The 53,221-nt window shown below is 34.1% G+C and carries 61 protein-coding genes, 1 pseudogene and 1 riboswitch (1 of these 63 running past the window's edge); of the genes and pseudogenes, 52 read left to right on the top strand and 10 right to left on the bottom strand.

Annotated features, from left to right (window positions below; translation table 11 throughout):
* From hflX to QA612_RS16415, 6 genes are all read left to right on the top strand, one after another.
* On the top strand, positions 1-576 hold the 3' end of the coding sequence (gene hflX, locus QA612_RS16390) for a GTPase HflX (RefSeq protein WP_278284892.1). Its footprint begins 732 nt before the window's first position; 576 of the gene's 1,308 nt are visible here — the last part of the coding sequence; the start codon falls outside the window, past its left edge; it ends in the stop codon at positions 574-576.
* Positions 560-1,813 carry a methionine gamma-lyase family protein gene (locus tag QA612_RS16395; RefSeq protein WP_278284893.1) on the top strand — a complete coding sequence of 418 codons (1,254 nt, stop codon included), beginning with the start codon at positions 560-562 and terminating at the stop codon, positions 1,811-1,813. The genes hflX and QA612_RS16395 overlap by 17 nt, the downstream gene beginning before the upstream one ends.
* 352 nt (positions 1,814-2,165) lie before the next feature.
* A complete protein-coding gene (gene glnA, locus QA612_RS16400; protein ID WP_278284894.1) occupies positions 2,166-3,500 on the top strand; it encodes a type I glutamate--ammonia ligase in 1,335 nt (444 codons plus the stop codon).
* A gap of 461 nt (positions 3,501-3,961) precedes the next feature.
* On the top strand, positions 3,962-4,783 hold the full coding sequence (locus QA612_RS16405; RefSeq protein ID WP_278284895.1) for a sugar phosphate isomerase/epimerase family protein: 822 nt from the start codon (positions 3,962-3,964) through the stop codon (positions 4,781-4,783).
* Between the two features lie 18 nt (positions 4,784-4,801).
* On the top strand, positions 4,802-5,809 hold the full coding sequence (locus QA612_RS16410) for an NAD-dependent epimerase/dehydratase family protein (RefSeq protein WP_278284896.1): 1,008 nt from the start codon (positions 4,802-4,804) through the stop codon (positions 5,807-5,809).
* Between the two features lie 377 nt (positions 5,810-6,186).
* Positions 6,187-6,921 carry a MerR family transcriptional regulator gene (locus QA612_RS16415; RefSeq protein WP_278284950.1) on the top strand — a complete coding sequence of 245 codons (735 nt, stop codon included), beginning with the start codon at positions 6,187-6,189 and terminating at the stop codon, positions 6,919-6,921.
* A 117-nt stretch (positions 6,922-7,038) separates the two neighbouring features.
* On the opposite strand, the gene lexA is transcribed toward QA612_RS16415, so the two are convergent.
* Positions 7,039-7,656 (bottom strand): transcriptional repressor LexA, encoded by a 618-nt coding sequence (gene lexA / locus QA612_RS16420; RefSeq protein ID WP_278284897.1) that lies wholly within the window; start codon positions 7,654-7,656, stop codon positions 7,039-7,041.
* Positions 7,657-7,846: 190 nt separating this feature from the next.
* Between lexA and yneA the strand changes: the two genes are divergently transcribed.
* The 14 genes from yneA (at position 7,847) to QA612_RS16490 (ending at position 20,643) form a co-directional block, all read left to right on the top strand.
* Positions 7,847-8,170, top strand: coding sequence for a cell division suppressor protein YneA (gene yneA, locus QA612_RS16425; RefSeq protein ID WP_278284898.1), 324 nt, complete (start codon positions 7,847-7,849; stop codon positions 8,168-8,170).
* Positions 8,171-8,264: 94 nt separating this feature from the next.
* Positions 8,265-8,498 (top strand): DUF896 domain-containing protein, encoded by a 234-nt coding sequence (locus QA612_RS16430; RefSeq protein WP_278284899.1) that lies wholly within the window; start codon positions 8,265-8,267, stop codon positions 8,496-8,498.
* A gap of 647 nt (positions 8,499-9,145) precedes the next feature.
* The gene (gene tkt, locus QA612_RS16435; RefSeq protein ID WP_278284900.1) at positions 9,146-11,143 is read left to right on the top strand and encodes a transketolase; all 1,998 of its coding nucleotides are present in this window, start codon (positions 9,146-9,148) and stop codon (positions 11,141-11,143) included.
* A 776-nt stretch (positions 11,144-11,919) separates the two neighbouring features.
* Complete coding sequence (sirA, locus tag QA612_RS16440; RefSeq protein WP_278284901.1) at positions 11,920-12,369, top strand: sporulation inhibitor of replication protein SirA; 450 nt, start codon at positions 11,920-11,922, stop codon at positions 12,367-12,369.
* 118 nt (positions 12,370-12,487) lie between these two features.
* On the top strand, positions 12,488-12,700 hold the full coding sequence (locus tag QA612_RS16445) for a YneF family protein (RefSeq protein ID WP_278284902.1): 213 nt from the start codon (positions 12,488-12,490) through the stop codon (positions 12,698-12,700).
* 67 nt (positions 12,701-12,767) lie between these two features.
* A complete protein-coding gene (gene mnmH, locus QA612_RS16450; protein WP_278284903.1) occupies positions 12,768-13,829 on the top strand; it encodes a tRNA 2-selenouridine(34) synthase MnmH in 1,062 nt (353 codons plus the stop codon).
* A gap of 48 nt (positions 13,830-13,877) precedes the next feature.
* On the top strand, positions 13,878-15,635 hold the full coding sequence (locus QA612_RS16455) for an ABC transporter transmembrane domain-containing protein (RefSeq protein ID WP_278284904.1): 1,758 nt from the start codon (positions 13,878-13,880) through the stop codon (positions 15,633-15,635).
* The gene (locus tag QA612_RS16460; RefSeq protein WP_278284905.1) at positions 15,632-17,431 is read left to right on the top strand and encodes an ABC transporter ATP-binding protein; all 1,800 of its coding nucleotides are present in this window, start codon (positions 15,632-15,634) and stop codon (positions 17,429-17,431) included. Before QA612_RS16455 ends, QA612_RS16460 begins: the two co-directional genes overlap by 4 nt.
* Positions 17,432-17,448: 17 nt before the next feature.
* Complete coding sequence (locus tag QA612_RS16465; RefSeq protein WP_278284906.1) at positions 17,449-17,889, top strand: SRPBCC family protein; 441 nt, start codon at positions 17,449-17,451, stop codon at positions 17,887-17,889.
* 168 nt (positions 17,890-18,057) lie between these two features.
* Positions 18,058-18,327, top strand: a complete 270-nt coding sequence (locus QA612_RS16470) for a metal-sensing transcriptional repressor (RefSeq protein WP_278284951.1) — start codon at positions 18,058-18,060, stop codon at positions 18,325-18,327.
* Positions 18,328-18,381: 54 nt separating this feature from the next.
* Positions 18,382-18,588, top strand: coding sequence for a copper chaperone CopZ (gene copZ / locus QA612_RS16475; protein WP_278284907.1), 207 nt, complete (start codon positions 18,382-18,384; stop codon positions 18,586-18,588).
* A gap of 278 nt (positions 18,589-18,866) precedes the next feature.
* On the top strand, positions 18,867-19,427 hold the full coding sequence (locus QA612_RS16480; protein ID WP_278284908.1) for a TlpA family protein disulfide reductase: 561 nt from the start codon (positions 18,867-18,869) through the stop codon (positions 19,425-19,427).
* Entirely contained in the window at positions 19,427-20,041 is a 615-nt protein-coding gene (locus tag QA612_RS16485) for a prolipoprotein diacylglyceryl transferase (RefSeq protein ID WP_278284909.1), read from the top strand. The genes QA612_RS16480 and QA612_RS16485 overlap by 1 nt, the downstream gene beginning before the upstream one ends.
* Before the next feature lie 77 nt (positions 20,042-20,118).
* Entirely contained in the window at positions 20,119-20,643 is a 525-nt protein-coding gene (locus QA612_RS16490; RefSeq protein WP_278284910.1) for a CcdC family protein, read from the top strand.
* A 455-nt stretch (positions 20,644-21,098) separates the two neighbouring features.
* Here the strand turns inward: QA612_RS16490 and QA612_RS16495 are convergent, their stop codons facing one another.
* A complete protein-coding gene (locus QA612_RS16495) occupies positions 21,099-21,524 on the bottom strand; it encodes a DUF2621 domain-containing protein (RefSeq protein WP_278284911.1) in 426 nt (141 codons plus the stop codon).
* A gap of 210 nt (positions 21,525-21,734) precedes the next feature.
* Here QA612_RS16495 and QA612_RS16500 point away from each other — a divergent pair.
* From QA612_RS16500 to QA612_RS16510, 3 genes and pseudogenes are all read left to right on the top strand, one after another.
* Positions 21,735-22,154, top strand: a pseudogene (locus QA612_RS16500) (acyl-CoA thioesterase).
* Between the two features lie 32 nt (positions 22,155-22,186).
* Positions 22,187-22,411: a YdbC family protein gene (locus tag QA612_RS16505; RefSeq protein WP_278284912.1), complete on the top strand. Its 225-nt coding sequence runs from the start codon at positions 22,187-22,189 to the stop codon at positions 22,409-22,411.
* A gap of 181 nt (positions 22,412-22,592) precedes the next feature.
* Complete coding sequence (locus QA612_RS16510) at positions 22,593-22,826, top strand: hypothetical protein (protein ID WP_278284913.1); 234 nt, start codon at positions 22,593-22,595, stop codon at positions 22,824-22,826.
* Positions 22,827-22,898: 72 nt separating this feature from the next.
* Here QA612_RS16510 and QA612_RS16515 read toward each other — a convergent pair whose 3' ends face one another.
* Positions 22,899-23,381 (bottom strand): YqeG family HAD IIIA-type phosphatase, encoded by a 483-nt coding sequence (locus QA612_RS16515; RefSeq protein WP_278284914.1) that lies wholly within the window; start codon positions 23,379-23,381, stop codon positions 22,899-22,901.
* A 200-nt stretch (positions 23,382-23,581) separates the two neighbouring features.
* Between QA612_RS16515 and QA612_RS16520 the strand changes: the two genes are divergently transcribed.
* The gene (locus QA612_RS16520; protein ID WP_278284915.1) at positions 23,582-23,830 is read left to right on the top strand and encodes a DUF1292 domain-containing protein; all 249 of its coding nucleotides are present in this window, start codon (positions 23,582-23,584) and stop codon (positions 23,828-23,830) included.
* Positions 23,831-23,943: 113 nt separating this feature from the next.
* The gene (locus tag QA612_RS16525) at positions 23,944-24,099 is read left to right on the top strand and encodes a hypothetical protein (RefSeq protein ID WP_278284916.1); all 156 of its coding nucleotides are present in this window, start codon (positions 23,944-23,946) and stop codon (positions 24,097-24,099) included.
* 64 nt (positions 24,100-24,163) lie between these two features.
* Here QA612_RS16525 and QA612_RS16530 read toward each other — a convergent pair whose 3' ends face one another.
* Positions 24,164-24,451 (bottom strand): hypothetical protein, encoded by a 288-nt coding sequence (locus tag QA612_RS16530; protein WP_278284917.1) that lies wholly within the window; start codon positions 24,449-24,451, stop codon positions 24,164-24,166.
* 147 nt (positions 24,452-24,598) lie between these two features.
* On the opposite strand from QA612_RS16530, the gene QA612_RS16535 reads away from it, so the two are divergent.
* The 9 genes from QA612_RS16535 to QA612_RS16575 all read left to right on the top strand — a co-directional run bounded on the left by QA612_RS16535 (position 24,599) and on the right by QA612_RS16575 (position 31,808).
* Entirely contained in the window at positions 24,599-24,976 is a 378-nt protein-coding gene (locus QA612_RS16535) for a GntR family transcriptional regulator (RefSeq protein WP_278284918.1), read from the top strand.
* Positions 24,977-25,024: 48 nt separating this feature from the next.
* A complete protein-coding gene (locus QA612_RS16540) occupies positions 25,025-25,789 on the top strand; it encodes a hypothetical protein (RefSeq protein WP_278284919.1) in 765 nt (254 codons plus the stop codon).
* Positions 25,790-25,808: 19 nt separating this feature from the next.
* A complete protein-coding gene (locus tag QA612_RS16545; protein ID WP_278284920.1) occupies positions 25,809-27,038 on the top strand; it encodes a hypothetical protein in 1,230 nt (409 codons plus the stop codon).
* Positions 27,039-27,068: 30 nt separating this feature from the next.
* Complete coding sequence (locus tag QA612_RS16550; RefSeq protein ID WP_278284952.1) at positions 27,069-27,779, top strand: ATP-binding cassette domain-containing protein; 711 nt, start codon at positions 27,069-27,071, stop codon at positions 27,777-27,779.
* Positions 27,780-28,128: 349 nt separating this feature from the next.
* Entirely contained in the window at positions 28,129-28,707 is a 579-nt protein-coding gene (locus QA612_RS16555; protein ID WP_278284921.1) for an RNA polymerase sigma factor, read from the top strand.
* Positions 28,673-29,512, top strand: coding sequence for a hypothetical protein (locus QA612_RS16560; protein WP_278284922.1), 840 nt, complete (start codon positions 28,673-28,675; stop codon positions 29,510-29,512). The genes QA612_RS16555 and QA612_RS16560 overlap by 35 nt, the downstream gene beginning before the upstream one ends.
* Complete coding sequence (locus QA612_RS16565) at positions 29,496-30,374, top strand: ABC transporter ATP-binding protein (protein WP_278284923.1); 879 nt, start codon at positions 29,496-29,498, stop codon at positions 30,372-30,374. Before QA612_RS16560 ends, QA612_RS16565 begins: the two co-directional genes overlap by 17 nt.
* Positions 30,367-31,533, top strand: coding sequence for an ABC transporter permease subunit (locus tag QA612_RS16570; protein WP_278284924.1), 1,167 nt, complete (start codon positions 30,367-30,369; stop codon positions 31,531-31,533). Before QA612_RS16565 ends, QA612_RS16570 begins: the two co-directional genes overlap by 8 nt.
* A gap of 65 nt (positions 31,534-31,598) precedes the next feature.
* Positions 31,599-31,808, top strand: a complete 210-nt coding sequence (locus QA612_RS16575) for a DUF1540 domain-containing protein (RefSeq protein ID WP_278284925.1) — start codon at positions 31,599-31,601, stop codon at positions 31,806-31,808.
* Positions 31,809-31,916: 108 nt separating this feature from the next.
* On the opposite strand, the gene QA612_RS16580 is transcribed toward QA612_RS16575, so the two are convergent.
* On the bottom strand, positions 31,917-32,858 hold the full coding sequence (locus QA612_RS16580; RefSeq protein WP_278284926.1) for a prenyltransferase/squalene oxidase repeat-containing protein: 942 nt from the start codon (positions 32,856-32,858) through the stop codon (positions 31,917-31,919).
* A 240-nt stretch (positions 32,859-33,098) separates the two neighbouring features.
* Here QA612_RS16580 and QA612_RS16585 point away from each other — a divergent pair, with 240 nt between their 5' ends.
* The 9 genes from QA612_RS16585 to QA612_RS16620 all read left to right on the top strand — a co-directional run bounded on the left by QA612_RS16585 (position 33,099) and on the right by QA612_RS16620 (position 37,554).
* Positions 33,099-33,680 (top strand): TetR/AcrR family transcriptional regulator, encoded by a 582-nt coding sequence (locus QA612_RS16585; protein ID WP_278284927.1) that lies wholly within the window; start codon positions 33,099-33,101, stop codon positions 33,678-33,680.
* Between the two features lie 56 nt (positions 33,681-33,736).
* Positions 33,737-33,821: riboswitch (cyclic di-GMP riboswitch) on the top strand.
* Between the two features lie 19 nt (positions 33,822-33,840).
* Positions 33,841-33,975, top strand: coding sequence for an anti-repressor SinI family protein (locus QA612_RS16590; RefSeq protein ID WP_278284928.1), 135 nt, complete (start codon positions 33,841-33,843; stop codon positions 33,973-33,975).
* 257 nt (positions 33,976-34,232) lie between these two features.
* Complete coding sequence (locus QA612_RS22500; RefSeq protein ID WP_347568878.1) at positions 34,233-34,625, top strand: class I SAM-dependent methyltransferase; 393 nt, start codon at positions 34,233-34,235, stop codon at positions 34,623-34,625.
* The gene (locus QA612_RS22505; protein WP_347568879.1) at positions 34,616-35,020 is read left to right on the top strand and encodes a hypothetical protein; all 405 of its coding nucleotides are present in this window, start codon (positions 34,616-34,618) and stop codon (positions 35,018-35,020) included. The genes QA612_RS22500 and QA612_RS22505 overlap by 10 nt, the downstream gene beginning before the upstream one ends.
* Positions 35,021-35,198: 178 nt before the next feature.
* A complete protein-coding gene (locus QA612_RS16600) occupies positions 35,199-35,975 on the top strand; it encodes a hypothetical protein (protein ID WP_278284929.1) in 777 nt (258 codons plus the stop codon).
* Positions 35,975-36,520, top strand: coding sequence for a hypothetical protein (locus QA612_RS16605; protein ID WP_278284930.1), 546 nt, complete (start codon positions 35,975-35,977; stop codon positions 36,518-36,520). The genes QA612_RS16600 and QA612_RS16605 overlap by 1 nt, the downstream gene beginning before the upstream one ends.
* Before the next feature lie 175 nt (positions 36,521-36,695).
* Entirely contained in the window at positions 36,696-37,019 is a 324-nt protein-coding gene (locus QA612_RS16610) for a cupin domain-containing protein (RefSeq protein WP_278284931.1), read from the top strand.
* 26 nt (positions 37,020-37,045) lie between these two features.
* Positions 37,046-37,219, top strand: a complete 174-nt coding sequence (locus QA612_RS16615; protein ID WP_278284932.1) for a hypothetical protein — start codon at positions 37,046-37,048, stop codon at positions 37,217-37,219.
* A gap of 35 nt (positions 37,220-37,254) precedes the next feature.
* On the top strand, positions 37,255-37,554 hold the full coding sequence (locus QA612_RS16620; protein WP_278284933.1) for a cell division protein FtsK: 300 nt from the start codon (positions 37,255-37,257) through the stop codon (positions 37,552-37,554).
* Positions 37,555-37,662: 108 nt separating this feature from the next.
* On the opposite strand, the gene QA612_RS16625 is transcribed toward QA612_RS16620, so the two are convergent.
* The gene (locus QA612_RS16625; protein ID WP_278284934.1) at positions 37,663-37,968 is read right to left on the bottom strand and encodes a hypothetical protein; all 306 of its coding nucleotides are present in this window, start codon (positions 37,966-37,968) and stop codon (positions 37,663-37,665) included.
* 249 nt (positions 37,969-38,217) lie between these two features.
* Here QA612_RS16625 and QA612_RS16630 point away from each other — a divergent pair, with 249 nt between their 5' ends.
* Positions 38,218-38,601: a cytochrome-c oxidase gene (locus QA612_RS16630; RefSeq protein WP_278284935.1), complete on the top strand. Its 384-nt coding sequence runs from the start codon at positions 38,218-38,220 to the stop codon at positions 38,599-38,601.
* 151 nt (positions 38,602-38,752) lie between these two features.
* On the opposite strand, the gene QA612_RS16635 is transcribed toward QA612_RS16630, so the two are convergent.
* The gene (locus tag QA612_RS16635; RefSeq protein WP_278284936.1) at positions 38,753-39,247 is read right to left on the bottom strand and encodes a hypothetical protein; all 495 of its coding nucleotides are present in this window, start codon (positions 39,245-39,247) and stop codon (positions 38,753-38,755) included.
* Between the two features lie 420 nt (positions 39,248-39,667).
* Between QA612_RS16635 and QA612_RS16640 the strand changes: the two genes are divergently transcribed.
* Positions 39,668-40,576 carry a DUF1002 domain-containing protein gene (locus QA612_RS16640; RefSeq protein ID WP_278284937.1) on the top strand — a complete coding sequence of 303 codons (909 nt, stop codon included), beginning with the start codon at positions 39,668-39,670 and terminating at the stop codon, positions 40,574-40,576.
* 328 nt (positions 40,577-40,904) lie between these two features.
* A complete protein-coding gene (locus QA612_RS16645; protein WP_278284938.1) occupies positions 40,905-41,399 on the top strand; it encodes a GyrI-like domain-containing protein in 495 nt (164 codons plus the stop codon).
* Between the two features lie 183 nt (positions 41,400-41,582).
* Here the strand turns inward: QA612_RS16645 and QA612_RS16650 are convergent, their stop codons facing one another.
* Entirely contained in the window at positions 41,583-41,933 is a 351-nt protein-coding gene (locus tag QA612_RS16650; RefSeq protein ID WP_278284939.1) for a hypothetical protein, read from the bottom strand.
* A 171-nt stretch (positions 41,934-42,104) separates the two neighbouring features.
* On the opposite strand from QA612_RS16650, the gene QA612_RS16655 reads away from it, so the two are divergent.
* The 3 genes from QA612_RS16655 (at position 42,105) to QA612_RS16665 (ending at position 44,396) form a co-directional block, all read left to right on the top strand.
* Positions 42,105-42,512 (top strand): hypothetical protein, encoded by a 408-nt coding sequence (locus QA612_RS16655; RefSeq protein WP_278284940.1) that lies wholly within the window; start codon positions 42,105-42,107, stop codon positions 42,510-42,512.
* Positions 42,513-42,684: 172 nt separating this feature from the next.
* The gene (locus QA612_RS16660; RefSeq protein ID WP_278284941.1) at positions 42,685-43,251 is read left to right on the top strand and encodes a TetR/AcrR family transcriptional regulator; all 567 of its coding nucleotides are present in this window, start codon (positions 42,685-42,687) and stop codon (positions 43,249-43,251) included.
* A 68-nt stretch (positions 43,252-43,319) separates the two neighbouring features.
* On the top strand, positions 43,320-44,396 hold the full coding sequence (locus QA612_RS16665) for a serine hydrolase domain-containing protein (RefSeq protein WP_278284942.1): 1,077 nt from the start codon (positions 43,320-43,322) through the stop codon (positions 44,394-44,396).
* Here the strand turns inward: QA612_RS16665 and QA612_RS16670 are convergent.
* Entirely contained in the window at positions 44,388-44,660 is a 273-nt protein-coding gene (locus QA612_RS16670; protein WP_347568880.1) for an ATP-binding protein, read from the bottom strand. The genes QA612_RS16665 and QA612_RS16670 overlap by 9 nt on opposite strands.
* Positions 44,661-44,716: 56 nt before the next feature.
* On the bottom strand, positions 44,717-44,884 hold the full coding sequence (locus QA612_RS16675; protein WP_278284944.1) for a hypothetical protein: 168 nt from the start codon (positions 44,882-44,884) through the stop codon (positions 44,717-44,719).
* Between the two features lie 241 nt (positions 44,885-45,125).
* On the opposite strand from QA612_RS16675, the gene QA612_RS16680 reads away from it, so the two are divergent.
* From QA612_RS16680 to QA612_RS16690, 3 genes are all read left to right on the top strand, one after another.
* Positions 45,126-47,117, top strand: a complete 1,992-nt coding sequence (locus QA612_RS16680) for a glycoside hydrolase family 31 protein (RefSeq protein ID WP_278284953.1) — start codon at positions 45,126-45,128, stop codon at positions 47,115-47,117.
* Positions 47,118-47,797: 680 nt separating this feature from the next.
* Positions 47,798-49,171, top strand: a complete 1,374-nt coding sequence (locus QA612_RS16685; RefSeq protein WP_278284945.1) for a nucleoside hydrolase-like domain-containing protein — start codon at positions 47,798-47,800, stop codon at positions 49,169-49,171.
* Positions 49,172-49,512: 341 nt separating this feature from the next.
* The gene (locus tag QA612_RS16690) at positions 49,513-52,542 is read left to right on the top strand and encodes a family 78 glycoside hydrolase catalytic domain (RefSeq protein WP_278284946.1); all 3,030 of its coding nucleotides are present in this window, start codon (positions 49,513-49,515) and stop codon (positions 52,540-52,542) included.
* The last annotated feature ends 679 nt before the right edge of the window (positions 52,543-53,221 follow it).

A 53,221-nucleotide genomic window follows, 5' to 3' on the forward strand; every position in this document is an offset into this window, starting at 1 on the left:
ACAAAAAAAATAAAGCTCCCATCTGGCATGGAAGTCCTATTAACTGACACTGTAGGCTTTATCCAACAGCTTCCAACGGCATTAATTGCAGCCTTTCGATCTACATTAGAGGAAGTGCAAGAAGCAGATTTAATTTTACATGTAGTAGATGCTGCTAATCCAGACCATCCAAATCATGAAAGAACAGTCCAACAATTATTAAAGGATTTGTCAGCAGAACAGATACCTATGCTTACGGTTTACAATAAGCGAGATTTATTAACGGAAGATTTCTTTTCGTATGCTGACGGACCTTCCGTTTTGATAAGTACTATTAAAGAAGATGACTTGGACAAGCTTAAAGAAAAAATTGAAGCTGTGATGGAGGAAACATTTTCACCTTACATTGTTCATATTCCAGCGTATGAAGGGAAATGGTTACACCGAATTCAGAAAGAGACAATTCAAATAGAACGACAGTTCCATGAAGAGAAGGAAGAGTATGTTATTAGGGGATATGCCCCTTTATCATCAGCAATATATAATGAAATGCAAAGTAGAACAAATAGAGGAGAAGAAGATGGAGAACGTAACTAAAAAGTTAGAATCATTTATAATAAATGCAGAAGAAGAGCTACAACCGATGTTTAGGAAACGAGAGAGAATCAGTGAAGCCAATCAACGGAAAGTACTTAGAGCATTCCGAGATAACGAAGTATCAGAGTTTCATTTTCAGCCTTCTACTGGATACGGATATGATGATGTTGGTAGAGAGACCCTTGAAAAAATCTATGCTCAAGTATTTGGGGGAGAAAAGGCAATTGTTCGTCCTCAAATAGTCTCTGGTACACATGCAATAAGTACAGCTTTATTTGGAGTCCTAAGGCCGAATGACGAACTACTCTATATTACAGGTAAACCATACGACACCTTAGAAGAAGTAATAGGTGTTCGAGGAGAATTAAATGGATCCCTAAAAGAGTTTGGTATTTCATATGAAGATGTTCCATTAAAGGATGGATCGATTGATTTTGAAAATGTGCAAAATAAGATAAATGAAAGAACGAAAGTTATTGGTATTCAACGATCGAAAGGTTATGACAATCGTCCTTCCTTTACTGTAGATCAAATTGGAGAAATGTGTCGTTTTATTAAAGAAGTAAATAAAGATCTCATCGTTTTTGTAGACAATTGCTATGGGGAATTTGTTGAATTACAAGAGCCGTGCCATGTAGGGGCCGACCTTGTTGCTGGTTCATTAATAAAAAATCCTGGTGGGGGAATTGTAAAAACTGGAGGCTATCTTGTAGGTAAGGAAAATCTTATTGAGAAATGTGCATTTCGATTAACAGCACCGGGAATTGGTCTTAAAGGAGGAGCATCCTTATATAGTTTATTAGAAATGTATCAAGGGTTATTTTTAGCCCCTCATGTGGTTAATCAAGCAGTAAAAGGAGCCATGTTTACTTCTAAGATCTTATCAGATATAGGCATGGATACTACGCCTGCATGGAATGATTCTCGAACAGACTTAATACAAGCTGTGTCATTTCCAACAAAAGAGGCAATGATTGCTTTTTGTCAAGCTATTCAAGCTTCATCACCTGTGGATGCTCACGTATTACCACAACCAAGTCCTATGCCTGGGTACGAAGACGATGTCATTATGGCTGCTGGAACATTTATTCAAGGAGCCAGCATAGAGTTTACTGCTGATGGACCTATTCGCCCACCATATACAGCCTATGTTCAAGGTGGCTTAACTTACGAGCATGTGAAAATAGGAGTTGTTGATGCTATCTCTTCCCTGTTTGAAAAGGGGTTTTTGGAATAGTTTAGAATATATTAACAAGTAATGATAAATAATGGTAAATAATAACTTTAGAAAAAATAATGTTAATAATTTTTTCTTATAAATTTCTAATAATAAATTTTCCCTAGAATCCTTGAGAGACAAGGATTTAGCAATTGTTAACGATGAATGTAAGAAAAATTACCATGTCAGAAAATCTGACATCAATTAACACAAAGCATCTTTTCTTCGTTACTATATACATAACGACAGAGAAACACGAACTTAATGTTATTAATCCATTAATAAGTTCGGTTTCCGAAGGTGCTAGGGCTTAAAGACAACCCTGTTGAACTTCGAAATAGAGTTATTTATCTAAGGAGGAAAAAAAGAAATGAGCAAATATTCAAAAGAAGACATTTTATCAATGGCAAAAGAGGAAAACGTACGTTACATCAGATTACAATTTACTGACTTATTAGGGATTATTAAAAATGTAGAAATTCCAGTGGATCAGCTTCCAAAAGCATTAGATAATTTAATGATGTTTGATGGATCTTCTATCGAAGGATTCGTACGAATTGAAGAATCCGATATGTACTTATATCCAGATCTTGATACTTGGGTTATCTTCCCTTGGTCTCAGGAGAAAGGAAAAGTTGCTCGTTTAATCTGTGACGTTTATAATCCAGATGGCACACCATTCGCTGGTGACCCACGTGGAGCATTAAAGAAAGTATTAGAAGAAGCGGAAGCACTTGGCTTTACAGACTTTAACATTGGACCTGAACCAGAGTTCTTTCTTTTCAAAACAGATGAAAAAGGTGAACCTACATTAGAACTTAACGATAAAGGTGGATACTTTGACTTAGCACCAGTTGACTTAGGGGAAAACTGCCGTCGTGATATCGTTCTTGAATTAGAAGATATGGGATTTGAAATTGAGGCATCCCATCATGAGGTAGCACCAGGTCAACATGAAATTGACTTTAAATATGCAGATGCAATTACAACATGTGATAATATACAAACATTTAAACTAGTTGTTAAAACAATTGCACATAAACACGGCTTACATGCTACATTTATGCCAAAACCATTATTTGGCGTAAATGGAAGCGGGATGCATGCTAACATGTCTTTATTCCGTGGAAAAGAAAATGCATTCTATGATGCAGACGCGCCTGGTCAATTAAGTGAGACTGCATTACAATTCCTTGCAGGTATCTTAAAGCATGCAAAAGCATTTACTGCAATTACGAACCCAACAGTTAACTCTTATAAGCGATTAGTACCTGGATACGAAGCACCTTGTTACGTTGCTTGGTCAATGAGAAACCGTTCTCCACTAGTGAGAATTCCTTCTTCAAGAGGGTTAAGTACTCGAATAGAAGTACGTAGTCCAGACCCATCAGCTAATCCTTATCTTGCAATGGCAGCTATGCTTTCTGCTGGATTAGACGGTGTACGTAATAAGCTTACTCCTCCTGCAGCAACGGACAGAAATATTTATGTAATGGATGAGAAAGAACGATTAGCAGAAGGTATCGATGCACTTCCTGCAACATTAAAAGAAGCTCTAGTAGCTTTAAGTAAAGATGAAATAATTGTTAGCTCTTTAGGTGAACACGTTTTAGAACACTTCATCGAAGCGAAAGAAATCGAATGGGATATGTTCCGCACTCAAGTTCACCCTTGGGAAAGAGAACAATATATGACGACTTACTAAGAGAAGAAACCCTTGATGCACATTGCATTGAGGGTTTTTAATTTTATTCTTCAGAATTTGTCTATATTAATCAATACGAAAATATTGTCAAAAAATAGACATCTGATATATCACACTTGTAATTTGTAATAAAATTCAGTAAACTATAGGGAACTACCATACTAGATTTTAATCATTATCTTTTTTTAGGAGGTGACAACATTTTTTGAATAAGGTGAATAAAATTGCGATTATAAAAGTACTTAACATATTCACTAGTAGTTACTTTTTATATAATTGCAAATATACGAAAAAATGAAAGCGATACCATTTAATGATTGTATTACTAAATAACTTCGCAGCTGGAATTATCATTATGTCATCATGAGAAAAGTTATTAATCAATTGAAGTGGAAATACACTGTATAGTTACTTAAATTTTCATCAGGATTTGATACAAAACTTTTAGGAGTGGTGAATTTATGAAATTAGCAATAACTGTTGTAAATGAAGCGTCTCAGCAAGCTCCGTTTGTCTTAAGAGGAGATTATATAGAAATGATTAAAGATGCAGCAAAAATTGGTTATGACGCAGTAGAATTGCACCTTTCAGACCCCAATGATATTAACATTCCAGAAATAAAGAAAGTATGCAAAGAGCTTGATATCTCCATCTCTTCTATAGGGACAGGATTAGCCTATGTAAGAGAAGGCTTATCTTTAACAAGCAACGATATGTCAGTGCAAAAAGAAGCTGTTAATAGAATGAAAGATTTTATTCAATTAGGGAAAGAATTAGAATGTGTCGTCATTATTGGTCTCATTAAAGGACTTATTAAGGATAATGAAAGCTATGAATCTTATGTATCTAGTCTAAATAATAATTTACGAGAATGCTTACAGATAGCAGAAATGAGTGGTGTTACATTAGTAATAGAAGCAGTAAATCGGTATGAAGGAGATTTCCTAAATACAATAAGTGAGTGTGTTGACTATATCGAACAATTTAATTCTGAGTATTTAAAAGTGCATATCGATACCTTCCATATGAACATAGAGGAAGATGATATTGGCAAAAGTATTATTCAAGCAGGTAATCGTATCGGGCATGTTCATATTGCTGATAGTAATAGACAATACCCCGGTCAAGCTCATTATAATTTTGAAGAAACAATAAATGCACTGAAAAAAATTGATTACAAGGGAGCATTATCTGCAGAATGCTTAAGTCTTCCAACCCCTGAGATCGCAGCAAGGGAAACGTATAATTACATCCGAAATTTTGTTTATGAAGAAATGGTATAAGTACTGGAGGTTTTTTAAGTGAAAGTATTAATCATCGGTGGAACAGGAGTAATAAGTAGCTGCATCGTAGAACAATTATTAGCCAAAGGACATAACATCTCTATTTTTCATCGTGGAACAACACCATTGAACTATGGTGGTAAAGTAGAAGAATTTATAGGTGACAAACAGAACAGTGAAGAATTTGAAAGAATGATGAAAAATTACCAATTTGACGTTGTTATTGATATGATTTGTTTTACGGTGGAAGATGCCGAGTTAACTATTGGCGTATTTAAAAATAAAGTGGAACAGATCATTATCACTTCATCTGTTGCGGCGTATAGACGTCCTTTAAATAGCTTACCGATTCAAGAAGGTCAAGAAGCGCTAACATACAACAAAGATTTTCCGTATGCTTTTCATAAAGCAGAAGTAGAAAGATATGCTAATAAAATGATAGAAGAAGAGGATATACCCATTACGATCATTCGTCCTTCTTTAACTTACGGTGAAAGGGGAAAGAATCTAGGGATATTAAGACAAAACTATAACATCATAGACAGAATAAAAAAGGGAAAGCCATTAGTGATGTTTGGGGACGGTACCGGACCCATGAGCTTTACCTTTGCTCCTGACTTAGCAAAGGGCTATGAAGCAGTGCTTGGAAACAAAAACACTTATGGGAAATCGTACCATATAACAAGCGAAGAAAGACGTATGTGGGACGACCTCTATTTAGAATTTGGTAAGCTATTAGGTGTAGAGGCAAAAATCGTTCACATACCATCTGAGATTCTTTTTTCATACGATCCGAACTTATTTGGACATATCTATTATGAAAAAATGTATGCTGGAATTTATGATAATGGAAAGATAAAAAGAGACTGTCCACAACTAAAGATGGACATGACATTGTCAGATGGATTAACGATGATGTTGAATTGGTATGAAAAATCAAATGCAGTAGTTGATGAAGAAAAGGATCAATTAGAGGATCGTTTAGTTTATCTTTATGAAAAATTAAGGAATGGTTTTAAAGAATAAGGCTAGTACAACAATTCCTTATACCTAATGAAAATCTAACATGTTGAATCCCCTTTTAAATAAAAACACATGCGATTTCTAACATAGTAGGAATCACATGTGTTTTTTGTTTATCATTTTTCAAACCCATTCCGTATGAAATATATATATCTAATCTTTACATCTGTTTATTCTGCCAATCCTTCTCACACCTGTCACCAATCACTCCCAAAAACAAAGATATCTGACAAAGTATTTATTTTGACTGTTGACTTTAATTCTACCTTGCTCCTTCCGTTACGTCATATGCTAATCTAAAATTATAATGATGAAGAGGGATGAATATGGAAAATAAAGAACCTGCTTTTACTATTAGTTAATTTGGGAAACGAGCAAGAATTACAGTAAGAACGTTACGTTTTTATGAAGAAATTGGTTTACTGATTCCTAATAAACAAAATAGTTCTGGTCATAGGTTGTATGGTTTAGAAGAACTGACGAAATTGCAACTAATACAGTCAATGAAGTTTTTAGGTTACTCATTACAAGAAATCAAACGTATAATAATGGATGATTCAAATGCTTTTGAGCAACTGACAAATTCCTTACCGATGCAACATAAACTCTTGTGTGAAAAAAGAAACGAACTGAATAAAGCTATAGAGGCGGTTGAACGTGTACAACTCATTATCGAAGAAGGGAAGCCAGTAACTTGGACTGTTATAACATCATTGCTTTTCCATTTGGAACATGAAGAAGAGCAAAAGGAATGGGCGAAAGAATATTTGTCAGAAGAAATCGCTAATGAATTCTTTAATCTTTCAAAAGAGCAACGGCAACAAATGGATATGGAAATGTTAGATTGGTTATCGTCATTGAAAAAGGTAATACAGGACGGTGTTTCTCCCAATTCCCCTGAAGCTTTTGAGGTTCTTATTAAATTGACAGAGTTGGCTACAAAACATGTTGAAAATAAAGAAGAACTAGCTGACCAACTAGAAAAAGCACAAGAATTAATGGAAACAGAGGTGATGGATTTTCAGTTCCCTACCATTTTGACACCAGAAGAAGAAGCTTTTTTAATAGAAATAGGGAAGTACATGGAAGCTTTATATAAAAGAAGTGAAAAATAATTAAGAGAGCAGGCTTTTTATAAGGTTTAATAAGATAGTAATTTTGAGGTTGGAAAATAAAAAAAAACGTCTAGAATATCCAGACGTTTTTTTGTAGAACTAGTATGACAATAAAATTTAGATGATGGATCTAAATACACCGATAACTTTTCCTAAAATATGAACGTTTGTTAAGAGGATGGGTTCTAATGATGCATTCTCTGGTTGAAGTCGAATATAATCCCTCTCTTTAAAGAAACGTTTAACTGTTGCTTCTTCCTCTTCTGTCATGGCAACAACAATGTCTCCGTTATTGGCACTTTGTTGTTGGCGCACGACCACATAATCACCGTCAAAAATTCCCGCTTCAATCATGGAATCCCCTTGAATTTCCAAAATGAATGAATTCTCATCGTGTACAAAACTTGCTGGAAGGGGGAGATAATCCTCCACATTTTCAATGGCAGTTATAGGTTGTCCAGCTGTAACTTTTCCGATAACAGGTACATAAATAGATGGGGTTTCAGACACACGATCTTCATTCATTCCCATAATTTCAATTGCCCTAGGTTTCGTAGGGTCACGACGAATGAGGCCTTTTTTTTCAAGCCTTGATAAATGTCCATGTACTGTAGAACTTGATGCTAATCCTACAGCTTCACCAATTTCCCTTACAGAAGGTGGATACCCTTTTACTTTCACTTCATCTTTTATGAAATCTAATATATCTTGCTGTCGTTTTGAGAGATTTGTCATATTTACACCCCATTCTATAGTATCTTTATTTAAAAATCGTTATGTATTTTAATAACAAACAATTAATTACAGGAACATTATACCATGTAGGTACTTCGAATACAAACGTTCGTTCTATTTTTATTGTTGACACGAACTAGTGTTCTTGGTAGAATGAATACGAACAAACATTCTACTTGAGGTGATATATATGAAAATAGGAAAATGTATTATGGGAAAAATTGATGCCTCCGTTGGTATTCTTATATTATCGATTGCTCTTTTTTGTTGGACTACAATTAGCTCCGCTGATTCTTCATCGGAAGAAACAAATTACATAACAACGGAATGGACTGTCTCTGAAGGAGACTCTATATGGAGCATTGCATCAAAAAATAGAATGGATGATGAATTACCAATTGAACAATTAGTAGAGTGGATTAGCATGGAAAATAACATTGAAAATGGAAAGATATATCCTGGTCAAAAAATAGATGTACCAATACAGTTACACACTTTTGCTTCAAATAATTAGTGAACAACTACGATGATTATTATTTTTCACTTGAAACAGAGACAATACTTTTGTACGATGTTTAATATGTTAGGAAAGTAATGGAGGGACTGTCGTGTTAAGCAATGAAAAGCTTCAACGAATAAATGAATTAGCAGCTAAATCTAAAAAAGAAGGCTTGACGCTTAAAGAACAAAAGGAACAGAAAGAATTACGAGAGGCATATTTAAAAAATGTTCGAAAATCATTTAAAAACCAGTTGAAATCAGTGAAGGTAGTGGATGAAAAAGGAAATGATGTAACTCCTGAAAAGCTAAAAGAAGAAAAGAAGAAAGATTCCTTTCATTGAGTAACAATTAGGATCCTATGAGACGTAAATTTATCATGGGATCTTTTTATATTTATATTACCCTAACAATGTGTGGTGAAGAAGACACCATGAAAAATTGACGGATGTCGTACTTATACCACTGGTTAAAGTGTTCACCGGTATCGGATGAACTCATCTTAGAAAGAATATTTTCATCCTCCTGCAAAATAATCACTTGCATAGGAGGTCTACCCTGAAAATAAGTGTTATCGAACTTAGCAGTATTAACAAATAAAGGTTATGTTAAACATTCGTTCCACACCACTTCGCTTTCACCGCAAGGGTATAAGTGCGACATCTGCTCTGCTTCACTTTCGTTCGCAATCACAGTGTCTTCTTTACCGCAGACGACCTGCCAAGCCTCCTCGGTCGTTCCACTCATTCCAATTGGATTAAAATTATTTTCATCCCTCATGGTGCAAGTTTTTATTTGTATGTAGGTCAACCCTAAATGAATTCATTTCTTTTTTAAATCAAAATATTTTTTGAAGGAAATTGTTAGAATATAGTTAAAACGATAGTAACATTAGAGGAAAATACGTTAAATAGTGTTGTTTTAAATAGAAAGAAAGTATATGATGTAAAAAGAAATTGTCAACATACGAAGAGAAAGGAATGTTAATTTTATGGTAGATAAAATTGAAGCTTTATCTATAGGTACAATACGTACCTTATCTATTGATAGTATTGAAAAAGCTAATTCAGGACACCCAGGAATGCCAATGGGGGCAGCACCGATGGCATATACATTATTCTCAAAGTATATGAACCACAACCCAAATAACCCACAATGGTTTAACCGTGATCGCTTTGTTCTTTCAGCAGGACATGGATCGATGCTCTTATATAGTTTATTACATCTTCATGGTTACGACGTATCACTAGATGATTTGAAAGAATTTAGACAGTGGGGAAGTAAAACACCAGGACACCCAGAATACAAGCATACACCAGGTGTAGAAGCAACAACAGGTCCACTAGGACAAGGAATTGCAATGGCTGTTGGTATGGCAATGGCTGAACGACATTTAGCTGCTACTTATAATAAAGAAGGATATAATGTTGTAGACCATTTTACATATAGCATTTGTGGAGATGGAGATTTAATGGAAGGTGTTTCAGCTGAGGCTGCTTCATTAGCTGGACATTTAAAGCTCGGTCGTCTTGTTGTTCTTTATGATTCAAATGATATTTCACTTGATGGAGATTTACACCAGTCTTTTTCAGAAAGCGTGGAAGATCGTTTTAATGCGTATGGATGGCAAGTAATTCGTGTAGAAGATGGGAATGATCTAGAGGATATTGCAAAAGCAATTGAATCAGCACAGAACGATGAACGTCCAACCTTAATAGAAGTGAAAACGGTTATAGGCTATGGATCTCCAAATAAGAGTGGTTCTAATGCTTCTCACGGTGCACCACTTGGAGCAGAAGAAGCAAAAATGACGAAGGAAGCTTATAAGTGGACATTTGAAGAAGATTTCCATGTTCCTGCAGAAGTAAGAGAACATTACAAAGAACTAGCTGCAGAGGGTTCACGTAAAGAACAGGAATGGAATGATTTGGTTGATAGCTATAAGAAAGAATACCCAGAGCTAGGAAATCAATTAGTAACAGCCATGAATGGTGAGCTTCCACAAGGGTGGGATGAAGACTTACCAGTTTATGAAGTTGGGGATAAATTAGCAACTCGTGAATCAGCGGGACAAGCACAAAATGCATTTGCTAAAAATATTCCTTATATGTTTGGTGGATCGGCAGACCTTGCTTCTTCCAATAAAACAATGTTAAAGAATGAGGAAGACTTTTCTAGAAATAATTATGCAGGGCGTAATATTTGGTTTGGTGTAAGAGAATTTGCTATGGCATGTGCAGCAAATGGCATGGCTTTACATGGTGGAGTAAAACCTTATGCATCTACATTCTTTGTGTTCTCTGACTACTTACGTCCAGCGGTTCGTTTATCGGCACTTATGGGTGTACCAGTAACGTATGTGTTTACACATGATAGTATTGCAGTGGGAGAGGACGGTCCTACACATGAACCTGTAGAACAACTTCCTGCATTAAGAGCTATGCCAGGTATTTCTGTAATTCGACCATGTGATGGTAATGAAACTGTTGCAGCATGGAAAGTAGCTTTAGAAAGTACAGACGAACCAACAGCACTTGTCCTCACTCGACAAGGATTACCAACGCTTGAAGGTACAAAAGAAGCAGCGTATGAAGGGGTTAAAAAAGGTGCATATGTCGTTTCAGCAGCAAATGGAGATGCAAACGGACTTCTTTTAGCAACAGGGTCTGAAGTTTCATTAGCAGTTGAAGCGCAAAAAGCATTAGAAAAAGAAGGCATCTATGTCTCTGTCGTAAGTATGCCAAGCTGGGATCGTTTTGAAAAGCAGTCCAAGGAATATAAGGATGCAGTACTACCTCCAAACTTAAAGGTTCGTTTAGGAATTGAAATGGCTACAAACCTAGGTTGGGAACGATACACAGGTGACCAAGGATCTGTATTAGCTATCAATGGATTTGGAGCATCTGGTAAAGGTGATAAAATAGTTAAGGAATATGGTTTTACTGTTGAAAATGTTGTAGCGCAATTTAAACAGCTTTTAGAGCAGTAATTGTTTCCAATATTAACAATAGAAAAAATAATAATTGAGGAAGACTGTCTTTAGTAATTTAAAGGCAGTCTTTTTAATATTTGTCTACCCTGAAAATAAGAATTGATTCTGGAGTGAAAGGCAGCGACTCAATCGACGAAACTTCAAATCCACTACCCGTTGTCTCGACGGATGAAGCTATAGAGCAACACTATACATAGGTAGATAATAAAGTGTGCACCACAACTGGAAATTCTAAAAATTCATGATATGTGATAGGTAAGAAGACGGATGAACGATCGAGATCCTGCGCATTGTTGGTTTGCAGGTTCATTGGCGGCTCTCTATATGCCTGCAAATCTGCTTTTTCCCTTTTGCAGGTTCATTGGCGACCTCCTATATTCCGGTAAATGTTGTTTTTCCTACTCCGGGAACTTTGGCCGACTCTTTCTTTCGTCTACCCTGAAAATACGCGGGATAAAAGTTGAACGAAGTATAGACAAAAATAGTTATTTTCATCCCCCATGGTGCAAATTTTATACTTGCATCAAGGTATACCTTGAAAATAAGATTAATTCAGTAGTGGAAGGCAGCGACTCCAACAACGAGAATATGCTTCACAAATAAACTGCAAGTTGTCCCGACGCAAAGAACATCAGAAAGACTATCATATAATTGCCATACCTAATTATAATACGACATAATAAGTCAAGTTTATCCTACAAGGAATGACAAACTTTCTACTAATTATTAGATAGAATAAAAGGAAGTAGGAAAATCCTTGGAGGTTGATCATAATGCGAGAATATGACATTTATATCATCCGAGACGAAATTGCAAATGAATACTTTGGACAAGAGGATAAAATCTTTCATTTATTTAAAGAGAACCGTTATGCAAAGGGAAGATTAAAAGACGTTACTGATAAACAAATTGACTATATTATTAATCATATAAACACGAATAAATTACACAATATCATTATCAACAAGCTAAGTAAAACACCAGGCTTTTCAATGGACCATAATAAGTACTTTGTTCGCATGCCTGGGAAAACTAGTCAAGCTGGACTTTATTTAGAGGAAAAGAAAATAACGTTATTTTCTGAGGGTACCTATGATGCAGAAGCGTGTTTTTTTGAAATATTACGGTTTTATCATTCTTATTTTATTGCTATGGAATTTGATGAAAAACGCTACGGATGGCTAAAACCAATAAGAACTTTAGAATTCGTTCACCACTTGTAGTCATATTTCGAGTTTTTTTGTACAAGCTCTTTAATTGTACGAGACTATGGGTTATAATGGATAAGGTTATTACATGGATGAACTTATGGAGAACACCAAGAAGGAGGGTCACCGGAAAATGTGGGTAAATATTTTAGTCGGTGTCATTGCTCTGTTAGCAGGGGTTGCACTAGGCTTCTTCATTGCTAGACAGTATATGATGAATTATATGAAGAAGAATCCACCAATTAATGAAAAAATGCTTCGCATTATGATGATGCAAATGGGTATGAATCCATCCCAAAAGAAGATCAACCAAATGATGAAAGCGATGCAAAATAATACGAAGTAAAAGGAACACTCCTTTAAGGGGTGTTTTTTAATATCGAATAACTCTTAATTAAAAGTAGGTAATATATATGACAGAAAACACCTTTCATCCCCAAATTGAATATTCGAAATTAAATAAAAACAGCATGTATGTCATTGATGTAAGATCCCCAGAAGAATTTGAAGAGTTTCATATTCCAAATTCCATTAATGTTCCACTTTTTTCAAATGAAGAAAGAAAAGAAATTGGAACGATATATAAACAGGTAAGTCCAGGTGCAGCCAAAAAAAGAGGTTTATTTTATTACGCTAATAAGCTACCACAGCTTTATGACTCGTGGATCGAACTAGAAGAGAGATACAATGGGAAACACCCAGTTGTAATGTGCGCCCGTGGTGGAATGCGAAGCAGAGCATTTGTTTCCATGATGCGAACGATGGGAATAAATGCTTTTCAGCTCACTGGAGGAATTCGTTCTATCAGAGAGGATGTTCGAAAAAAGCTAGAATATTTTTCTACTGTTGATTGGAACTGTATAGTTATAGCCGGAAATACAGGCACTGGAAAAACAGAGTGGTTAAGAAGGTTAAAGGAAAAGAATTATCCTGTTATTGATTTAGAGGGATTTGCAAATCATCGAGGTTCTATCTTTGGACATATAGGTTTACCTAATCAATCACAGAAGCAATTCGAATATGAGCTGGTTCATGCATTAAATCCGAATGTAGAGTCAAAGACTATTATAATAGAGGCAGAAAGTAAGCGAATAGGAAAAATTATTGTTCCTCCCTTTTTAATAAAGAGAAAGGAAATGGGACAGGTAATTGAAATAGTAGATTGTATGGAAAAAAGAGTAGAACGTATAGAAAAAGAATATAAACCAACTATGTACCATGAAGAAATCATTGAAGCTTATGCATGTATCAGAAAAAGACTTTCGAAGGATGCGCAACTAGTAATTGATGATTCCTTTAGTAAGAAAGACTACAAGGAAGCTTTTACTTCTTTGTTATCTAACTATTATGATCCGAAATACGATTTCAAAATGCGAGATTATCATTCATCTGACTATTGCACAATTAATATATCAAAATTAACTGATGCTGAAGCTTTACAAGGGATAGAATCGCATATAAAAAGATATCTTTAGTAAGACATCATTAGACGGTAACAAACATAGAGAAATGAGGTGCAACGGATGCGTGTTTTCAAGGATTTAATGTGGTATTTTAAATTAGAAAAGTGGAACTACGGTGGAGGAATTCTAGTATTGGCTCTCGTTTCTTTATTATCATTATTTCCACCATATATTGTTGGCGTGATTGTAGACCACATTGATAATGGAACTCTTACAGAAGGAATATTATTTCGATTGATGTTCATTTTGTTTATTCTAGCAATTGTTGTGTATGTTTTAAGGTACATATGGAGAATTTTAATTTTTGGACCAGCTATAAGATTAGCAAGATTACTTCGAAATGAACTATTTGAACATTTTTCAAAAATGTCACAATCTTTTTTTCAGAAGAGGCGAACAGGAGATTTAATGGCACATTCCACAAATGATATACGAGCTGTAGAGCAGACCGCCGGAGTGGGGGTCCTTACACTCATAGACTCCATTACAATGGGTGGTTTTGTTATTATTACAATGGCATTAACCATTAGTTGGGAGCTTACTCTCATTGCGTTAATTCCAATGCCATTTATGGCGTTAGCAGTAAACAAATACGGAACGATGCTACATAAACGATTTTCGAAAGCGCAGGGAGCCTTTTCTTCCTTAAATGATAAAGTACAGGAAAGCATGTCTGGTATTCGTGTAACAAAAACATTTGGCTATGAAGAGGAAGAGGTTGCTTCATTTAAAAAAGAGTCCGATCATGTTGTTGAAAAAAATGTGCAGGTAGCAAAGGTAGATGCGTTATTTGATCCAACAATCTCCATTATCGTAGGGTTTTCGTTCTTTCTATCTATCGTATTCGGTGCTAGGTATGTGGTTTTAGACGAATTGACCATCGGACAGCTAACAAGCTTTACCGTATATTTAGGCTTACTCATTTGGCCAATGTTAGCCTTCGGTTGGTTATTTAATATCGTTGAACGTGGCCGTGCTTCTTACGATCGTGTTTCGAATCTATTAAAAGTAGAACAAGATATTGTTGATAAAAAAAATGCAATAACAGTAGTACCAGAGGGGGATTTACAGTTTCAAATAAATGAATTCACCTATAAAGAAGGGGAAGATGCAACCTTAAAGGATATTTATTTTCACCTTCACCGAGGGGAAACCTTAGGTATTGCAGGCCGTACTGGTAGTGGGAAAACAACATTGATAAAATCGCTTTTGAGAGATTTTGATATAAAGAATGGAAATGTGTTGTTTGCTGGTAGACCGCTTGATGACTATACAATAGATGCTTTACGTTCTTCTATTGGGTATGTACCACAGGATCACTTTTTATTTTCCGCAACCATTGCAGATAATATTGCCTTCGCAAAGCCGGATGCTTCCTATAGCGAAATCATTGAGGCTGCAAAGCTGGCTGCTATTCATGAAGACATTAGTCGTTTTGATGAAGGATATGAAACAATTGTTGGGGAACGGGGAGTTACCTTATCAGGAGGGCAAAAACAGCGTATCTCTATTGCAAGGGCTATTTTAGCTAACCCAGAAGTACTTATTCTAGATGACTCGTTATCTGCTGTAGATGCTAAAACAGAAGAACAGATTCTCCAATCATTGCGACGTATTCGGAGAGGAAAAACCACTTTAATTACAGCACATCGTTTAAGTGCTATTAAACACGCAGATTTAATTATCGTATTGGACCAAGGGGAAATAATGGAACGTGGGGATCATCAAGCATTAATGGGACAAAAGGGTTGGTATAAACAAATGTATGAACATCAACAGTTGGAGTCCTTAGTAGAAAGAGGGGGGATGTCGTCATGATTGAACGACATAAACATTTACTCATTCCTTTACCTCAAAAGACTGTGTTTAGTAGACTATTATCCTATGCAAAACCACATTGGAAATGGTTAGTGATTGCATTTCTTTTACTAATTGGAGGAACAAGTGCACAAATTTTAGGGCCAATTATTATTAAAGTATTTATTGATGATTATTTGACCCCACGAATATTTGATTTACAGCCACTTTTGTTCCTTGGAGTAACATATATTATGCTATACATTCTAGCAGCTGTAATGAATTATGCACAGCTACTTTCCTTTCAAAAAATTGCTTTAAAAATCATTCAGCAGCTTCGAATTGATGTTTTTAGTAAAGTAGAACGATTAGGAATGTCCTTTTTTGATCAATTTCCTACAGGTGGACTTGTATCGAGAATTACGAATGACACAGAGCAAGTTAAAGAGCTCTATGTAAGTGTTATGGCTGTGTTTATTCAAAACATAGTATTTTTAATCGGTATCTTTGTTGCTATGTTTGCACTAAACGTTCAATTAGCCTTGTTCTGTTTAATTATTCTCCCAATGATTTTAGTGATCATGCAATTATATCGCCATTTTAGTTCAAAGTATTATGCAGAAATGAGTGAAAAGCTTAGTCAACTTAATGCCCGTTTAAATGAATCCATTCAAGGTATGACAATCATTCAAGTTTTTCGACAAGAACGACGAATGAATCGAGATTTCCAAAAGACGAATCAAGAGCACCATGAAGCGTGGTTTAAGAGTATCAAGTTAGATGGCCTTCTTTTACGACCTGCAGTAGATTTTATTTCTATTATGGCATTAGTTCTCGTTCTAAGTTTTTTTGGCATTACCTCTCTAAATAGTCCTGTTGAAATCGGGGTTTTGTACGCTTTTGTCAATTATTTAGATCGTTTCTTTGAACCGGTAAATCAAATGATGCAGCGTCTCTCTATATTTCAACAGGCAATGATCTCTGCTGGTCGTGTATTTAGGCTAATGGATCATGATGAAATTGCTCCAATAAAAGAAGGGGAAAGTGAACCGAAGATAGGGAATGGTGAAATAGAGTTTAAAGATGTTACCTTTTCTTATGACGGAAAGCAAAATGTGTTAAAGAATATTACCTTTACAGTGAAGGAAGGAGAAACATTAGCTCTCGTTGGACATACTGGAAGTGGGAAAAGCTCAATTATTAATCTTCTCATGAGATTTTATAAGATAAAACAAGGAGATATATTACTTGATGGTGTAAACATCAAGGAGTACGAAGATCAAGAGCTTCGTGAAAAAATGGGGTTAGTTCTTCAAGATCCTTTTTTATTCGTTGGTGATATTAAGCATAATATTCGTCTTTTTGACAAACGTATATCTGATAATGATATAGTGGAAGCAGCAAAATTTGTACATGCACATCCCTTTATAAATCGACTTCCTAAAGGGTATGAAACCCCTGTAGGGGAAAGAGGTTCTACGTTTTCAAGTGGTCAAAGGCAACTTTTATCCTTTGCTAGGACGATGGCAAAGAATCCCAAAATCCTTATTTTAGATGAAGCTACTGCCAATGTAGACACGGAAACAGAAACGGAAATTCAAGCAGCATTAGAGAAAATGCGCCGTGGTAGGACTACAATCGCAATAGCGCATCGTTTATCTACAATTAAAGATGCAGATCAAATCCTTGTCCTCCATCAAGGGGAAATCGTAGAACGAGGTACTCATCAGGAATTATTACAGCAACAAGGGCTGTATCATAAAATGTATCTTTTACAGCAAGGAGCAGAAAAATTGGAAGAAATCACAGTGGAATAATTAGATAGGAGGATACTATGGCTGAATTAAAAGAAGAAATGACCATTAATTTACCAATTAGAAGAGTCTTTAATTTTTTATCTGATCCAACAAATAGAATTGATATGTATACAAATGTTGTGGAAGTAAAAAAATTAACAGAAGATATGAATGGTGTTGGATCTAATTATGAAGAAATAAGACAATTATCTAATCGAAGAGTAGGATCACAGTTAGAGTTAGTTGAGTATGAAAAGAATAGTAAGGTAGGAATCGTAAGTGATGCTAATGGATTGAAAATATATTATTACTATAAGCTTGAAGCAGTAGAAAAAGCGAAAACTTTCGTTACTTTCATAGGATCTGTACAAGCAACTACCTTACGAACGAAAATCTTGAAAAGATTATTAGTAAACATGTTGAAAAAAGAAGAAAAGGACCATCTATTACTCGTAAAAAAACATCTTGAAGATAAATAAATGGGGAATAGCTATCTTCTTTTATCTTGAAAGTTTTATGATTAAGGGAATATTAGTGATGGGAATTGACAAGAGATACTTATCAGGGGTATGGTATAAGAGATGAGGTGATCATGAGTGGAGAAAGAGTTAAATATACCATTAAGTGTAAATAAAAAGCCCGCTGCAATGAGATCAGAGGAAGAAAAGAAAGAACTTATACAGCGGTTAAGAAGAGTAGAAGGACAAGTACGAGGAATTCAACGGATGATTGAAGATGATCGGTATTGTGTTGATGTTTTAGTACAATTATCTGCTATTAATGCTGCATTAAAAAAGGTTGGGTACCACTTATTAGAAGATCATACTCGTGGTTGCGTGTCTCACGCTGTTGCTAATGGTGACGGTGACGAGGCTATAAATGAGTTAATGAAGGTCATTCAACAATTTTCAAAATAACTCATATAAAAATTATTCCTAAAATGTAAAGTATAATGAAGGAGAGTGTAAATTATGAAAAAAGAGGTTATTAAAGTCGAAGGTATGACATGTGGTCATTGTAAGTCTTCCGTAGAAGGAGCTTTAACAAAGTTAGCTGGAGTATCTGCCGCTGAAGTTAATTTAGATGCTAAAAATGTTTCTGTTGAATATGATGAAAGTGCCGTTACTGTAGAACAATTGAAAGAAGAAATTGAAGAGCAAGGCTTTGACGCTGTATAATTAGTATCTATTCAAATGGATACAGTCTACCCCGAAAATAAGTATCGGTTCAGCAGTGAAGGGTGACGACTCTAGCGACGAGGAAATGCTTCACAAATAACCTTCAAGTTATCTTGAAGCTTATATAACAGAGCATTAATAGAAGAGGAAGAGACAAGACACTTAAACACATGGCAATCTTTAAGCCATGTGTTTTCTGATTTCTCTTATTTTGATAATATTAAGGTCAAAAGTAATGATAAAAGAAGATGAAACCATTGCTATGGGAAGGACTAATGATGATTATTTTGAAAAGAATTTTATTTATTTCAATAATGATAACTGTCGGAATCTTTCTATGGATGGAGCAGCAACAAAAGCAATTTGATCAAGGCTATTATGGTGTTGCCACATTACCACAACCTGGCTATAGGGCACCTGATTTTTCATTAGCTAGCTTAACAAATGAAGAAAAGAAAATGCATCTTTCTCGTAATGATGAAAATAGTAAAGGAACGATTGTTTATTTTTGGACTTCTTGGTGTCCATTTTGTGCTGCATCTATGAAATCATTAGAAGAGGCATATGTGCACTATGGAAATGACATTCGGTTTATTGGAATAAATGTAACAAAACAAGACTCCATTTCTAATGCTACAGCTTTTATTGAAGAGAATAACATTCATTTTCCAATCGTATTAGATGAGGAGGGAATCGTTTCAGCAAATTATTACGTTCCTCCAATTCCAGCAACATTTTTAATCGATTCTGACGGCTATATATTAAATCGAAAAGTAGGAGCAATTACATCATTTGAAGTAAGCAAATGGATTCAGCAACTAGAAGGAGGGATTGAATAATGTTAGATCCGTTACGTTCTTTTTCCTTCGGGCCATTTACACTATCTTCACAGCTTCTATCCTTGGTCATTGCAATTATTTTAGGTTACGGTGTAATGTATATGTTTATGAAAAAAGCCAAAGTTCATAAATACAATGAAATATGTGACAAGATAATAGTTGCTATGATTATTGCTGTTCTTATTTATAAGTTTTGGCCATTTTTCATTGAACCAAGTTTATTAAAGACACCCAGTAATATTATATATTTTATGGGTGGTCCCTTTGCAATCCATGTAGCAATAATTGGTGGAGCCATTTTTTTCTTGATACACTACTTTCGAAATAAATGGTCGTATGAGGCATTAGATAGTATCTTTGTTGGATTGATAGCCACCTTATTTTTTTATGTATTATTCATGCAAGAATATGGAGTAGCGACACCATTTCAAATAGGTTATGAAATAAATGACACTCTTTATCATCCTGTAAATATGTATAAAGCCTGGTTGTATTTTATAATACTTATAGGAGCATTAGTGCTAGTATCACAGAAAAAAAGATTCGCTAGATCACTATTTATAGTAGTAGGAGCAATAGTAGCTACCTATTTGGTTTCACCATTTACAGTTTAGAAAAGGATTAGTTTTACTTTAGAAAGAATCTATGTGGTATAATTATCTCGGAATAACTTAGTAAAGGAGTACTTCCTATGACAGGGATTGTCCTATCCATCTTTGCTGTTATGATGGCACTTTTCGCCTTATTTGTTCGTGCAAAAGCCATGAAACGACCAGCAAATGTTAAAAAAATTATTATACCACCTTTAGCTATGTCTACTGGATTCTTAATGTTTCTTTATCCTCCAACAAGACCAACACCATTGGAATTAATAGAAGCTTTTACAGTAGGGGTAATCTTTTCTATTATATTAATTAAATTATCTTCTTTTGAAATTCGTGATAATAAAATATATATGAAGCGTTCAAAAGCATTTCCTTTCATATTGCTAGGGCTTTTAGCTATTCGTATCATTTTTAAAACAATTTTAGGGATTCATTTTGAGTATGAAGTGTTAGCAGGTATGTTCTATGTACTTGCCTTTGGTATGATTCTCCCTTGGCGAATTGCTATGTTAGTGAAATTTAAACGAGTAGAGAAAGAGTTAAACCGAGATCATTCTATTGAATCTAAGAATAAACCTATATCCAAAGCAACAGAAACCTCACTCCCTTAGGTGTTATGGAAGGAAAATCGGTGACATACTTCTTGTGTTATTTTCATCGAGACAACTCATACTGTATTCGTGAAGTGAATACTTGTAGCTGGAGTCACCGCATTCACTCCTGAACCATCGCTTATTTTGACTCAAATACAAGTGAAAACTTGCACCATGCAGGATGAAAATACTCATTAAGTTGGTTCATCTGTTTCAGGCAGGCGCTTTCACCACAGGCATAAGTGCGACATCTGTTCATGCTTCACAGTGTCTTCTTTACCGTGGGGCACGGCCTCACCTTCCTACCACTTACTCGGTAGTAAGTGGTAGAGGATTTTCGCCTCGCGCTGATCCCACTGGAGTCGCTGCCTTCCACTACTGAACCAGTCTATTTTTAGGGTAGACAAATTAAAAAATGACCATCAAATATTCATTAAATTTGGTGGTCATTTTTTAGCTATAACTAGTTACCATTAAAAATAAGCTTCGTATTTCTTTATATCAATCTCTTTTTCATTTAATTTTTTTATTAAGAATTTATGGTCTCTTTTTGGGGTAGCAAGTATGTAACCTTTTATGATCAGATCATCAGTCATTTTTTCTGCTTTTTCCTCTAATGCTAATTCCCCTATTTTCCCTGCAATTTTTCCTTTTGCCACATCTCGAAATAACTCTGGAACAGGTTCTACTAATTCATTCAAAAAGGCTTTCTTTTCATCAGTCCATAAATGAAGTGTTTCATTAATATAATATTCTTGCCAGTCTAAAATAGATTTTCCATCTTCTTTAGGCATTTTTTTTAAAAATTTCCGAAACATAAAATAACCACCGATACCAATGATTACAGCTAAAAATATTGACCATAGGAAAATGATCCACATAAACCAATCGCTAGGCATAAGGTCACCTCTTTCTTCTCTGTTCTATATTGTACGATATTCTCATGACTCTGAAAAGGCTGAGCTATTATATATTTAATAAAAATTTTATTAAGTGGAAATAGAGTTGTAACAATATAAGGAAAAATAGTTGAAAGTGTTGAAGTAAGTGAACAAGTATGTTTATGATATTAAAGTAAGAGAAGAAGATAAAAAAGGGTGACGGATAGCGTGTACATAGCAACGAAAGAAATACAATTAACATATGCTGATACTGATATGATGGGAGTAATCTATCATGGGAATTATGTGAAATGATTAGAATTAGGACGACAGCAATTAATTGAAGATGTTGGGTATAATTATCTTGATATGGAAAAGTCAGGATATTATGCACCTGTTTATCATTTGGAAATCACCTATAAAAAAGCGATCCGATATGGGGATCATGCTACTGTGAAAACATGGGTGGAAGAAAGTAAGCGAATGAAGACAATCTATGGTTTTCAAATCATAAATGGAAAAAATGATGTTTGTGCAGAGGGAACGACTACACATATTGTTGTTGATAAAAATACATTTAAGCCAGTACAATTCGGAAAAATTTTTCCTGAATGGTTTCAAAAGTATGAAGAAATTAAAAGAAAGTAAATGATTTCTATAGACGAAAGGAGATGTTAGAAATGGCAGAATTGAAATTTAATATTGTAAAGACAATTGCAAAGATTTCAGAATCACCTAAAGGTTGGAATAAAGAGTTGAATCTCATTAGTTGGAACGATCGTCCTGCAAAATATGATATTCGTGATTGGTCACCAGACCATGAAAAAATGGGGAAGGGCATTACCTTAACAAAAGAAGAATTAATAGCATTAAAAGAGGCCTTAGAAGAATTGGATACTGACTAATCAGCAAAAAACACGTTAGAAATACAAGTTTAAACACTATTTAGTTGAATGAATTTCATTTTTTGGTATAAATGTTCGTGTTAGAATGAAATAGTGAATGATGAAATTGACTCAGATGAGGGGCATATTTCTAATTTTTATTTAATAGAATAATACTGAAAAACAAATTTATAGATTTGAGGTGTTTATCGTCAAATTATTTGTTTTTATTACTGGATTATCCATGCTGGTCTTTCTCAGTTCTCGTTTTAGAGCACCGTTTACAGAGCAATATACATTTAGTAAATTTGCCGAACAGAAAAAAGGAATGAAGGAAAATCCAGATGCTCCAGATATCGAAGTAGAAAAACATTTAATTTATTATAATAAAAGTAGTCATGACAGTGATAATAATATTGACATTGGTGGAGAATAGACATCTTTATCAGGTTAAATTAAAATAGTCTTTACACCATTTTCATGGGTAAAGACTATTTTACATTTTCATTTACCATTGCCTTCGAACGATAGATTCCATCTTACGCTTCAACGTAATATTCCATGGTTCACGTTCTGGTTCAACAGGATGAACTAATACAGTTTTCATACCTAAACGCTTTCCACACCAAATATCAGTAAATATTTGATCACCTAAAAACAGGCTTTTATCTGCGGTTGCTCCTACTTCAGCCATAATTTTTTTGACTTTTCCTGTTCCTGGCTTATTTGCCATACCATACCCTTTCATATTGTACGATTTAATAAAGCGATCTACACGACCTTGACTATTGTTAGAAAGAATAATTAATTGAATGTTGCTGTTATTTAATTCATTTAACCATTTTTCAAATTGCTCATCACCTAATTGGTTATGTCCAGCTAGTGTGCTATCGAGATCGGAAAAAATATGGGTAATAGAATGATTTTTTAACCAAGTTAATGTAATATCTGTAAAATGTTCAAATAAGAAATCGGGTTTAAAATAACTCATTTTTATCTCACTTTCTTTTCAATATAATTTTCATGTAATACTTTTAAGTATAGACTATCTTACTTTTATATGCTATTATTTAAAAATTTTAGCAAATTAAACGTCTCTTTATCAAGAGTAATACTTATCACAGGAATAATTTATAAAAACCAGAAGAATAGGGAATAATATGGCTGAATAATATACTCGAGGTGAGATAGATGGACAAGGATCCAAAAGATCATATAACCATTAGAGACGACAATGGAAATGAAAAAGAATTTGCAGTGGAAGCATTATTTGATATGGAACAACAATCCTATGCACTTATTACTGGTGACGAGGAGACATTGTTAATGCGTGTCATAGATGATGAAGATGAGCAATATCTCGTAGGAATAACAGACCCAAAAGAACGAGATGCCATTTTAGATGTATATCAAGTAGCAGTTGAATCAGAAAATTTTTAAAAACATATTTTTCATATAACTTATATAAGGGATAGACCATTGAATCATTTATGTACATTTCCCTTCCATTCCTGCATAAGAATATTATAAGTAATGGAAGGGAGGTATTATCTATGGATTGGTGTAAGGAATGCGGCCAGCTTAAAGGAATTATTGTTCATTTTTTTGATAATGGATTGGATTGTACGTATTGTGGAGCTTGGCTATGTCCCTCCTGTGCAATGACGATACCAACAGAAGATGATCATTGTCGATGTATGGATGATTAAATTTATGATGATACGTGAATGAATTACTTGATTAAAAATTCCTTTTAAAAGTATTTAAATGAGGTTATTGCCTTACTAATTTAATTTCTTCTATTTGTTCTTCTCCATTCCTACTATCTTTCCATCCAAATACGATTGAAAGTTCATCTTCTTTTTCTCTTTTTTCTCCAAATGAAATAAAAGAAAAGTTTTTCCCAGTAGTTTTTTGAAACAACGAAGTGTCGGATGTTCCAGTAACAAGTTTGTCGTTCACATAATGCTGAAAAAAGGTTAACGTTATCTCTGCCTCATCATTCCAATAAAGTGTTCCATTCCATATTCCTTTTGGATGAACGGAATCCTTTTCGTACACTGCAGTCCAATTTCCGTCATCAGTTTAATAGCTCTGTCAATACTTCTGAAGCAGTCTATATATAGACAAGTACTTACTGATTTTTTATTGACTGCTATTGTGTATTATGGATATAATACACGTGAAGGAAAGGTAGGTGACACTTGTGTGCTAAACTTTTTTGAATTAAAGCTGAATAATAAAGATCCTGTTTACATTCAAATTGCATCGTATGTAAAACGAAAAATATTACTAAAAGAAGTAGAGAATGGTTATAAGCTTCCTTCTAGAAGGGAAATTGCTGCACAACTACAAATAAACCCAAATACAGTTCAGAAAGCATTTAAGGTAATGGAGGAAGAAGGTTTTGTGCACACAAGTGGAAATCAAGGAAGTATCGTTTACATAGATGAGAATATTTTTAAGCGGATTGAAGAAGAGCTTACTCGTGAATTGGTAAGGGAGTTTATACATTCTGCAAAAGATGTTAATTTGTCTTTTAAGAAGGTTGTTGAACTTATTAGTGAGTATTGGGAAGAGAATTAACTTTTTACCCATAGTGTATTACTACACTAATACAAAGGAGGTGTCGTATTGAAAGGGTTTTATCGATTAGTAAACATTGAAAGCATTAAAATGTTGAAAGTAGTACTGTTACTTTGTATTGCATCAATGGCAACACAGCTTTTACTATTGAATCGTGAATTGAACAATTTTACATCCCATTCAATGATAGAACGTTTTGAAAACACTTATGTAGCATCTGGCGCAATCGTGATTTTTCTCCTTTCAATCCTATTGTTTTGTGTATATTTTTTACTGACAATCTATTCTCACTATTGGGGAAGTAAAAGTATTTATACATATTTAACCTTACCTATAAAACGAGAGGCTGTCTATTTTAGTAAATTAACAGCTTTTCTCCTATGTATCATGCCATTATTTGCAACGCAATTGATGACTATTTTTATTGGATATGAATTGGTCGTTTGGAAAATAGCAAATGTAACAGAGGGACCATGGATGAATAATGGTTTGTTTTTATCGTTTATTCGTTCTGAAAGCTTACAAATTCTATTTCCTTTAACGTTAAACGGCATTGTTTCTACATGGAGTATCATTATTGCACTAGCTACCGGGCTGTACTACGGCATATTATGTGAAAGAAGTAGACAGTATTGGGGATTTCTCCTTATTATTACTGCAATTGTGATCATTCTTTACGTTATCTCAGATCGAATGGGTAGTCCGTTATATGGGTATTCAAATTGGTATATTACTAGCGTTTCTTTATTTATATTAAGTAGTTTCTTTATTTGGCACGGAATGAAAATAGTGAAGCGTGGTGCAATTGCTTGAACTTAAGGAGGTGTGGAAAGTGAAAAAAATAAAAAAACACATAGCTATTATTATCTTTTTTATAAGCTTATTCATCATGATTAGCCTACTAACGTTCGTTTACGTTTCAAAGGATCATAGTACGTTTTATTTAAAGGATCATAAAGGAGATCGTTCTGTGCTGAATGACATTACTGTTCAAGGGGAACTAAGAGATGCTTACCATACGGTGCATTTTACTATTGAAAATAATAAAGTAACGAAAAATACAAAAATTTATTCCTACCCCATTAGTGATCCAACAAATAGAAGCTGGTTTCGTTGGATGGAGACGACCCTTGATGGAGTGGATTATGAAATATTGGGAGAGGGAGAGTTTGATATTTATCGAAATCGACGGAAGACAAGTGATGTGCCTCAAGGCTGGAGTCATGTGAAAACGGATATCCATCCTTCCAGTGCTGTTAACCAAGTGGAATTAGGGTTAGGATTAGCGCAGGTAGGAGAGTCAATTTATTTTACGGTTCCAACGACCTCTGCTTATGTTGGGAACAATCATATTTATGAGATTGAATTTGTTGATCCGAGTCAAAGAATTAGTCGAACAGATGGATTTACAGAGCAGCGGGTGATTGCTACGTACAGTTTGGAACAAAATGGAGATTCTACTTCTAAGACTATAGACGTATTAGGCTTACAGGGTGTTGGAGATCATCTTGCACTTATTAAAAGAGAAGGAAATGATCTTGTTATTCGAGAGTTTCATACAGATGGTGAAGAGGTTGGAGGCACGATACTAGATAACTTCTTTCTTGATGTGGAAACTCGTCTTCCTTACACCGCCTATTTAAACGAAGCAGATAATATTATTACGTTAAGTTTTTCTCACAAGCGTGATGAATTTAAAGTAGTGAATATAGAATTTGCTCATGGTGAAGGCTTTGAGATCATCGATGTGGTGGATGTCACCTTTGAAGGAGAGTTAGACGAAAATCATAGGTTAGTTGAAATGTTTTATAAAAACAACAAACTATACGTAGCTAATACATTAAAAGATATGACAGATGAAAGAAATTTCATTTATTCCATTGGTCGTCCTATTCAATTTTTCCTCCATGTGTATGAAGGGAACGAATTACTTTATCAAGGGGAAATAGTGACAGATATGAATGATGATTTAATAAGGTTCCAGACGGCACCATTTTCAGCTGGTGGGGTTGGTTATGATTACCATGAGCATCGAAATTTTGTTCATATTTCTTTCAAATAATCTGTAAAAGGGGTGATCAGATTGATACAGATGAATTATAGTAGAAAACGATATAATGATGATGACATTATTTCCATAAGAGACGAGCAAATAACGATTCAACGTGGTGAAATCGTCGGCATATTGGGTTCAAACGGTTCTGGGAAAACAACATTCCTTAAGTCTATTCTTAAATTAGGAGATAGTCATATTGGTGAGGTGTTAGTAGAAGGGAAACCTATTGAAGATCAATTTGAAAAAGTAGCCTTTATTACGGAAGAGGGCAGCTACTTTCCAGGTATGACTCCGATGGAATATGGAACGTTTTTGGCTGACTTTTTTTCGAGATATGATATGGATAAATATAGTAGGCTTCTAGCTTATTTTGACTTAAAACCCTATGAAAAAATAAAATCTTTTTCTAGGGGGCAAAAATCAAAGCTTGAAATATGCGCTGGGTTTTCCAAGGGAGCAAAATATATTTTGCTAGATGAACCATTTTTAGGGAAGGATATGTTCTCGCGGATGGATTTTATGAAAATGATGGTTGCCACTCTTCTAACTGACGAAACGATCTTAATCGCCTCTCATTTTATTGATGAACTTGAAAATGTCATTGATCGAATCATCATTTTTCATAATCATAACATTAGTGGTGACTATTATACAGATGATTTACGGGCAAAAAACCAAGATTTGAAGACGATATTAGAAGAAATTTCAGGATATAAGAAAGATAAATATAGGGAAATAAACATGTAATTACTGAACACTTCTCTTTAATGAAGTGTTTTTTTGTATTATATAACTATGTTTTCATTAAAGGTTATTTCAATATATTCTTACAATATGACAAATTTAACAGATTATACGATAAAAACAATAGTATTTCCGACATTATTCTGTTCACTTTGCTACTGTAGGTGTTTGTTGTTGTCTGATTCTGCGCTTGCCTAGGAAATAATTAACGTGAAATAATCGGAAATTTCCCATAACGAATGAGTTTGCCTAATAAGTAGCAAGCTCTTTTTTTATGGGAAAAAAATATCTTGCATTTTTTTAAATCTTTTTCAAAATATATTCGTTAATATAGGTAGAGGTGGTGATACATATGTCGACAGATGAAGAGTTAATTGAAGAAATAAAAAATGGAAGCCAAGCTGCAATGGAAGTGTTAGTTAAAAGACATTATAAATATATATTTGCATACGTATATCGGAAATTAGGAGATTACCACTTAGCTTACGATTTAACACAAGATATTTTTATTAAAATGATGAAATCTATTCATCATTATAAAGGAGAAGGGAAATTTGAACATTGGCTCTTAAAAATTGCGGTAAATCACTGTCGCGATTACTTCCGAAGTAGAAGTTACAAGGAAAAAGAGGAACAGAACACCTTAAGTGAACAAATAAAAGATGAAAAAGAAAATGTTTGGGATCTCATTAGTAAAAAGCTAGAGAGTGAAAAAGTGAAAACTGCTGTACATAAGCTACCAGAATATCAAAAGGAAGCTATTATTTTAAAATTTTATAAGGGCTTAAAAATAAAGGAAATTGCTCATTTGACTGACAGTAAAGAAGCAACAGTAAAATCGAGATTAAAACAAGGAATTGAAAAGTTGAAGATAGCTTTAAAAGGGGGGGATAACAATGGAGTGGAACAAAAAGAAAATAGATCACGATGACCTATCAGATGTTGTAGAACAAGTGGAATTCGAAGAGTTAGAAAAGGAATTGAATCAATATTTAGTCAAGTATCCCGATGAGAAAATGATGGATAGTACTATTGATACATTGGGACAATATGTGCCAAGTAAGCGGAAGAAAAATATCAAATATAAGGAACGTATGCAAAGACTAATGAAGATTATAGGAACAGAAATTTCTACTGTTAGAAAAGGATACTGGGTTGCTAGCGTGATTTTATTTGTAATGGGTTATTTCATAACTGGTTACGGAGCATACAATCCGGTGTTAACACTAGCTATATTAGCTCCTGTTCCATTTGTATTTGGATTAGTTGAAGTTTTTAAAGGAAGAGAAAATGGGGTACTAGAGATGGAAATGACCTGTAAATTTTCTAGCTATGAACTCATGCTATTCCGTCTATTAATTATAAGTGTGTTCAATATTATACTCAATTCCATTCTTACTTTTGCTATCGTTCCTTATGCGGAGGCAACATCTTTATTGGAGCTTGTATTTATTTGGTTTACCCCATTAACCTTGTTTGCAGCTATTTCACTATGGCTAAGTATTCACTTTAGGGGAGTCGTCTTTATTTCTATTTTTATTCCTTTGTGGCTTCTATTTAGTATTGTGTTAATTAATGGATCTGCATCTTGGACTAATTACCTTTTAAATGTAAATTTTCTTTTCCATCTGTCGTGTATGTTAATTGGGTTACTACTTTTGGTGTTGCAGATTAAGCAATTAATCAGAAAATACTCTACATATGAAGGGGGAACAACATTTGAAGTTAACAATTGAAAATATATCAAAACAATATAAAGATAAAATAGCTGTTAAAGGTTTTTCTGCAGAGTTAACAGAAGGGGTGTATGCTCTTTTAGGGCCGAATGGTGCAGGAAAAACAACACTGATGCGTATGGTTGCAGATATATTAAAGCCAACTGCAGGACGTATATTGTTTAACGATAAAGATATATCGGTGATGGGAGATCAATATCGTGATGTGTTAGGCTATTTACCTCAAGAGTTTGGATTATATAAAAGTTTTACAGCAACGAGGTTTTTAATGTATTTTGCAAGTTTAAAAGGTTTAGATAAAAAAGAAGCAAAAATTCGAGTACAAGAGGTCTTACAATTAGTAAATTTACAGGGGGAAGAGAAAAGAAAGCTAAGTACTTTTTCAGGAGGGATGAAAAGAAGAATTGGTATTGCACAAGCCTTGTTAAATGATCCGAAGGTCTTGATTGTGGATGAACCAACAGCAGGGTTAGATCCGAAAGAACGAGTTCGGTTTAGAAATCTTCTTTCAGAAATAGCTGCTGATCGAATTGTTGTCCTTTCTACACACATCGTTTCAGATATTGAGTATATTGCGAAAGAAGTTCTGCTAATGAAGGAAGGAGAGCTAATACAGCATAATACATTAGAAAGCTTATTAGAAAGAATAAATGGAAGGGTATGGAACGTAGTAGTGACAAAGGAAGAACTTCCTACTATTCAACGAGAATATAAAATAGGTAATATTCAACGGAATGAAAAAGGGATCGAAATTAGGATTATTCATGATACGAAACCTTTCCCTAATGCACTTCAAGTACCTGCCTCATTGGAGGATGTCTATTTGTATTTTTTCCATGAGGAGGTACGTGATAATGTTTAAACATGAATGTTATAAAATATTTACTAAAAAAAGTATTTACATCGTATTTTTCCTAATTGTCCTAACGATGATTTATGCAAATAACTTACCTACGGATATGATAATGAAAGAGGAAATTTACGAGGAGTTATATGAAACCTTTGGTGGACCTGTTACGGAGGAAAAAGGAAAGTATGTACGGGAGAAAATGAGAGAATCTGATGCGGGTGAACTTGTGGATGAAATTTCTTCCCGTACGTTTGAAGATAAGGCTACTGGTGAAGTGCATTTTTCAGTAGCATTGGCCCATATGATTAAAGAACAGTTAAATGAACGAAAAAATATTCTTGAAAGTAAAATTGAGAATAGTGATAAAAGCTCTTATGAATATAAAGATGCTGAAAAGGAATTAACTATGTTAAATCAAATAGATAATACTCACGGGTTTTACTTAATACGAATGTGGCAAGGAATGTTTGATTTTATTGAACCTGCTACTACCGTTATATTCCTTTCAGTATTAATTATATTAGGCTTAACTCCTGTTTTTTCAGACGAATACACGAAACGAACAGCAGGTTTAATTTTAGCTACAAAGCATGGGAAAAGGAAAATTATAACAGCCAAAATAATGGCAGCAATCACCTATATTGTTATTGTTATCACCTCTCTTCATCTAGTTAATGGTATATTGAAATGGATAAAGCATGGTGGAATAGATGGTTGGAATGCTCCAATACAAGGGTTAAGTGGTGGGATTGATACTATATCCATGATGGAGTATGCTCATTCTCCCTACGACTTAGCAGTTTGGGAGCTATATGGGTTAACATTTTTCCTTCAATTTATTGGTGCAGTTGTCATTGCCATCATGGTACTATTCGTCTCGGTAAATACGAAAAACTCCATGATCGCTTTATTTATTAGTGGTGCCATCATTGGAATTCCATTTATGATAAGTCAAATCGGGCTAGATAGAGGGATCATACAGCATTTAGCGAACTTTAATTACTCCGAATTAATAAAGGCAGCAGGTTTATTTGAAGAATATATAACGTATAACATCTTTGGGCAGCCGATTCTTTACCCTACATTATTATTTTCAATCTTTGGGATCATTACAGCTTTACTCCTTTACTTTACGTATTATCAACATAGGAATTATCAAGTCAAAAATTAATTCTGTACTAAAATCATCATTTTTGTAAATGATAAGACGGACAGGATAAATAGGAGGTTGTAAATATGCCTAAAGTTGAGGTTTCATGTGCTATTTCTAATTGTTCGTTTTATGGGGAAGGAAATATTTGTACAGCTGAAAAAATTATGGTGGAATTAGATAACCATGCAAGATATGATACAGAAATGTCTGGGGAATTAACGGAAAAAAACCACATAGATGAAGCAATTAAATCGGCAGAAACATGCTGTAAAACATTTAAACCCAAAAAATAAAGGATTAGATAGTAGAATGGAGAAACGTAGCCTAAGGTACCAAAGTACTAAATAGGTAACAATTAAAAGGAAGAGGGCGTCCTTAAACTTTTGGACCCCCTCTTTGTACTATTTTCTTAAAAGTCCAAAAGCTTGAAATGTTTTATATCTGTTTACTGCAAGTATTCCTTTCCATTGTTGTCTTGCAACGGAAAAGTCATTTTGGTAGCTTCCCCAGCTCCACGAAATATCCCATATTCCATCTCCCGACATTTGATCTATATAGAACTGCAAATTTCGTTCAACTAAATCACTATATTTATTAGAAAGCTCATCATTTGGTCCAGTAATAAAATCTAGAGGCATTGGTTCGTAATCTTCAGACCAGGAAGAACTGTCTTTATTCATACAACGTTCTACTAAGGAATGAACTTTAGAAGAAACCTCTGTCCATTTATAGTTCGTTTTTTTATAAAAGATGTCTATCTGTGGATGGATTATCCTTAAGCACTGCTGATAATTATTAATTTCATGTTTATCCATTTCTTCCGTATGCATTAATCGTTCAATAGCTTTTCGGATGGTGTTCCAACCTATTTGAGATGCTTCACTTTCTTTTTTAGACCAGTGAATAAGAAATGCTCCTAATTCTACACTGGGATTAAACATCCAAAATTTCTGAACTCCTTCTTCCCAGTGCCACCAAGGTGCATGTGGGTGATGATTGTTTTCAGGTAATACGGATGGCCACATCCCTGTTTCGGAGTCGTTCGTTTTTACCAAATATGCAATCATAGCTTCAATCAATGTGATATTTGGATTTGCCTTTACTTCCATTAAAACTTGTCCAGCTGTCCATGTAGCCATAGGAGAGGAGTAGGGAGACCAAAAATCAGGCTCAATGCCATGTCCAAAACCACCATCCTTGTTTTGAAATGAGGATAATAAATTAATTACTCTATCATCAGATCCTCCTTCAAATAAATAGTCCCATCTAGCTTCCTCCAAGGGGCGACTGTTTCTTTTTATCCAATTACTTGTCTTTTTATATGTTATTTCGGGAATTCTCACTAGTAATCCACCTTTCACAAATGAGTATTATGATAATATTCGATACAAGATAAAGAAACCCTTTTAGGTAATTATAGTTCAAAAGGTCTATTACTTTTGAAATGAAAATAAATTGAATTTTATAAAAAGTGTGTCTATTTTATGAACATTCTGCTATAATAAATTTACTGGTAAAGAGTCATCTTTTTTTTGACTTTTTACCTAATGAATATTAGTTAGGTGAAAATAAAGGGGAAAATTATGACAACGAAAGAAAAAATAATTGATGCTGCAACAGAGATATTTGCAGAAAAAGGCTATAAAGGAATGACAATGAAAGAAATCGCAAATGAAGTAGGGATCAAGCCTCCTTCTGTTTATGCCTTTTTTAAAAGTAAAGAAGATGTTTTCTTACATATTTACAAGGATATCTTAAGTAGACATTTGGATTTAGCAATGAATAGTGCAAACCAATTTCGTGATAAGCCAATTAAAGAACAACTAGAACAAATACTCCTTCAAGTTATTAATTTTCAGTTTAAAGAATCGCTACAAATGAAGGTGTTAATAAGATTAATGCTATTTCCTCCTGAATTTATGGCGAACAGTATTACAGCTGATTTTTTTGAGGTAGAAAAGAAGGAGCACGAAATGCTTAGTAGTATTTTCAAACAAGGGATGGAAAATGGGGAAATTAGGTCAGGAGATTGTAACGCTATAGCAACTGCAATGCTTTGTATGATGGATGGACTGTTTTGGGAGATGCAACGTTATGATGAAGCCACTTTTCATGAACGTTTTGAGGTGATCTGGGAACAATTTTGGATAGGGATTAAGTGTTAGCAAGCTTTTTCTAATTGGATGTTGTTAATTGTCATGTTATAACTGATTAATAAAAAATTAGGAAAAGGCAAACTAATCGAAAGTTTAGGACGCAAAGCCACAGATCTAAGGTCAGAGGACTATGATAGCTGGGTTGCCTCATTAATGGAGGGAGATTGCAATGATAAGCCATATTAAGGACACTAATAAGGAACTTGATAAGGAATGGGTTGAGTTAATTCAAAGGGCACGAGGAATGGGAATTCCAATAGAAGACATCCGGAAATTTTTATCAAAAAATAAAGTAAAGAGTTAGCAATCTTCTTTCTATTTATGTCACAGCTATCCTCCAGAACAGAAGTACACCACTTACCTCTATATCATATTTTTATTTTAAATGCGGTGCCTATTGTATATAGTGCATCGTTTTTGTATGGTTTCAATGGATAATGGTTTTATTGATATTTTGTGTAATCTATAGATGGGGCGTATATAATACATTATAATTTAATAACTAAGATAGCTAATGTAAAATCTTATGTTTAAACAGTTTTGTCAGAAGGGAGCACTGTAATGAATGAAAAATTAGAACTAGTTAATTCCGATGAATATGATGATCCAATTTTATATGATTTGGAAAACAACGCTTATATAGAAGACGTAAAGTTACTTAGAAAATGGGCAGCAGATACTGAGGGAGTAATCATTGATTTAGCATGTGGAACAGGTAGAGCAACCATCCCCTTAGCAAGGGTTGGACACAACATGATCGGTGTAGATCTACATAGTGGAATGCTTCATGAAGCAAAACAGAAGACGACTAATACTTCGCTACAGGTAGAGTGGATAGAGCAGGACTGTACCAAACTAGATTTAGGAGTAAAAAGTGATTTTATTTTTTCGATTGGTAATTCTTTTCAACACTTTTTAACAAACGTAGCACAAGATAACTTGTTTTGTCTGTAAATAAGCATTTAAATGTAGGTGGAGTTTTCATATTTGGTACGAGATTTCCTAGTATGGATGAATTGCTTCAACCTAGTACGGAAGAATATTGGAAAACATATATAGATAATGAAACGAAAAATAAAGTTGATGTTTATACGATAAGTAGATATGATGCTTTAAATCAATTGCAGCATTATACAACTATACGTAGGTTTAATAATAGAGATGAAGTTGAAAAGGAAGTGAGAACAACTATAAGCTTACGTTATGTGTTTCCAAAAGAAATGGAACGAATGTTATCCGTAAATGGATTTGAAATAATAAACGTATATAAAGACTGGGATGAAACCCCTATAACAGAAGACAGTTATGAAATGATTTATGTTTGTAAGAAAAATTCAAGCGTTAGTTAAGTTTCCAATTTCTTTATTAATGCATCGGTAAATGATTGATAGAATAGAATAACTATGTCTATATCTTTTATTAAGAAGATAAATAAATGAAGACTTACGGTTTAGGAAAGGAGAGATTGTTATTAATAAAGTAATAATAGGTTTGATTATTCTTGCAATACTTTGGGCAGGAAATATAGTGTATTATGAATCTAATCAGCTAAGTAAGCCGCTGTTCATGAAACATTATTATGAACGTTCGTGGCATGAGGATTGGAATCCAATTCAATTCAGACTACATTATTTAACAAATAAAGGAGATCCGATTAGCGTTGCTTCTATCTCCATTCCTGATAAAGATTTACACTTTAGACATAAGCATGAACATACATTCGGTACATATCAATATCAATATCAAGAATTAAGAGAAGTAATGGTGGAGTTAGATTATTATACTTGGGGCAGTTATGATCATTCAGATGAATTGTCCATTGAAGAAGTGATTGTGCATTTTACAGATGGATCAAAAGAAGTGATTTCAGTAGGTAAAATAAAGTTTAATATTAAAGACGATGAAGGTTATGAAGGAATGCTAATGTCATCAAGTAGCGGGAGCTCTAGTGACAATACAGGATATACTAATTTTTCATTGGAGGAGTCCATTGTTGTTGAAGGTTTCCATGTACCATTTCAATCTCATTTATCTGATGCTTTATCAATAAGAATAAATAATGAAGAAATAAATTATAATTCTTTCCCCATTACAATGGAGGATTCTCAATTACTAAGAATAGATTATTCCTTATCCTTTAAGGAGGATGAAGAGCCATATCAACATTTTTATGAAATAGAAATTCCATTTCATATCTCCACTCTAGAAGGAGAAAAAAGGACTGCTAATGTTACGATTAACTATCAGCCTTATTTTTCTGACAGCTTAATTAGGGAAATTGTTGCCGAAAGGGGGCAACGATAGTGACTGCTTATAACTATTTATTTTGGGGCTTTATTATTACATTTATAAATATAAATATTGGGATTAATCTCATGCCCGATTTTATTGGATATATCATTATTGTTATTGGACTTACTAAGTTAGTAGACTATTCTACTTATTTTTCTAAAGGGAAACTTTTTGCATTTATATTAATCTTTTATTCTATTCCTAACTTCTTTGGTTTTGGTGAAACAGTGGGAGGTCATGATCAATATCAACTTGAATGGAGTTGGTTATTGTTTGAGCAATTAGGGGTTTTGTTACAGTTATTTCTCATTGGTTTTATTTGTTACGGCATTGTGGAGCATGCAAAGAAAAGTGAGTTAAATGAATTAGTTGAAGTTGCCATTTTTAGGTGGAAACTATTACTTACTGTTTCTGCTCTACAATTAGCTTTAACACCATTTTTGTTAAATTTTGATCTGCTGTTAACGTTTCTTTTTCTTATTATGATTATGATGTTTATCTTTTTCATCGTCTTTTTGCATTTGTTACGTAAAGCTTATCGGGAATTTACAAATTAACGAAGAAAACAAATGAATGGTGTCATAGAAATGTTTAGCATTAACTGTGAAAAAAGAAGTAAAAAAAGTTAAAAATAGTTGAAACGATTTTAGGTTTCCAACGTAATTAAATAATAAGTTTTTGATGATATTGTGTCATTTATTTTACTTTATAAACAAGGGAGAGGAATAGTATATGGATCATATTAATCAATGGGAAAATGCTGAGCCTGGGGTAAAGCGTAAAATTTATCCTCCAGGGAAGTCATTAATGATGATGGAGGTTCATTTTGAAAAAGGTGCTCAAGGTTATGAGCATCATCACGTTCATGAACAAATGAGTTACTGTTTAAAAGGGAAAATAGAATTTACTATCGATGGGAAGAAGCAAATAGTGAATGAAGGGGAAACGGTTGTTATACCAAGAAATGCAGTGCATGGGGTAACTGCATTAGAAGAGAGTGCACTGCTTGATACGTTTACTCCGTTAAGGGAAGATTTATTAGAAAAACGTAAATAAACCGAACGTTTTATGGAGGGTATTTTATGTTCAATGAAACGATGAAAATAGCTTTATTTATCGGCGTTTTTGTTGGGATTATCGTTTTCATCCAACAGTATATTTTCCCTCAAGCGACTACTATCCTATCCGTTATTATTGCTAGTAGTTCTGCAATAGTAGGGGGATTAATAAGCTTTAAATTATTCCGTAAAAAATAGTGTTTAGTAAGGTTCAGAGAGAAAGGAGAATGAACGTGAAAAAACGTTCCATAGTAGGTAACGATATTTCTGTTGAAGAAAAGAAGTATATTGACAATATAAAAAAACAGAATCCTTATGGAATTATCACGTTAATGATGGGGGGCGTCTCCTTTCTATTTGGACCCATCATCGTATTCCTCCCTATTGCTACACTATTATTTGGCTTGCTTACATTTAGGACTTTTGATAGAAAAATAGAAGATAACCCATGGACTTTCTACATTGGAATAGGTTTAGCGGGTTACGGCTTATATTTATTTATAACCAACTATCAGCATGAAATTATACTTTAAGGGCCTTGTTAAGTTAATGAACAAAAAATAGATTATAAAAAAGAAGCCATAGAGCTTCTTTTTTATAATTAGAAGGAAATAAATTTTTGCATCGTTAGAATCGACCCACTAGTCCACTGTTAAGGTTGGCTCTATTCGAAATAGGATATTTAGGTCATTTATCATACTTGCGAATGTCATAATTTCGTTATTCAGCTGTTCCATTTTATCTCCATTATTCTCCACCAATAGTTCTTTTGTTTTATATGTGACGATCTTCTCTAATTCCTTTATTTTGTCAGGAATTTTTGCTCTTTCTTTTTCCCAACTGGACAATATCATTGATTGCTCTTTTAATGTATAACTCTTCCAATCTCTATCAAGATTTGGTATGGATATCCCAAGTCTTTCATCTTTTACAAACAATCCAAGCATATAATCCACTCCTTTTATAGTAACCTTGTAAATTTTAAGGATCATTGTTAGTTTTAACTTCCCTTTAAGGATCACTGTATATAGCAATTTATTATGTATTAAAAAGAAACGATCTACATTACATTATACCTTCTTCATTTCATCACCTTCAACATTCACGTTTTACTTTACATAGATCAAAAGTATTAACAAATTAGACATAATTAAATGGTGCCGCTTGTATAATGGAAAAAGAAGGGAGGTGAACGTATGGGAGTAAATTTTATAAAAATTTCTGTGGTGTACTTCGTTATTGGTGTGATACTTGGTTATTATATGTCCATTTCTAATGCATATCACTTAACTGGTGTTCATGCACACATCAACTTACTAGGCTGGACCTCCATGACTTTAGCAGGTATTATTTATGCTTTATTTCCTAAAACAGAATCTAGTATTCTAGGTAAAATTCATTTTTGGCTACACAACATCGGTCTTCCCCTTATGATGATCGGATTATTCCTATTGTTACAGGGGAATAGTTCACTTGAATTTCTTATTCCTATTGGAGCAACAATAGTTGTGGTGGCTGTTATTATTTTTGCAATTAACCTTTTCTTAAACTTAAAAAAAGAAGCTATTTCAGTGAAGTAGATACTTACATCATATTAAAATAAGATTTCTGTCATTTATACTTTTATAAAGAAACAAAAAGAGTCTCTTTAAGTAGAGACTTTTTTCTATTTAATAGTCTATATGGTTTAATTTTGGAAAAATATAAAAGGACCTCTAAAGGACTACTTTATTAATTTAACTCTATTTCTGATTCTGTTACTTGGTAGCTGAAGAAAGTTTGGAACCGGAAGTACATCATACTTAAGTCCAATTCAACCATTAATAATAGATTTAACATATATTGTTCTAGTCTGTTTAAAGGTACATTATTTTGTATCTTATTTTCATAGTGGAGAAAAACTTTTTTGGCATTTTCATGAATGTAAAAAATTCGTTTTTTTGGATAGTGTAAATCTTCACGTAGACGTATAACAAAGTACTTTTTTTGATCAGTCGTTAAGTATGGAGAAGTTACAAATAAGTGTGCTTTCTTATCTATATCCTTATTGTTTCTATATACATTATACCAACGATAGACACAGTCAGATAATAAAAATATGAATAAAAAAAATGCCCCTAAATGATTTCCATGTAAAAATAGAGCATATGAAATTGTGCCACCCATCCCTAGTAACATAATGGAAATAAAATACCATTCAGTATACGATGATTTAAAACCTTCCATGACATTTCTCCCTTTAGAAAATTATTCCAAAATGTACATGAAAAGTTTTCCACCATATTTTAATTTTATGTAAAGATGTTGAAATAAAATATACGCATACTACCAAATGTAAAATAACTTTGAGGTAAATTTCTTACAATATCTAAAACTAAAAACTAAGTTTAGTAAGTAGATATGGGACAAAAATGTGTAATAAAAGAAAATGAGGGAATGTTTAAGGAAAAGTGTTGTTTTTACATGCGATATAATATGTAAATGCCCTATCTTAGATTAAGGTATTATTAATAGGAAGAAAAAGAGAAATAGTAGTACAAGAATGATAAAGGTTTAAATAAGCTATTATTTTTTCTTATTTCCTTAACGCCAATGAGAGTATATAATAGGACTAATAATCTTACGAAAAAAAAGGAGAAAAAGATGATGAAGAAAATATCAATGTTGCTGATATTTGTATTGTTGCTAGGAACTTTCATTTCCCCGATGGTTTTAGCTGATGGGGATGGAGAAAATGATGCTATAGATGAGCTTCATGGTAAACCGATACTAGTTTTAGGTGAAGCTTTAAGTGAAAACCAAAGGGATCAAGTTCGAGATTCATTAAATGCTACAAACACGGATCAAGTAGAAGAGTACATTGTAACTGGTCAAGATTTACAAAATTTTATCGGTGGTAATCCTAATGCTAATATGTATTCATCTGCGAAGGTTACACATAAAAATGAAGGACACGGTGTTGTTGTTGAGATTGTGACCCCAGAAAACATTACGTCAGTCACAAGAGAAATGTATGCTAATGCCTTGCTGACAGCTGGAGTAGAAAATGCTTTAGTAGAGGTAGCTTCCCCATTAAAAGTAACAGGTCATTCAGCTTTAGTAGGTATTTACAAAGCCTTTAATGTTGAGGGTGAATCACTTGATCAAGACAGAATGGAAGTAGCCAATCAAGAATTAAACGTAGTAACAGAGATTGTAGACGAAGAGGGAATTGATGCTGATGAAGTAACAGCATTACTAACGGAAATTAAAAAGGTAATTTCAGAGTTAGATCCTGCAACTAGAGAGGAAATTGAACAGATTGTTAATGAACAATTACAAAACTTTAATTTAGAACTAAGTCCTGAACATCGTGAATTACTAATTGATTTATTTGATAGAATGCGTAGTTTAAATATTGATTTCGGTCAAGTTACTCAGCAGTTAGAAGACATTGTAAGTGATATAAGAGGGAGACTAGACGGAATTACAAATGTAGATACGGAAGGGCTATGGAATGGCATAAAAAATTTCTTCCAATCTATAGCAAAATGGTTCTCTGGTTTGTTTGATTAATGTATTTTATATTTAAATTGAATGAAGCTATCCCTTCAATGAGAGGGGTAGTTTCTTTTTATTTGCGATTTTAAAAATTTTGTCTACCCTGAAAATAAGAATAGCTCTAGACGACCGCAAAGCTTAAAAATCATGGAATGCAGTAGCCAAGAAGCGTTCTAGAAGCCCGGAAAGCAGTGAAAAAAGCAAATGCGGTATTCATAATGAAATGTGTGGAGACTGAGGCGTTGCCCGTTGGAAAGCAACAACAAATGTGTTTTCTAGATCATAAGAAATTGCTAAACTTATATTAGTTATAACTAGGGAATATATGAAGGAGTGATGAGAAATGGGGAAGTATAAAATAATATCAAAACCATCTTACCGTGCAGTTGGCTTAAAATGGGACGGACCATGGTCAAAGATAAACGAATTAAAAAATATCATACATACGATGAGTGTAAGAGTGGTAGAGTTAGAAAAAGCCGTTGATCCATCTATACAGTTAGGTTTATCCTATCATATTCGTAAGGATGGTTTTACTCATTATTCTGTTTATGAAGTGACGGAGAATCAAATTGTACCAGAAGGAATGGTAGAAATAACGGTACCTGCGTTTACTTATATACTAAAGGAGCATCGTAAAGGAGAGAATATTGGAAAATCTTATGATGAGATATCCCAATTTTTAAATGATAGTGACTACAGGCCGTTTCGTGATATTACTGTTCCGTACGATGTATTACCTATTAAACATGAAAGGTATCCAAAGGATAGAGATATAGAAGACCCTCATTTTGAAATCCTAATTCCGGTTGTAAAGAAGGATAAAACAAAGGGATAGTTTGATAAGCTTATTTCTAAAAAATATTTAATTATTTGAGGATTGATAAATTTGATATGGTAGAAACGAAGCAAATTATTAGTGTAGAAATAGATACGTAAAAAAATTTCTCAATCATGTGTTACAAATGAAGAAAAGTGGTTTCAAAGCAAAAGAATTGAAACCACTTTTTTTCATTTGACTTCAATGATTGTTTACTATATCTACAGGCCCGTGATCATCGCAATGATCCCCATGAACATGGTGCAATCTTCCATTTACTAAATAATCCATATGATCCCCGTGAGGTACTAATTCGTGACCACAATCTTCCGAATGAACACATCCGCAACTTATTTCATTACAATTATCTGGATTATTATCACTTACGGGAACTCTACATTCATCCCAATGACCATTATGTTCGCGATGCAAATGTCCATTATGAACATAATCAATATGATCATTATGGCGTATCTTTGTATGCCCACATTCACTACTGTGTTGGTGAGAGTGATTACTATGAACGTGGTGATCTTGTTCTTGATTTTTCATCAATATCCCCTCCTGATCCTATACTTTCCCTAAATTAAATTAGAATAACCGTATTATCAAAAAGTCATTTATGTCGATGTTAAAGCCTTATTTTTGGAAAAGTATGCAATTAGGACAAGAGTGGAGTCATACAAATAAGTAGATACATATGGAGGTGTGTAGTGATAAATTATGGGAAACTATTTTATCGTTAGTAATACGGAAGGTTTAAATTTGTTGTGTATCTACTATGGAAATAAAAAGTCTAACGTTATCCGAAATAAAGAAAAAATTAGCCAAGGAGATATCCTTGAAATATTGGACGAAGGTAAATTTATATTAGGGCTTGGCTGGTATGTTTTAGTTATCATTAATAATGAGCAAAGTGTATTTGCGTCCATTAGTGAACTAGAAAAAGGGATGGAAAAAAAAGAACTTCAATCCTTAATAGACTTAGAATTAGAACACAATTATTTAAAGTATCAAGTAGAACGTGCACTTATATTGAAAAATAAAGAATTATTTAAGAATGTGATAAATCAATATAAAGACTTTCATTTCCTAAAAAAGAAATCACGAGTAGGATTTTTAAATATTTAATGATTGAAATTTTAGTACTGTTAAGTGTTTGTTACGTCCTTGTAGGGCGTATTTTTTTACAATAATTTCAATTTTTTTGGAATACTCCTTTACATATTGTTAAATTATGTATACAATAACTTTAAATAGCAAATGATATATAACAATTGATATAAAAGGAGTTTGAATCAGTATGCCCCCAAAAAAGAAATTTACAGAGGACCAAATAATTGATGCTGCATTTACAATTGCAAAGTCGACCGGGATGGATAGTATCACAATACGACGAGTAGCTGAACAATTAGGAAGTTCAATTGCACCAATATATGTTAATTTTAATGATGTTGAAGAACTTAAACGTGCTGTTATCAAAAAGATAGTACAGCTTAGTCAGCAATTGATAGACGAACAACAAAGTGGAAGTCCATTTAGAGATATAGGTGTTGCTAGTCTTATGTTTGCAAAAAAGTATCCAGTTCTAATTAGAGACTTTATCATGAAACCTAATGAATACTACGGAGAATACGACGAAGAAATGGGGGGGAATCTAGTCTCACTTATGAAAAATGATACGATGCTTCAAGGATTAACTGATGAGGAATTAATGATGATTTTACTAAAAATGAGAGCATTTCAAATGGGGCTCCAGATGATGGTTGCTAACGGTTTGATTCCAGATGAGATGGATTTGGATAAGATGATTGCTATGTCTGATAGTGTAGCGGAAGATATTGTGGAGGGAACTCGATCACGTAAATAGTAGGATTTGAAGTGTACATAAAAAAGCACTTTTAAACGTTAATAACAAAAAGGATGGGGGAATTAACGATGCTTAAAAAATTGGATGAACATATTCTACAGGAAACTGTAAATGACATGATAAAAAAAAGAAACAATTTTGGATCGGTACTTTGTGTGGAACAAGGAGATGACTTTTCCTGGGTAGGATCAGCTGGGAATATGGAAAAAGATGACCAATACTTTATTGCTAGTGTAACTAAATTATACATTACAGCAGTGTTTTTAAAGCTAAGATCGGAAAATAAGCTGACATTTGACGACCCTATCTCTCTATATTTATCAAAGGATATTATCGATGGTATTCATATATTAGACGGAATTGATTACTCAAATGATTTAACTATTAAACATTTGATCTCCAACACATCCGGTTTACCAGACTATTTTGCATATAAACAACCTAATGGGAAAACTGTAGCTTCTGAACTTTTTGAAGGAGTAGACCAAAGGTGGGGATTAGAGGAGACGTTGACTTTAGTAAAAGAATTGAAACCAAAGTTTAAACCAGGGAAAAAAGGAAAGGTCAATTATTCAGATACAAATTATCAATTGCTTGGTAGAATCATCGAAAACGTTACAGATAATAGTATATCAGATGTATTTAAAGCATTGATCTTTGAGGAGTTACATTTAGAAAAAACGTACGTGTATGAAGATGTCAATGATTGTAAACCTGTTTCACTTTACTATAAGTCCCAAAAAATACATTTGTCAAAGTACATGACTTCCATTGCTCCTGAAGGAGGTATTGTTTCAACTGCAAAAGAAATGATGATATTTTTAAAGGCTTTTTTCAATGGTCGTTTTTTTCCTGTTGAGGAGTTAGAAGAACTTAAACAATGGAATATGATTTATTTTCCAGGTCAATTTTATTATGGTATTGGCTTGGAGAAATTATGGACTCCAAGAATAGTGTCTCCATTACATCCAATAAAAGAGATTTTAGGTTTTTGGGGACAATCTGGCGCTTTTGCATTTTATAATCCAGAACGAAATATATATTTTACTGGGACAGTAAATCAATTAAGTGGATTTGGGCATAGTGCTGCCTATAAAGCTATGATTAAGGTTATTAAGAAGTTGGATAGCAAGAGCCTAAACTAATAGGCTCTTAATTAGGTAATGGGTAGTACCAATATTCAGTTTACTTTTTACATGTACTTCCCTTTTCAAACTATCTACAATTTTATAACAAGCCATTGTTCCTAATCCTGTACATGTATCCTTTGTGGTGTAAAATGGCGTTCCGAGACGCTTAAATTCTTCTTCTCCAATTCCCTTACCACTGTCACTAATATTAATTTCAACGAATGTACCATTTTTTTTAGTTGTTATATGTAGCTTTCCTTTCGATTCCATTGCCTCTATTCCATTTTAATAATATTTAAAAACACTTGACACAGTTCATCTTTATTTGCATGAATTTAATATGAAACAGTTACATCCTTTTCAATATGAACGCCTCGTAAAATAGCGTAAGATTCCGTTACCTCTACTACTTTCTTAATTATTTCTTTAATATTTATATCTTCTTTGTATGTAGAATCCGACTTTGCAAGAGTTAAATAATTCACTGTACCAATATAATACACAATCGAAAAATCTTCTTTATTTCTTTTTGGAACATTTCGTGTAGTAACTCTTGTATTTTAATATTAATATAAACATTTTAGTTAATTATAGTAAACTTTTTAGTGAAGTAATGAATGATTGGAATATTTTTGTTATACTTATAATAGTCCGCATGTAATTAGAAACTACTATGTAGTGAATTAACTGAATACTCTTAATGTTCTTAGTTTATTTTTATAAGGAGGCATTCGATTGAATAGTATGTTTACAATTGAGGATAAAAAATTGCTTTTTCATTATGATAGTGAAAAGCTTTTGATTGAAGCGTGGGGTATAAATAGTGTTCGTGTTAGAGCTACTCATATGAATTCATTTCAGACTCAAAATTGGGCGTTGATGGGAAAAGTGGAAAGCACACCAGAGATACATATTTCTAACAATACGGCAATATTAAAAAATGGGAAAATTACTGTAGAGGTAACAACGGTAGGAAAAATAACGTTTTACAATCAAAACGGCCATGTTTTATTGCAAGAATATGTACGAACCCGTGATAATATCAAGGAATTTACAAGTGCATTGAATTTAAGAGCAAGAGAATTTAAACCGATTTTAGGTGGAGATTATGAATTGACTGTTCGATTTGAATCCATTCATGAAGAAAAAATTTTTGGTATGGGTCAATATCAACAGCCATTCTTAGATTTGAAAAATTGTACATTAGAACTTGCCCATCGAAATTCTCAAGCAAGTGTTCCTTTTGCATTGTCCAGTTTAGGCTACGGATTTTTATGGAATAATCCAGCAATAGGTAAAGTGACATTTGGGAAAAATATAACAGAGTGGAATGTAAAGTCTACGAAACAATTAGATTACTGGATTACAGCTGGAGATACTCCAGCTGAAATTGAAGAAGCGTATGCAAGTGTCACTGGTACTGTACCGATGATGCCGGAATATGGTTTAGGATTTTGGCAGTGTAAACTACGCTATCAAACACAGGAAGAATTATTAGAGGTTGCCCGAGAGTATAAGCGTCGCAACTTACCTATCTCTGTTATTGTTATTGATTTCTTTCATTGGACTCAACATGGTGATTGGAAATTTGATCCTGATTTTTGGCCAGATCCAGAAAAAATGGTGGAAGAGTTACAGGAGATGGGAATTGAATTGATGGTTTCCGTATGGCCCACCGTGGAAAAGAAAAGTGAGAATTATGAGGAAATGCTTCAACAGGGATTTTTAGTTAGGACTGATCGGGGAGAACGAATTCCGATGCTAGGGACGAATCTAGTTTACTTTGATCCTACCAATCCGAAGGCACGGGAATATGTGTGGGGTAAGGTAAAAGATAATTACTATGACAAAGGGATTAAAATATTCTGGTTAGATGAAGCAGAACCTGAATATGCTATTTACGATTTTGATCTATATCGTTATCACTTAGGTCCTAACGTACAAATAGGAAATATTTATCCCGTCTTGTATGCGAAAACTTTTTTTGATGGAATGGTTGAATCAGGACAAGAAGATGTAATTAATTTAGTAAGGTGTGCTTGGGCTGGTAGTCAGCGATACGGCGCCCTCGTTTGGTCCGGTGATATTGATTCTAGCTTTACGGCTATGCGTAACCAGTTTGTGATCGGTTTAAATATGGGACTTGCTGGTATTCCTTGGTGGACTACTGATATCGGAGGTTTTCATGGAGGTAATCCTGATGATCCTAAATTCAGAGAATGTATAATAAGATGGTTTCAATACGGTACTTTTTGTCCTGTATTTCGATTACATGGTGATAGAGAACCACATTCTGAACCACTATCTAAAAGTGGTGGTGGTAAGATGCATAGTGGTGCAGCCAATGAGGTTTGGAGTTACGGGGAAGAAGCATATGAGATTTTTAAAAAGTACTTAATGATACGTGAACGATTAAAGCCTTATATAAAGAATCAAATGAAACTAGCTCATGAAAAAGGAACGCCAATAATCCGTCCATTGTTCTATGATTTCCCCTATGATCAAGAAGCTTGGAAGATTGAAGATGCATATATGTTTGGGCCAGATATTTTAGTAGCGCCAATTCTTCATGAAGGAACATTCTCACGGAAAGTTTATTTACCTAACGGTGTCATATGGAGAGATGCAAAAAGTGGGAAAGTATATGAAGGAGGTCAATCAATTTTAGTTGATGCACCTCTTGAAGAAATACCGTTATTTTTGAGAAACAATGCAAATTTTCCTATTTATTTTTAGTGCAGAATGTAGAAAAGTTGAACAAAATAAATAAGATGATCATTTTAACGAATACACTTAAAGACGTAATAGTCACTCAAAAGTTTTATAGAAAGGTCATTTCTATCCTTATATCATTGAATTGACTCTTTTGGAATTTATTCATGGTTAGTAATAATCAATTCTGTAAACTCGAAAATAGAAGATGTCTCAAAGTAAAAAACGTATCCTTTAACTATCTAATTAAAAGTACCTACAGAGTAGACACATATCAAAGTGACTATTCATAGGGTGCTTTTTTGTATTTTTAATATATTTATTTGAATACTACATCGTTTAGGGTTCTTTCTATTAGTGGTCAGTACCAGATAATAAATAACTAAAATATATACTTTTTAAAGCTTATAAACTGAAATAAAATTACTAAATTTATATAAATTTATTGACTTTTGTTTAGCTGTGAAGTAACTTTAGTTATAAGAATTAATGTGAAATTAATCGTATATTATAGTAGTGTTTTACTGGTTTAGTAAGTTTATAGGTTTTGAGATTAATTACATACGGTTACTAAAAAGACAATTATAAATTTTGTTTAAATTGCTAAATTAATTTGGGGGTGGCTAAATTTTTATTGAACTAATGAGAAGCTGACTTTCGGATATTTCATATTTTTATAAAATTTACTGGAGGTAATCAAAAACATGAACCTAAACAATAACTACGAAAAGCCCCGAGTTCTTGTCCTTACTGACATTGAGAACGAACCTGACGATGCTATGTCTTTGGTGCGATTCCTTACTTATGCTAACCAGTGGGATGTGGAAGGTCTTGTCGCTACCACTTCTATTCATTTACAAAATAAGACTGCTTCTTGGCGTATCCGAGAAATAGTAGAAGCCTATAGTCAAGTGCGTGATAATTTGGAAAAACATGAGCCTGGTTTTCCCGATGGAGAATATTTATTTTCTATCATTAAAGAGGGACTACCTCTTTATGGAATGGAAGGGGTCGGTGCAGATAAGGACTCCTCAGGTTCTGAACTTTTGATTAAAGCGGTTGACAGTGACGATCCGCGCCCATTATGGGTACTTGTTTGGGGTGGACCGAACGTTCTCGCACAATCTCTTTGGAAGGTCAAACACAGTCGTTCTGAAGAGGAACTAGCTACATTTGTTTCCCGCTTACGTGTGTATACCATTTCTGATCAAGATGACACAGCGCCGTGGCTACGGAAAACATTCCCTCATTTATTTTATATAGCTTCCCCTGGTTTCCACGCTGGAGGAGCCTACCATTTTGCAACTTGGAGTGGAATTAGCGGTGATAAGTTTCATGGCCGTTTCACCGGTGCTGACTTTAGTATCGTTGACAATCCATGGCTTGATGAACACATCAGGAGTAAGGGGCCACTGGGGACACAGTATCCACAATCGAAATTTCTTATGGAAGGTGACACTCCAACATTCCTTTATCTTATTAACAATGGCCTCGGAAACCCCGAAAACCCTGATTGGGGTAGTTGGGGAGGGCGTTATGAGTTTTATACTCCTCGTACTCAGAAGTGCTTTCTTGAACGAGAGATGCGACCTTTCTGGAGTGATGCCGTTGACGAGGTTCTTGGTATTGACGGCAACTGGCACACCAGTAATAAAGCGACTATTTGGCGATGGCGTTCTGCTTATCAACACGATTTTGCCAGTCGTATGGATTGGACCATCAAACCCTACGAAGAGGCAAATCATCCTCCTGTTCCAAAGCTTGATCACCCATCAAACCTATCGGCCAAACCTGGTGAACGGGTTAATCTTAGTGCTGAAGGTTCTTTTGATCCAGATGGTGACAAACTTTCGTATCATTGGTTTTACTATGGTGAGCCTGGTACTTTTACTACATCTTTGGCCCGTACTGGAGACCCTGTTCCAATTCATGATGCCGACAAACAGCAAGCTTGGTTTGTTGTTCCTACTGAACGTGTTTTTCAAAATGGAACGATGCATATCATCCTAGCCGTAACTGATAACGGTACCCCAGCACTAACCCGATACCAGCGCGTGATTGTAAATGTTATTGACTGATTTTTAGCGATCTAGCTTATTTCAATCTATAGATTCATTAATTTTTCTATTTCAATTTATACCTAAGTCAAAAAGTATATTGTCTCTTCTCACAAAAAGTGAAATACCTGAATTAGATGACAAACTGATACGTATGATGACGAAATGGAAGAGGGAATTACACAAGAATGTAAGCGTTATCCTTATTGATGGTATGATATTTTGGAAGAAAGATACCCTGAACAAGAACATATAAGGGGGAAAACAGTAAATTGAGTAGCGATGAACAATCTTACTGAATTTTTAAAACTGGTTGGAGACGTGTGGGGAACGGAAAAAGAAAGATTTAGGAGGGGTTTATATTGAATAATCGTACTAGCATAAAAATGTTAAGAGTTGAAAACATAGATAATCCAATTGGGATTGATGTTGACGTACCTCGTTTTAGTTGGAAGATGCAATCGAATGTCAGAGGACAAAAGCAAACTGCCTATCAAATTCTTATTGCTTCTACCCCTGAAAAACTAACAGACAAAGATGCTGACATATGGAACAGTGGAAAAGTAGTATCAAATGAAACTGTTTCTATTAAATATAATGGTAAGGACTTAAGTATATCTACTCGCTATTTTTGGACAGTGAATGTTTGGGATAAAGAAGGTCGCTTCATCCATACAGAGGAGCAAGCATATTTTGAAACAGGTTTGAAAAGTTCAAACGGCATCACAGGGTGGGATGGTGCTAAATGGATTTCAATGGCAGGGAAAGAACCTAAAAGTCCTGGTGCTCCTATGTTTAGAAAGGAAACAATATTAAAAGGGAAGGTTAAGGATGCGAGACTTTATGTATCTGCATTAGGTATTTACGATGTCTACATTAATGGCCAAAAACTTGGGATTATAAAAAAAGATACCAAATTTGTTTACGAACTATTGCCTCCTGGATGGACAAATTACGATACAAATATTAATTATATGACGTATGATGTTACGAACTACATACAAAAGGATTCTGTGGCGTTAGCTGCAACCTTAGGAAATGGTTGGTGGAATGGCAGGATATCAAAGGGTAGTCGAAAGAATGGTGAGACAGTATATTATAATGATGAGAAAAATGAATTAGCACTTCTTGCAAAGTTATTTATTATTTATGAAGATAACTCAACTCAATCCATCGTAACCGACCTCCAGTCCGGCTGGAAAGCCACTGATTCTGGTCCTGTCAGATCCGATGATATTTATGATGGTGAGTCGTACGATGCAACAAAGGAAATAAAAGGTTGGACGGAACCAGAATTTGATGATGCCCATTGGAAAGAGGTAAAGGAACACACATATATGCAAGACTATCCAAATGCAACCGTTACGGCTTACCACGGAGAGACAGCACAAATCATGGATGATTTGGATCAAGTTCCACAATCAATTACAACGTATACGAGTATAATCAACAAGGAATCCAGTGCAAATGACCTAGGGGAAATCAAGATAGATAGAACAAAGACTATCACTATTCCTGAAGATGCAAACAGGAGTGAGTTAGTAATCTCTAAAGGGGACACGGTAATTTATGATCTTGGGCAGAACATGGTAGGTGTTCCAAAGCTTACAGTAAAAGGCCAAAAAGGAAGTCAAATAAAGATGCGTTTTGCAGAGATGTTAAATGATAATAGTGAAGGAGCAGACGGAGCTGTAGGTTCCATTTATGTAGCTAATTTACGCACTGCGAAAGCTTCTGATTATTATACGTTAAAAGGAGCCCCTTCCGGTGAATCGTATCAACCTATATTCACGTACCATGGTTTTAGGTATATCGAGATAACTCTTACTTCCGGTGAATCTGTCACGATCAAAAAATTGAGGGGAAAAGTAGTAACTTCAGCTGTAAAGGATACAGGAACTATTGAAACCTCTAATGATGCAATAAACCAACTATTCAGTAACATCATGTGGAGTCATCGAGGGAATTATTTGTGGATTCCAACGGATTGCCCTCAAAGAGATGAACGTGTGGGCTGGTCCGGAGATACGCAGCTTTTTGCTAATACAGCTCTATACAATATGGATACAGCTATTTTTCTTGAAAACTGGATGGAGATGCTTGTATCTTGTCAAGAAACGTATGGTGGAGGAGCATTCACATCTACAGCTCCTAGTGGAAGGTATACTAAATTTAGAGGTTATGTAGGGAATGGTGGCTGGACTGATGCAGGAATTATTGTTCCGTGGACAGTATGGCAAATGACTGGTGATACAACCATTATTGAAAAAAATTATGATGCCATGAAACGCTACATGGATTGGTTATTTGATCAGACGGGTGAAACTTACAGAGGGGCTGGAAGTATTGGAGATTGGTTGAATTTTCAAGGGACTGATCGTCAGTTAATGAGTGATGTTTATTATGCTTATGATGCTAAGCTGATGATGCAAATGGCTGAAGCGAATGGAAAAAGAAAAGATGTTCAACACTATAAAGTTCTCTATGGAAATATTAGGGAAAGGTTTATAGATAACTATATAAAAGTAGATGAGGCAGGAACGTTGACGGTATATTCTTCAGGAGGCTATAAAGCGATGGAATTTGATGATAACCCAAGTCAAGTAGGGGTTGAGAATATTAAATTGGAAGACAATAGTCAAACATCTCTGCTGTGGTGCTTGAAGCTGGAGTTTTATGACAATGAGGATCAAAAGCAACAAATGATTGAATTACTCACCGAAAACATTACAAACAGTGAATCCTTTCAAACAACTAATCCTAATAGTTCCCGTTTAAATGATGAACAAAACACCTTATCTGTCGGATTTCTTGGGGTTAATGTCATCGCCCCAGTATTGTCAGATGTGGGGAAATCAGACCTTGCCTATAAACTATTACTACAAGATGCAATGCCATCTTGGTTGTATTCTGTGAACAATGGTGCTACGACGATTTGGGAACGGTGGAATTCCTATTCCATAGCAAATGGTTTTGGCGATGTTCGAATGAATTCTTTCAATCATTATGCATATGGTGCAATCGCAGAATGGATGTACAAGTACATGTCCGGTATTGCTAATGATGTGCAACACCCAGGATTTAAACATATTAATCTCCAACCTAATATAGACAATAACAAGCAGATCACATGGGTAAAAGGATCATATGATTCTATACGAGGTCTGATTCGAAGTGACTGGGAATTAAACGACGATAATACATTTACCTTCAACGTTTCCATTCCTGCTAATACGACAGCAACCGTTTATCTTCCAGCTGATAAAACAAACGTGATTACAGAGGGTGGATTGCCGATTGAAGATGTTGAAGGTGTCACTTCTATAGACTATAAGGAGGGCAAGGCTATCTTCAAATTAGAGTCTGGAAGTTATACTATCAAAAAAACATAGAATTACATCTAGTTTAATTAGGGAGCCAAAAAAAAGAACGATACCCTAATTTGAATGTTGAAAAAGGTATGTATTTGTTATTTTCGTGATAGTCGGATAAGTATTAAAAAATGATGATAATGATAAAGCGTAGATTTATAGAGAAAAGAAATAACACAATAGTTTTTTTAATAAATATAGATCTTTTCAGAATGGGAAAGCATCTTTGCTTGCAAGTATTTTGTTGTTATTATTCGATGAAGTCATAAAGTACTTCTAATATAGCAAAGATGCATAAACCTTTCTTTATATCATTCTTTTTTAATTAGGTTGAATGAGGTTTGTAATTTCAAAAAATATTGTATGATAATTCCAACCGTCACATCCCCATAAATTCCCATTGAACTATACTTAACTATTTGATATATTATTAATCCGGTCGCAAGTTATGTAAATTAATTTAAATTATTTTAAAATAACTATTGACCTAACTTATTAAAAATGATACGATATATTTTGTCGCTATAAAAAACCACAGTGACAATTTAAAAAGTTGTTGACGAACAATTATTATATTGATATAATGTATTGGTTGTCGCAATAGCAACTGTAGTTACTTGACCTTTGAAAACTAAACAAAAAGCCAAGCGAAGTGGGATATGCAGTTTCAACTATATGATTATGGATGAAACTATAAGTA

The organism is Evansella sp. AB-P1, assembly GCF_029688925.1.
Classification (GTDB): Bacteria; Bacillota; Bacilli; order Bacillales; family Salisediminibacteriaceae; genus Evansella.

Excerpts from the sequence above, each read along its gene's own strand:
- QA612_RS16685 (WP_278284945.1), top strand. The coding sequence starts at position 47,798 with ATGAACCTAAACAATAACTACGAAAAGCCCCGAGTTCTTGTCCTTACT.
- QA612_RS16455 (WP_278284904.1), top strand. The coding sequence starts at position 13,878 with ATGCGTGTTTTCAAGGATTTAATGTGGTATTTTAAATTAGAAAAGTGG.
- QA612_RS16515 (WP_278284914.1), bottom strand. The coding sequence starts at position 23,381 with ATGAGTTATTTTAAACCCGATTTCTTATTTGAACATTTTACAGATATT.
- QA612_RS16585 (WP_278284927.1), top strand. The coding sequence starts at position 33,099 with ATGACAACGAAAGAAAAAATAATTGATGCTGCAACAGAGATATTTGCA.
- copZ (WP_278284907.1), top strand. The coding sequence starts at position 18,382 with ATGAAAAAAGAGGTTATTAAAGTCGAAGGTATGACATGTGGTCATTGT.
- sirA (WP_278284901.1), top strand. The coding sequence starts at position 11,920 with ATGCGAGAATATGACATTTATATCATCCGAGACGAAATTGCAAATGAA.
- QA612_RS16680 (WP_278284953.1), top strand. The coding sequence starts at position 45,126 with ATGTTTACAATTGAGGATAAAAAATTGCTTTTTCATTATGATAGTGAA.
- QA612_RS16460 (WP_278284905.1), top strand. The coding sequence starts at position 15,632 with ATGATTGAACGACATAAACATTTACTCATTCCTTTACCTCAAAAGACT.
- QA612_RS16445 (WP_278284902.1), top strand. The coding sequence starts at position 12,488 with ATGTGGGTAAATATTTTAGTCGGTGTCATTGCTCTGTTAGCAGGGGTT.
- QA612_RS16650 (WP_278284939.1), bottom strand. The coding sequence starts at position 41,933 with ATGAAAAATCAAGAACAAGATCACCACGTTCATAGTAATCACTCTCAC.
- QA612_RS16615 (WP_278284932.1), top strand. The coding sequence starts at position 37,046 with ATGTTCAATGAAACGATGAAAATAGCTTTATTTATCGGCGTTTTTGTT.
- QA612_RS16635 (WP_278284936.1), bottom strand. The coding sequence starts at position 39,247 with ATGGAAGGTTTTAAATCATCGTATACTGAATGGTATTTTATTTCCATT.
- QA612_RS16575 (WP_278284925.1), top strand. The coding sequence starts at position 31,599 with ATGCCTAAAGTTGAGGTTTCATGTGCTATTTCTAATTGTTCGTTTTAT.
- QA612_RS16560 (WP_278284922.1), top strand. The coding sequence starts at position 28,673 with ATGGAGTGGAACAAAAAGAAAATAGATCACGATGACCTATCAGATGTT.
- QA612_RS16405 (WP_278284895.1), top strand. The coding sequence starts at position 3,962 with ATGAAATTAGCAATAACTGTTGTAAATGAAGCGTCTCAGCAAGCTCCG.
- QA612_RS16665 (WP_278284942.1), top strand. The coding sequence starts at position 43,320 with ATGCTTAAAAAATTGGATGAACATATTCTACAGGAAACTGTAAATGAC.
- QA612_RS16480 (WP_278284908.1), top strand. The coding sequence starts at position 18,867 with ATGATTATTTTGAAAAGAATTTTATTTATTTCAATAATGATAACTGTC.
- QA612_RS16465 (WP_278284906.1), top strand. The coding sequence starts at position 17,449 with ATGGCTGAATTAAAAGAAGAAATGACCATTAATTTACCAATTAGAAGA.
- QA612_RS16655 (WP_278284940.1), top strand. The coding sequence starts at position 42,105 with ATGGGAAACTATTTTATCGTTAGTAATACGGAAGGTTTAAATTTGTTG.
- QA612_RS16610 (WP_278284931.1), top strand. The coding sequence starts at position 36,696 with ATGGATCATATTAATCAATGGGAAAATGCTGAGCCTGGGGTAAAGCGT.
- QA612_RS16660 (WP_278284941.1), top strand. The coding sequence starts at position 42,685 with ATGCCCCCAAAAAAGAAATTTACAGAGGACCAAATAATTGATGCTGCA.
- glnA (WP_278284894.1), top strand. The coding sequence starts at position 2,166 with ATGAGCAAATATTCAAAAGAAGACATTTTATCAATGGCAAAAGAGGAA.
- QA612_RS16590 (WP_278284928.1), top strand. The coding sequence starts at position 33,841 with ATGATAAGCCATATTAAGGACACTAATAAGGAACTTGATAAGGAATGG.
- QA612_RS16525 (WP_278284916.1), top strand. The coding sequence starts at position 23,944 with ATGGATTGGTGTAAGGAATGCGGCCAGCTTAAAGGAATTATTGTTCAT.
- QA612_RS16640 (WP_278284937.1), top strand. The coding sequence starts at position 39,668 with ATGAAGAAAATATCAATGTTGCTGATATTTGTATTGTTGCTAGGAACT.
- QA612_RS16490 (WP_278284910.1), top strand. The coding sequence starts at position 20,119 with ATGACAGGGATTGTCCTATCCATCTTTGCTGTTATGATGGCACTTTTC.
- QA612_RS16555 (WP_278284921.1), top strand. The coding sequence starts at position 28,129 with ATGTCGACAGATGAAGAGTTAATTGAAGAAATAAAAAATGGAAGCCAA.
- QA612_RS16520 (WP_278284915.1), top strand. The coding sequence starts at position 23,582 with ATGGACAAGGATCCAAAAGATCATATAACCATTAGAGACGACAATGGA.
- QA612_RS16470 (WP_278284951.1), top strand. The coding sequence starts at position 18,058 with ATGAGATCAGAGGAAGAAAAGAAAGAACTTATACAGCGGTTAAGAAGA.
- lexA (WP_278284897.1), bottom strand. The coding sequence starts at position 7,656 with ATGACAAATCTCTCAAAACGACAGCAAGATATATTAGATTTCATAAAA.
- QA612_RS22500 (WP_347568878.1), top strand. The coding sequence starts at position 34,233 with ATGAATGAAAAATTAGAACTAGTTAATTCCGATGAATATGATGATCCA.
- QA612_RS16485 (WP_278284909.1), top strand. The coding sequence starts at position 19,427 with ATGTTAGATCCGTTACGTTCTTTTTCCTTCGGGCCATTTACACTATCT.
- mnmH (WP_278284903.1), top strand. The coding sequence starts at position 12,768 with ATGACAGAAAACACCTTTCATCCCCAAATTGAATATTCGAAATTAAAT.
- QA612_RS16645 (WP_278284938.1), top strand. The coding sequence starts at position 40,905 with ATGGGGAAGTATAAAATAATATCAAAACCATCTTACCGTGCAGTTGGC.
- yneA (WP_278284898.1), top strand. The coding sequence starts at position 7,847 with ATGAAAATAGGAAAATGTATTATGGGAAAAATTGATGCCTCCGTTGGT.
- QA612_RS16395 (WP_278284893.1), top strand. The coding sequence starts at position 560 with ATGGAGAACGTAACTAAAAAGTTAGAATCATTTATAATAAATGCAGAA.
- QA612_RS16495 (WP_278284911.1), bottom strand. The coding sequence starts at position 21,524 with ATGCCTAGCGATTGGTTTATGTGGATCATTTTCCTATGGTCAATATTT.
- tkt (WP_278284900.1), top strand. The coding sequence starts at position 9,146 with ATGGTAGATAAAATTGAAGCTTTATCTATAGGTACAATACGTACCTTA.
- QA612_RS16505 (WP_278284912.1), top strand. The coding sequence starts at position 22,187 with ATGGCAGAATTGAAATTTAATATTGTAAAGACAATTGCAAAGATTTCA.
- QA612_RS16630 (WP_278284935.1), top strand. The coding sequence starts at position 38,218 with ATGGGAGTAAATTTTATAAAAATTTCTGTGGTGTACTTCGTTATTGGT.
- QA612_RS16550 (WP_278284952.1), top strand. The coding sequence starts at position 27,069 with ATGAATTATAGTAGAAAACGATATAATGATGATGACATTATTTCCATA.
- QA612_RS16570 (WP_278284924.1), top strand. The coding sequence starts at position 30,367 with ATGTTTAAACATGAATGTTATAAAATATTTACTAAAAAAAGTATTTAC.
- QA612_RS16625 (WP_278284934.1), bottom strand. The coding sequence starts at position 37,968 with ATGCTTGGATTGTTTGTAAAAGATGAAAGACTTGGGATATCCATACCA.